Origin of the sequence: Methylomonas defluvii (assembly GCF_033949435.1) — a bacterium.
GTDB lineage: Bacteria > Pseudomonadota > Gammaproteobacteria > Methylococcales > Methylomonadaceae > Methylomonas > Methylomonas defluvii.
Map to the genome: position 1 here is coordinate 1 of NZ_JAXARY010000001.1, position 57172 is coordinate 57172.

Annotated in this window: 55 protein-coding genes (1 of these 55 cut by a window edge); 24 read left to right on the top strand and 31 right to left on the bottom strand. The window is 53.2% G+C overall.

Annotated features, from left to right (window positions below):
* On the top strand, window positions 1–187 hold a 187-nt coding region (locus tag QLH52_RS00005; protein WP_319960133.1), incomplete at its 5' end, for a transposase.
* Window positions 188–201: 14 nt separating this feature from the next.
* On the opposite strand, the gene QLH52_RS00010 is transcribed toward QLH52_RS00005, so the two are convergent.
* The 5 genes from QLH52_RS00010 to QLH52_RS00030 all read right to left on the bottom strand — a co-directional run bounded on the left by QLH52_RS00010 (window position 202) and on the right by QLH52_RS00030 (window position 7425).
* The gene (locus QLH52_RS00010) at window positions 202–1671 is read right to left on the bottom strand and encodes a methyl-accepting chemotaxis protein (RefSeq protein ID WP_033158510.1); all 1470 of its coding nucleotides are present in this window, start codon (window positions 1669–1671) and stop codon (window positions 202–204) included.
* 3 nt (window positions 1672–1674) lie between these two features.
* A complete protein-coding gene (locus tag QLH52_RS00015) occupies window positions 1675–2214 on the bottom strand; it encodes a PAS domain-containing protein (protein ID WP_033158511.1) in 540 nt (179 codons plus the stop codon).
* A 157-nt stretch (window positions 2215–2371) separates the two neighbouring features.
* Entirely contained in the window at window positions 2372–3166 is a 795-nt protein-coding gene (locus QLH52_RS00020) for a response regulator (RefSeq protein WP_033158512.1), read from the bottom strand.
* A gap of 3 nt (window positions 3167–3169) precedes the next feature.
* Window positions 3170–4609, bottom strand: a complete 1440-nt coding sequence (locus tag QLH52_RS00025; protein ID WP_319960134.1) for an HDOD domain-containing protein — start codon at window positions 4607–4609, stop codon at window positions 3170–3172.
* A gap of 8 nt (window positions 4610–4617) precedes the next feature.
* Window positions 4618–7425: a valine--tRNA ligase gene (locus QLH52_RS00030; RefSeq protein WP_319960135.1), complete on the bottom strand. Its 2808-nt coding sequence runs from the start codon at window positions 7423–7425 to the stop codon at window positions 4618–4620.
* 171 nt (window positions 7426–7596) lie between these two features.
* On the opposite strand from QLH52_RS00030, the gene QLH52_RS00035 reads away from it, so the two are divergent.
* Both QLH52_RS00035 and QLH52_RS00040 read left to right on the top strand, forming a co-directional pair.
* Complete coding sequence (locus QLH52_RS00035; protein WP_319960136.1) at window positions 7597–8487, top strand: homing endonuclease associated repeat-containing protein; 891 nt, start codon at window positions 7597–7599, stop codon at window positions 8485–8487.
* A 119-nt stretch (window positions 8488–8606) separates the two neighbouring features.
* The gene (locus QLH52_RS00040; RefSeq protein ID WP_319960137.1) at window positions 8607–9137 is read left to right on the top strand and encodes an MOSC domain-containing protein; all 531 of its coding nucleotides are present in this window, start codon (window positions 8607–8609) and stop codon (window positions 9135–9137) included.
* Between the two features lie 82 nt (window positions 9138–9219).
* Here the strand turns inward: QLH52_RS00040 and QLH52_RS00045 are convergent, their stop codons facing one another.
* From QLH52_RS00045 to QLH52_RS00060, 4 genes are all read right to left on the bottom strand, one after another.
* Complete coding sequence (locus QLH52_RS00045; RefSeq protein ID WP_319960138.1) at window positions 9220–9981, bottom strand: hypothetical protein; 762 nt, start codon at window positions 9979–9981, stop codon at window positions 9220–9222.
* A 3-nt stretch (window positions 9982–9984) separates the two neighbouring features.
* Window positions 9985–10407, bottom strand: a complete 423-nt coding sequence (locus QLH52_RS00050) for a YqaA family protein (protein ID WP_033158518.1) — start codon at window positions 10405–10407, stop codon at window positions 9985–9987.
* A 59-nt stretch (window positions 10408–10466) separates the two neighbouring features.
* A complete protein-coding gene (locus tag QLH52_RS00055; protein ID WP_319960139.1) occupies window positions 10467–11363 on the bottom strand; it encodes a copper oxidase in 897 nt (298 codons plus the stop codon).
* 133 nt (window positions 11364–11496) lie between these two features.
* Window positions 11497–12090 (bottom strand): hypothetical protein, encoded by a 594-nt coding sequence (locus QLH52_RS00060; RefSeq protein ID WP_171696784.1) that lies wholly within the window; start codon window positions 12088–12090, stop codon window positions 11497–11499.
* Window positions 12091–12402: 312 nt separating this feature from the next.
* Here QLH52_RS00060 and pgi point away from each other — a divergent pair, with 312 nt between their 5' ends.
* The gene (gene pgi / locus QLH52_RS00065; RefSeq protein ID WP_171696783.1) at window positions 12403–14040 is read left to right on the top strand and encodes a glucose-6-phosphate isomerase; all 1638 of its coding nucleotides are present in this window, start codon (window positions 12403–12405) and stop codon (window positions 14038–14040) included.
* A 221-nt stretch (window positions 14041–14261) separates the two neighbouring features.
* On the opposite strand, the gene QLH52_RS00070 is transcribed toward pgi, so the two are convergent.
* Complete coding sequence (locus tag QLH52_RS00070) at window positions 14262–15095, bottom strand: alpha/beta fold hydrolase (RefSeq protein ID WP_319960140.1); 834 nt, start codon at window positions 15093–15095, stop codon at window positions 14262–14264.
* Window positions 15096–15160: 65 nt separating this feature from the next.
* A complete protein-coding gene (locus QLH52_RS00075; protein WP_319960141.1) occupies window positions 15161–15886 on the bottom strand; it encodes an Lcl domain-containing protein in 726 nt (241 codons plus the stop codon).
* A gap of 198 nt (window positions 15887–16084) precedes the next feature.
* On the opposite strand from QLH52_RS00075, the gene QLH52_RS00080 reads away from it, so the two are divergent.
* The 4 genes from QLH52_RS00080 to QLH52_RS00095 all read left to right on the top strand — a co-directional run bounded on the left by QLH52_RS00080 (window position 16085) and on the right by QLH52_RS00095 (window position 20391).
* The gene (locus QLH52_RS00080; protein ID WP_319960142.1) at window positions 16085–17143 is read left to right on the top strand and encodes a hypothetical protein; all 1059 of its coding nucleotides are present in this window, start codon (window positions 16085–16087) and stop codon (window positions 17141–17143) included.
* 257 nt (window positions 17144–17400) lie between these two features.
* Window positions 17401–17793: a hypothetical protein gene (locus tag QLH52_RS00085; protein ID WP_319960143.1), complete on the top strand. Its 393-nt coding sequence runs from the start codon at window positions 17401–17403 to the stop codon at window positions 17791–17793.
* A 164-nt stretch (window positions 17794–17957) separates the two neighbouring features.
* Complete coding sequence (locus tag QLH52_RS00090) at window positions 17958–19775, top strand: ATP-binding response regulator (RefSeq protein ID WP_319960144.1); 1818 nt, start codon at window positions 17958–17960, stop codon at window positions 19773–19775.
* Complete coding sequence (locus tag QLH52_RS00095; protein WP_205452785.1) at window positions 19762–20391, top strand: DUF998 domain-containing protein; 630 nt, start codon at window positions 19762–19764, stop codon at window positions 20389–20391. Before QLH52_RS00090 ends, QLH52_RS00095 begins: the two co-directional genes overlap by 14 nt.
* A 204-nt stretch (window positions 20392–20595) precedes the next feature.
* Here QLH52_RS00095 and QLH52_RS00100 read toward each other — a convergent pair whose 3' ends face one another.
* Window positions 20596–21288 carry a hypothetical protein gene (locus QLH52_RS00100; protein ID WP_205452786.1) on the bottom strand — a complete coding sequence of 231 codons (693 nt, stop codon included), beginning with the start codon at window positions 21286–21288 and terminating at the stop codon, window positions 20596–20598.
* A gap of 124 nt (window positions 21289–21412) precedes the next feature.
* Entirely contained in the window at window positions 21413–21826 is a 414-nt protein-coding gene (locus QLH52_RS00105; RefSeq protein ID WP_205452787.1) for a hypothetical protein, read from the bottom strand.
* Window positions 21827–22262: 436 nt separating this feature from the next.
* Here QLH52_RS00105 and QLH52_RS00110 point away from each other — a divergent pair, with 436 nt between their 5' ends.
* The 6 genes from QLH52_RS00110 (at window position 22263) to QLH52_RS00135 (ending at window position 27484) form a co-directional block, all read left to right on the top strand.
* Window positions 22263–22916, top strand: a complete 654-nt coding sequence (locus tag QLH52_RS00110) for a response regulator transcription factor (protein ID WP_033158526.1) — start codon at window positions 22263–22265, stop codon at window positions 22914–22916.
* Window positions 22916–24733 (top strand): ATP-binding response regulator, encoded by a 1818-nt coding sequence (locus QLH52_RS00115; protein ID WP_319960145.1) that lies wholly within the window; start codon window positions 22916–22918, stop codon window positions 24731–24733. The genes QLH52_RS00110 and QLH52_RS00115 overlap by 1 nt, the downstream gene beginning before the upstream one ends.
* Window positions 24734–24823: 90 nt before the next feature.
* Window positions 24824–25228, top strand: coding sequence for a hypothetical protein (locus QLH52_RS00120; RefSeq protein ID WP_319960146.1), 405 nt, complete (start codon window positions 24824–24826; stop codon window positions 25226–25228).
* 126 nt (window positions 25229–25354) lie between these two features.
* Entirely contained in the window at window positions 25355–26407 is a 1053-nt protein-coding gene (locus QLH52_RS00125) for a MerR family transcriptional regulator (protein ID WP_319960147.1), read from the top strand.
* Window positions 26408–26962: 555 nt separating this feature from the next.
* Window positions 26963–27259, top strand: a complete 297-nt coding sequence (locus tag QLH52_RS00130; protein ID WP_319960148.1) for a hypothetical protein — start codon at window positions 26963–26965, stop codon at window positions 27257–27259.
* 21 nt (window positions 27260–27280) lie between these two features.
* Window positions 27281–27484, top strand: coding sequence for a hypothetical protein (locus QLH52_RS00135; protein WP_319960149.1), 204 nt, complete (start codon window positions 27281–27283; stop codon window positions 27482–27484).
* A 223-nt stretch (window positions 27485–27707) separates the two neighbouring features.
* On the opposite strand, the gene QLH52_RS00140 is transcribed toward QLH52_RS00135, so the two are convergent.
* The 6 genes from QLH52_RS00140 to QLH52_RS00160 form a co-directional block, all read right to left on the bottom strand.
* Window positions 27708–28283 carry a DUF2452 domain-containing protein gene (locus QLH52_RS00140; protein WP_319960150.1) on the bottom strand — a complete coding sequence of 192 codons (576 nt, stop codon included), beginning with the start codon at window positions 28281–28283 and terminating at the stop codon, window positions 27708–27710.
* Window positions 28284–28375: 92 nt separating this feature from the next.
* On the bottom strand, window positions 28376–29980 hold the full coding sequence (locus QLH52_RS00145; protein WP_319960151.1) for a cryptochrome/photolyase family protein: 1605 nt from the start codon (window positions 29978–29980) through the stop codon (window positions 28376–28378).
* Window positions 29902–30084, bottom strand: a complete 183-nt coding sequence (locus tag QLH52_RS24555; protein WP_425256933.1) for a DUF2256 domain-containing protein — start codon at window positions 30082–30084, stop codon at window positions 29902–29904. The genes QLH52_RS00145 and QLH52_RS24555 overlap by 79 nt, the downstream gene beginning before the upstream one ends.
* Window positions 30051–31574, bottom strand: coding sequence for an FAD-binding domain-containing protein (locus QLH52_RS00150; RefSeq protein WP_319960152.1), 1524 nt, complete (start codon window positions 31572–31574; stop codon window positions 30051–30053). The genes QLH52_RS24555 and QLH52_RS00150 overlap by 34 nt, the downstream gene beginning before the upstream one ends.
* Window positions 31575–31577: 3 nt before the next feature.
* Window positions 31578–31814, bottom strand: coding sequence for a TIGR02450 family Trp-rich protein (locus QLH52_RS00155; protein WP_319960153.1), 237 nt, complete (start codon window positions 31812–31814; stop codon window positions 31578–31580).
* Between the two features lie 80 nt (window positions 31815–31894).
* Window positions 31895–33028 carry a S1C family serine protease gene (locus QLH52_RS00160; protein WP_319960154.1) on the bottom strand — a complete coding sequence of 378 codons (1134 nt, stop codon included), beginning with the start codon at window positions 33026–33028 and terminating at the stop codon, window positions 31895–31897.
* 246 nt (window positions 33029–33274) lie between these two features.
* On the opposite strand from QLH52_RS00160, the gene QLH52_RS00165 reads away from it, so the two are divergent.
* Complete coding sequence (locus QLH52_RS00165) at window positions 33275–33541, top strand: hypothetical protein (RefSeq protein WP_319960155.1); 267 nt, start codon at window positions 33275–33277, stop codon at window positions 33539–33541.
* A gap of 206 nt (window positions 33542–33747) precedes the next feature.
* Here the strand turns inward: QLH52_RS00165 and tadA are convergent, their stop codons facing one another.
* From tadA to QLH52_RS00185, 4 genes are all read right to left on the bottom strand, one after another.
* The gene (tadA, locus tag QLH52_RS00170) at window positions 33748–34212 is read right to left on the bottom strand and encodes a tRNA adenosine(34) deaminase TadA (RefSeq protein ID WP_319960156.1); all 465 of its coding nucleotides are present in this window, start codon (window positions 34210–34212) and stop codon (window positions 33748–33750) included.
* A 1-nt stretch (window position 34213) separates the two neighbouring features.
* Window positions 34214–35182 carry an L-threonylcarbamoyladenylate synthase gene (locus QLH52_RS00175; protein WP_205452801.1) on the bottom strand — a complete coding sequence of 323 codons (969 nt, stop codon included), beginning with the start codon at window positions 35180–35182 and terminating at the stop codon, window positions 34214–34216.
* Window positions 35183–35333: 151 nt separating this feature from the next.
* On the bottom strand, window positions 35334–37157 hold the full coding sequence (gene oadA / locus QLH52_RS00180; RefSeq protein ID WP_319960157.1) for a sodium-extruding oxaloacetate decarboxylase subunit alpha: 1824 nt from the start codon (window positions 37155–37157) through the stop codon (window positions 35334–35336).
* A gap of 16 nt (window positions 37158–37173) precedes the next feature.
* Window positions 37174–38592, bottom strand: coding sequence for an acetyl-CoA carboxylase biotin carboxylase subunit (locus tag QLH52_RS00185; protein WP_319960158.1), 1419 nt, complete (start codon window positions 38590–38592; stop codon window positions 37174–37176).
* A gap of 437 nt (window positions 38593–39029) precedes the next feature.
* Between QLH52_RS00185 and QLH52_RS00190 the strand changes: the two genes are divergently transcribed.
* The 3 genes from QLH52_RS00190 (at window position 39030) to QLH52_RS00200 (ending at window position 41786) form a co-directional block, all read left to right on the top strand.
* A complete protein-coding gene (locus QLH52_RS00190; RefSeq protein ID WP_319960159.1) occupies window positions 39030–39509 on the top strand; it encodes a hypothetical protein in 480 nt (159 codons plus the stop codon).
* Between the two features lie 207 nt (window positions 39510–39716).
* Complete coding sequence (locus QLH52_RS00195) at window positions 39717–40796, top strand: GNAT family N-acetyltransferase (protein WP_319960160.1); 1080 nt, start codon at window positions 39717–39719, stop codon at window positions 40794–40796.
* A 39-nt stretch (window positions 40797–40835) separates the two neighbouring features.
* Entirely contained in the window at window positions 40836–41786 is a 951-nt protein-coding gene (locus QLH52_RS00200; RefSeq protein WP_319960161.1) for a glycosyltransferase family 2 protein, read from the top strand.
* Between the two features lie 8 nt (window positions 41787–41794).
* Here the strand turns inward: QLH52_RS00200 and QLH52_RS00205 are convergent, their stop codons facing one another.
* Window positions 41795–42394 (bottom strand): arylesterase, encoded by a 600-nt coding sequence (locus QLH52_RS00205; protein ID WP_084153408.1) that lies wholly within the window; start codon window positions 42392–42394, stop codon window positions 41795–41797.
* Here QLH52_RS00205 and QLH52_RS00210 point away from each other — a divergent pair.
* A complete protein-coding gene (locus tag QLH52_RS00210) occupies window positions 42393–43085 on the top strand; it encodes an ABC transporter ATP-binding protein (protein WP_319960162.1) in 693 nt (230 codons plus the stop codon). The genes QLH52_RS00205 and QLH52_RS00210 overlap by 2 nt on opposite strands.
* Window positions 43082–45562: an ABC transporter permease gene (locus QLH52_RS00215; RefSeq protein ID WP_319960163.1), complete on the top strand. Its 2481-nt coding sequence runs from the start codon at window positions 43082–43084 to the stop codon at window positions 45560–45562. Before QLH52_RS00210 ends, QLH52_RS00215 begins: the two co-directional genes overlap by 4 nt.
* Window positions 45563–45758: 196 nt before the next feature.
* Here the strand turns inward: QLH52_RS00215 and QLH52_RS00220 are convergent, their stop codons facing one another.
* Window positions 45759–46463, bottom strand: coding sequence for a hypothetical protein (locus QLH52_RS00220; protein WP_033158545.1), 705 nt, complete (start codon window positions 46461–46463; stop codon window positions 45759–45761).
* A 303-nt stretch (window positions 46464–46766) separates the two neighbouring features.
* On the opposite strand from QLH52_RS00220, the gene ubiD reads away from it, so the two are divergent.
* From ubiD to QLH52_RS00235, 3 genes are all read left to right on the top strand, one after another.
* Window positions 46767–48230 (top strand): 4-hydroxy-3-polyprenylbenzoate decarboxylase, encoded by a 1464-nt coding sequence (ubiD, locus tag QLH52_RS00225; RefSeq protein WP_319960164.1) that lies wholly within the window; start codon window positions 46767–46769, stop codon window positions 48228–48230.
* Between the two features lie 40 nt (window positions 48231–48270).
* Complete coding sequence (locus QLH52_RS00230; RefSeq protein WP_319960165.1) at window positions 48271–49407, top strand: PP2C family protein-serine/threonine phosphatase; 1137 nt, start codon at window positions 48271–48273, stop codon at window positions 49405–49407.
* 207 nt (window positions 49408–49614) lie between these two features.
* A complete protein-coding gene (locus QLH52_RS00235; protein ID WP_319960166.1) occupies window positions 49615–50697 on the top strand; it encodes an HD domain-containing phosphohydrolase in 1083 nt (360 codons plus the stop codon).
* Between the two features lie 20 nt (window positions 50698–50717).
* Here QLH52_RS00235 and QLH52_RS00240 read toward each other — a convergent pair whose 3' ends face one another.
* From QLH52_RS00240 to hemC, 4 genes are read right to left on the bottom strand one after another with little or no spacing between them, the layout of a single operon-like run.
* Complete coding sequence (locus QLH52_RS00240; protein WP_319960167.1) at window positions 50718–51953, bottom strand: heme biosynthesis HemY N-terminal domain-containing protein; 1236 nt, start codon at window positions 51951–51953, stop codon at window positions 50718–50720.
* 12 nt (window positions 51954–51965) lie between these two features.
* Window positions 51966–53132: a uroporphyrinogen-III C-methyltransferase gene (locus QLH52_RS00245; RefSeq protein ID WP_033158549.1), complete on the bottom strand. Its 1167-nt coding sequence runs from the start codon at window positions 53130–53132 to the stop codon at window positions 51966–51968.
* Window positions 53116–53898, bottom strand: a complete 783-nt coding sequence (locus QLH52_RS00250) for a uroporphyrinogen-III synthase (protein WP_051670342.1) — start codon at window positions 53896–53898, stop codon at window positions 53116–53118. Before QLH52_RS00250 ends, QLH52_RS00245 begins: the two co-directional genes overlap by 17 nt.
* On the bottom strand, window positions 53895–54821 hold the full coding sequence (gene hemC / locus QLH52_RS00255; protein WP_033158551.1) for a hydroxymethylbilane synthase: 927 nt from the start codon (window positions 54819–54821) through the stop codon (window positions 53895–53897). Before hemC ends, QLH52_RS00250 begins: the two co-directional genes overlap by 4 nt.
* Window positions 54822–55041: 220 nt before the next feature.
* On the opposite strand from hemC, the gene QLH52_RS00260 reads away from it, so the two are divergent.
* Window positions 55042–55287, top strand: a complete 246-nt coding sequence (locus QLH52_RS00260) for a hypothetical protein (protein ID WP_129871327.1) — start codon at window positions 55042–55044, stop codon at window positions 55285–55287.
* 29 nt (window positions 55288–55316) lie between these two features.
* Here the strand turns inward: QLH52_RS00260 and yccX are convergent, their stop codons facing one another.
* Window positions 55317–55589 (bottom strand): acylphosphatase, encoded by a 273-nt coding sequence (gene yccX, locus QLH52_RS00265; RefSeq protein ID WP_033158553.1) that lies wholly within the window; start codon window positions 55587–55589, stop codon window positions 55317–55319.
* Window positions 55586–57172, bottom strand: partial view of a bifunctional 23S rRNA (guanine(2069)-N(7))-methyltransferase RlmK/23S rRNA (guanine(2445)-N(2))-methyltransferase RlmL gene (rlmKL, locus tag QLH52_RS00270; RefSeq protein ID WP_033158554.1) — the 3' portion only. The gene runs 609 nt beyond the window's last position; only the last 1587 of its 2196 coding nucleotides appear in the window; its start codon lies off the right edge, out of view; it ends in the stop codon at window positions 55586–55588. The genes yccX and rlmKL overlap by 4 nt, the downstream gene beginning before the upstream one ends.

Below are 57172 nucleotides of genomic sequence, written 5' to 3' on the forward strand. Positions count from 1 at the left end.
AAAACAAAATTCAATCGTCGGGAATGACGGAATGGATTGGTGCCTCTACCAATATCGCCACCTCGTTGAAAATGTCTTTGCGCGATTGAAACATTTCAGAGCCATCGCGACGCGATATGACAAATTGAAACGCAATTTTGAAGGCGTTGTCGCTTTGGCCTGCGCTTTTATTTGGTTACCCATGTAAAACGGCAACAGCCCCTATATGTTTTTATGCCTTTCTTCCACCATCGCGTCGATATACTGCATCACCTCGGCGCTGGCGGCCTCGGCCAGTTGCATTTGCCGAATGATCTCATCAAGCATGCCTGGATCATCCACCCATTTGGATCGAGAGACTTCATAAGCCTTTTGCGTCGTCCTATGCACCTCGGCATGCGGCTGATTCAATTTGGCGTAAGCGCTGGTCGAGCGGAATTTTTCATAGCCCAGTCCTTCGTAATACCACTTTCCTAACCGGCAATTATGGTTGTCTACCATGATGGCTTGGTGATGCGGACACTCGCTGAAGGTTTCTATCGCCACATAGCCGTTTTGTTTGTAAACCACATGATCCAGTTTGGCCAGGACGCCGAAGGATTTGTCTTTTGCATAAGAAATGTAATCGACCGAAATTTTTGCCGACTGCGAGAGATTGGAAAACTGCTGGCGGAACGAGTTGACCTGAGCCAGTATCTCTTGCGACAGCGATGACGAACTTTCTGCCTCGATTTGCATTTGTTCGACCCGTTTATTAAACGATTTTAATGTTCTGGAGACTTCCAAAGCGGCGTTCTTGGTATGCTCGGAGAGATTTTTGACTTCGTCCGCGACTACCGCGAAGCCCCGTCCATGCTCGCCGGCGCGTGCCGCTTCTATGGAGGCGTTTAAGGCCAGCAGGTTGGTTTGATCGGCAATTCCGGTAATCATCGATAAGGATTCAGTAATTTTTTTGCTGTCGTTAATCAGCGCACCGATCACATCCGACACCGAATGTACATTGGCATTGATGTCGGACAGGGAGTTGCTGATGGTTTCCACTGCCGATAGGCTGGCGTTGGCGTTTTCACCCGTTTCCACAGCAATATTTTCTACTTTCTGCATTTGCTCGGTGATATTGAGCAAGTCGCTCTGATTACCTTTCAGATTGTTGAGCAGATTGTTGGTGTTGAGCGCATGCAGACCGGCCGATAAACGCCGCTTGATCGTCAATTTGTCGTTTTCATCCATTAATTTGATGGCGTCGTTCATATTCTTCGCCGACTTTTTCAGTATGCCCGGAAAGCCGTCAACCAAGGCATAACGGTCATAATTGCCTTCGGCTGCGTGCTGGAAACAGGAGTTCATTTCTTTGAAGTAAGACTCCATGATGTCCAAGGTCTCATTGAGCTCCCAGGCTATTTTGCCGACTTCGCCCATGCCTCGCGTTTTGGTGACGCGATGATAGAGTTGGCCTTGATTTGTGTGTCTCAGCACTTCTTCTATACGCTCTAATACCAGCAGGCATTGTTTGCCGGCGTGCCAGGCATCCAGAGCTATCACCGGCAACGGCAGCAGCAAGCCAAGCATGAGCCAGGAAAAGCCATGCGTTATAAGCGTGTAGACGAATGCCGCAACAGTAAAAAATATAACGGCTGCCACCGCATAATTCAGCTTGGTTCTTAAAAACGGAATATTGGCATTTGAATTCATGGCTTACACTCCGTTGGGCTTGTAAAGGCTTAGCACCAGGCTGTTGTAATTTTTAGCGCCGGATTGCTGAACCACGTCAAATAGGTATTCCAGCGATTTATCCGGGGCATCTTTGACTGAATGGCGTTTCTCGATGGCCAACATTTCCTGATAAATCGGTATGATGACCCCCAGTGCGTTACGGGGCGGATTACGGCGCACCGAATAGTAACCCTGCAATTTACCGTCCTTGTCATAATCCGGCGTAATGTTGGCAAATACCCAATAATATCCGCCATCCCGGCATAGATTTTTGGCAAACCCGAAAAACTCATCACCGGCTTTTAATGTATTCCACATAAATCTAAACACGCCGCGCGGCATATCCGGGTGTCTGATGATGTTGTGTTGTATGCCCAGCAATTGGTGTTCCGGATAGCCGGCGATTTCCATAAAAATGCGATTAGCGTAAGTGATCCGCCCAGAGGTGTCGGTCTTGGAAACGATAAAATCATCGTCCGCGAGTTTTTTTTCGTTATTGTTAGGCGTGATAGTCGGCTTCATATTCCGTACCTTAATTTGGGGCTATTGGTGGTCAGTCCTGGCATATTTTGCGCGAAAACCGGATGAGCTTGATCGTGGCCGCATCGGACATTGGTTCGATCCGGGATTCTCATAGCCGTGCATATTGTGGGGTATTCGCTCGCCACACAAGATTAGCTCAATTGAGCAAATTAATCAGAAGGCGCTTGATTGAAGTGGCTTCGAAGGGCTTGTCTAGTATGGCGGAGACTTCGGATTTTTCGATGGCCGCTAGGCGGCTTTCATTTTGCTCGCTGGTAACCATCAAAATAGGTACCGAGCCGCGCTCGGAATGGTTGCGAATGTGATCGACCAGTTGTAGGCCATCCATCTGCGGCATGTTGTAGTCGGTGACTACGAGATCGAAATACTGCTGATTGAACATTTGCAGCCCTTGTTTGCCGTCATGAGCGGTCACAATTTGCCCAACGCCAATATTTTCGAAAACCCGGGTCAAGTATTTCAACGAGAATTCGCTGTCGTCCACCAGCAGCACGCTTAGGTCCTCTATGTCCAGATGGGTGAGGTTAAGTTTTTCCGGGCGAACATACTCCAGCGTGGAATGCAGGGCGGTTTCCAGGGCCTGACGGGTAAACGGCTTGGGTAATATGGCGATGGCCCCGGCTTGGCGGATCGGTTCCAGATATTTGATATTGGTCTCGCTGGAAATCAGCAAAAAGGCCATTTCGTAGGACTCGTCGTGTTTACGAAGCGAGGTTACCAACTCCACGCCAGTCATGTCGGGCAAATACATCGAGCTGATAATCAGATCGGGCCGGGAGTGCTGTAAACGCTCGAACAACTCCGCGCCGGTATTTAGGCAGGTAATGTCGTTGATATCGCAAGCATGTAAAAAATGGGAGATGATTTGCTGCTGAGTATGTGACGGTTCGACGAGAAAAACCTGAAGATTGGCAAGCTGATAGTCTGTCATGGATTAGTGGTTTTTCATGCAGTATAGGGTTAAGCCGATATGCGCTTGTTTGGCAAAATGCTTGGCTGCGGTGAAGTCCTCGCGCGTTAAGGGTAGTCCATGAATAGAATGGTCGCAATAAATGAGCCCCACGGTCTTTTTCTCCGCATAAACCGGGAAAACAAAGCACTCGTATTCGCCGATATGCTGGCGGATTTGCGGCGTGTAAAGCTCGCGATGCTGCTGGGGAAACAGCCAGACGCCTTCTTGCTGTTGCAAGGCGTGAAACAGTAAGTTCGCGGAGGGTTCGGAATTGTAAATACGGATTTTTTGGTCAAGCCCGATTTTATGCCAGCCTAAGGAAAATTTTTCGTTTAGCGTCTGTTTATCCGGACTGAGCAGCATGAACAAAGTTCTGTCCATTTCCACGCCGCGATGTATGCCTTCCAGCACCATTTCAAACAGGCCGTTGAGATCGATTTGACCGCTGATATGGCTGCTGATGTCTTGCAAAATTTGAAATTGCAGCTGTTTCTTGTCGGCCTTTTCCTCTTCAGCGTCTTCGAATTTGGCGATGATGGCTTCGGTGCTGATGAATTTGGAGGCATCGTTGGCGCCAAATTGGCGGGCGATATGTACGGCTTCAGAGGTATTTTTGTCTATTTTTGTTTTCAGGGTTTCCGTTGGCAGGCCGGTGAATGCGGCGACTTTCTGCAGACAAACCCGCATGGCGTCTGAGTCGCGGCCGGCTTTTAGAGCCAAGCAAATCTGATGACCTAGTTGCACCATTTGCACCCGTTTTTCCGCGGAATCCGGTTTGGCGATGGCGTCTTCTATCAGGCCGCCCAGGCTCCAGGATTTGCTGAGTTTTTTGCCTAAGTCCTGCAAGGTAAAGCCCAGCACCTTTTTCTCGGCTTCGCGATTGTTCAGCCCGCTTTTTTCGATTTGCTCATGGACTTTTTTGGATTGCGGATTGCCGGAGCACCAGAAGGCAATGTGGCCGATATTGTGCAGTAGCGCCGCGACAAACACTTCCTCGGGCGAGGTATCTCCCATGCTGAGCGCCAAATCCTTGGCCTGCACGGCGGCATGCAAGGCTAACGCAATTTCTCGATTAGCCCTGTCCTTGTTGGTGGACGACAGCATCGCTTCGAAAAACGAGCAAGCCAGCGTCAGCTCTCTGATCACCTCCGCGCCCAATACCACGATGGCGCGCGATACGGTGCTCATCTTTTGTTTCGATGGATTGTAGTAAGGGCTGCTGCCCACCTTAAGCAGCTTGGCGGTGAGGTTGGGGTCTTGCAGAATTACCGTCGCCAGCTCGATGGCCCCCTTGTGCCTGTCGTCCAACGCCGCGTAGATATTATGCGCGGTGTTGGAGAAAATCGGCATTTCCTGCACGCGCAGCAGCTCTGTCCATTCGTCCAGAGTTTGCGGTGGCTTTTGTGGGGGAGCCGGATTCATGGCTTACACTACAGGGCTTTGATCTTGGCGTACTGTTCCTTCAGATTCGTCAATGATGATTGTAAACCGGCCAGTTTCTCGCGCTCTTTGTCGATGACTTCCGGCGGAGCTTTGTCGACGAAGGCGGCATTGCTCAATTTGCCTTCGATGCGCGGCAGTTCTTTTTCGATGCGCTGAATTTCCTTTTCCAGCCGGGCCAATTCGGCGTCTTTATCGATCAAGCCGGCCATCGGGATCAGGATTTTCATGTCGCCGACCAGCGCAATCGCCGATTCCGGCGCGTCGTCGTTCGCCGCCAGCCAAGTAATACTTTCCAGGCGGCCCAGTTTCAGCAGATAACTTTCGCTGTCTTTCAAATAAGCTTGATCGGTGTCGCTGCCGTTTTGCAGTAACACATTCAGCGGCTTACCGGGGGCGATATTCATCTCGCCACGAATGCGGCGGATGCCAAGGATGAAGTCCATCGTCCATTGGATTTTGGTTTCCGCGTCGGTGTTGATGGCGGCGCCATCACTTTCTGGGTAGGGCTGCAGCATGATGGTTGCGGCAGTCACCCCAGCTAGAGGCCCAACCTGCTGCCAGATTTCCTCGGTGATGAAGGGCATGATGGGATGCGCCAAACGCAACACGGTTTCCAGTACTTTTAATAAAGTTTGGCGCGTGCCGCGTTGCAAGGTTTCGTCGTCGCTTTGCAGCGAGATTTTTGCCAGTTCCAGATACCAATCGCAGTATTCGTTCCAGGTGAATTCGTAAATGGCTTGCGCGGCCAAGTCGAAGCGGTAGCTGTTGATGGCGTCTGTGGTCGTCCCGATAGTGCGATTCAAACGCGACAGAATCCACAAGTCGGCATGGCTATAGGTGCACTCGGCGCAATCGATGCCGTTATCTTGATCTTCGGTATTCATCAACACGTAACGGGCCGCGTTCCACAATTTATTGCAGAAGTTGCGGTAGCCTTCGGTGCGTTGCAAATCAAAACGGATGTCGCGCCCGGTGGATGCCAACGAAGCAAAGGTAAAGCGCAGCGCGTCTGTACCAAACGATTGAATGCCGTCCGGGAATTGCTTGCGGGTGGCTTGCTCGATTTTTTTGGCCAGATGCGGCTGCATCATGCCGGACACCCGTTTGGCTACCAAGGCTTCCAAATCAATGCCGTCGATGATGTCGATAGGGTCCAACACGTTGCCCTTGGATTTGGACATTTTCTGGCCTTCGGCGTCGCGCACCAGGCCGTGGATATACACTTCCTTGAACGGCACTTCACCCTGAAATTTCAGGCCCATCATGATCATTCGGGCGACCCAGAAGAAGATGATGTCGAAGCCAGTGACCAGTACGCTGGTGGGATAATGTTTCGCCAGTTCCGGGGTTTGTTCCGGCCAGCCGAGCGTAGAGAACGGCCACAGCGCCGACGAAAACCAGGTATCCAGCACGTCTTCGTCTTGCTTGAGCGGATAATCGGCGGCCAAGCCATGCGTGGCGCGGATTTCGGCTTCATTATGGCCGACGTAGGTGTTGCCCTGGTCGTCGTACCAGGCCGGGATACGGTGACCCCACCAGATTTGCCGGGAGATACACCAGTCCTGGATGTTGCGCATCCATTCAAAATAAGTGTTTTTCCAATTGTCCGGCACGAATTTAATCGCCCCGGTTTCGACGGCTTCGATGGCTGGCTTGGCCAGCGGGGCGATTTTTACGTACCACTGATTGGTCAATAACGGTTCGATCACCGCGCCGGTACGGTCGCCGCGCGGCACCATCAATTTATGGTCGGCGATTTTTTCCAGTAGGCCTTGTGCGTCCAAATCGGCAACGATTTTCTTGCGCGCTTCGAAGCGGTCCAGGCCAATATAGGCGTCAGGAATAATGGTAAAGCCATCATCGTTGCCGCGTATCGCCGCATCGACGGTAAAGATGTTGATCAAGCCGCCATGCGGTAGGTCGGCGATGGCGGATATTTGTTTGTGTCGCGACCAGACTTCGTAGTCGTTGAAATCGTGGGCCGGCGTGATTTTCACGCAGCCGGTACCGAATTCCGGATCGACATATTCATCGGCTATGATCGGTATGCGGCGACCAGTCAGCGGCAATTCGACGAATTCGCCGAGCAAATGTTTGTAACGCTCGTCATCGGGATGAATCGCCACTGCCGCGTCGCCGAGCAGGGTTTCCGGGCGAGTGGTCGCGACAAGCAAATGGCCGGTGCCGTTGGTCAACGGGTAACGCATATACCACATCGAGCCGTTTTCTTCTTCGGACAGCACTTCCAGGTCGGAAACGGCGGTGTGCAACACCGGGTCCCAGTTCACCAGACGCTTGCCACGATAGATCAAGCCTTCTTCGTACAATTTGATGAACACTTCCTGCACCGCGTCCGACATGCCGTCGTCCATGGTAAAGCGTTCTTTTTGCCAATCCAGCGACGAACCCATGCGCCGTAACTGGCGGGTGATGGTGCCGCCGGACTCTTCTTTCCATTCCCAGACTTTCTCGATAAACGCCTCGCGGCCCAAGTCGTGGCGGGTTTTACCGTCGGCGTTGATGATGCGTTCCACCACCATTTGCGTGGCGATGCCGGCATGATCGGTGCCCGGTTGCCACAGCGTGTTGTAACCTTTCATCCGGTGATAACGGGTAAGCGCATCCATGATGGTGTCTTGAAACGCATGCCCCATGTGCAAGCTGCCGGTAACGTTGGGCGGCGGAATCATAATGCAATACGACTCGCCCTCTTGTTTGGCGGCGAAGTAGCCGCTATCTTCCCAAAGTTGATACCAGCGTTGTTCGATTGCGTGCGGGGAATAGGTTTTTTCCATGTTCTCTGTTGAATGCGCTTGGGTTTAAACAAAAAAGTATTTTAACCGCAAAACGGCGTGGGGGTTGGGTTTAAGCGAAAGCCAGATAGCTGTTAGGATCTAACGAAACCGTATATGATCCTAAATTGAAGAAGATAAAATAAATCAAGTAGCCATTTTCGAATCTAAAAAATGAATAAGTTTTTAATCGACCGCCTACCTGACCATCAGGAGGAAACTTTACTTTCCGAAATTCGTCGCGTTGCGGATTTAATTGACTCAGAATTCATCACAATCTCTGAATTTGATCAACATGCTCGCATATCTGCCTCAGGCTTGGGGCAAAGATTTGGTTCGTGGAGCAAGGCTCTTCAGAAAGCAGGCCTTAGTCACCGCTTCTGTCGTCCCACAAAATACTTCTCAGATGAGGAATTGATCGAGAAGCTCCAACAAATTGCTACGCAGACTTGTAAGCCCTATGTAACCAAAACTGAGTTCAGTGAACATACGGGAATTGACACTACCAGCTTTCTGAGACGTTTCGGTTCTTGGCGGGCCGCCCTAGAAAAAGCAGGACTCCAGCAAACGCCAGGTGGTAAGAGGTATACATACGAAGAGTGTATGGAGAACCTGTTAAAGGTTTGGACTCACTTAGGAAGGCCTCCAGAATATTTGGAAATGAAGGCGCTTCCTTCCACCGTTGGGCCAAAAGCATATATTACCCGTTGGAAATCCTGGAACAAGGCGCTTCATGCGTTCGTAGACAAAGTGAACTCAGATGAGCCTGATGATCCATTGGTATCAGAGTCAGTCAAGCCGGATACAATTCAAGCCATTTCCCAAAAGACAAAATCTCGTAATAGTGACGTTGATAAGCGGGAAATCAAGCTCGGTCTTAGATATCGAGTATTGAAGCGAGACAATTTCAAATGTGTTCTTTGCGGCCGTAGCCCCGCAATGACACCGGGTTTAGAGCTTCATGTCGACCATATACGCCCGTTTTCCAAAGGTGGAAAGACCGTAGAGGAAAACCTTCGATCGACTTGTTTTGCTTGTAACATAGGAAAAGGGGCAAGCATTTAGAACTCGTAGCCCCGATTAGCGAAGCGTAATCGGGGGAATGAAATGTTTCAAATTCGTGAGATTATCATACGCTTCGATGCTCTTTAGGGTAAAGGCATCTACCGCATCGTCCCCCATTCATGACTCTCCGCGATCTCACTCAACAATTCGCTTCCGAAGGCCGGATCGAAGCTATCATCCTGCGTCCCGAGCGAGGTAAACCGGCTGTTTCGGTTGCCGAGGTGCGGGCTGAGCCGGGGCAGGGGTTATTGGGGGATCGTCGGGGCAATAGCGCTCGTTCCGGCAGGCAATCGTCAAAACGCGAACTGACTTTGTTTCAAGCCGAGCATTTACCCATTGTCGCCAACTGGTGTGGACTCGCGGAATTGGAACCGAGTCGGCTACGGCGCAATCTCGTGGTTTCGGGACTAAACCTTTTCGGTATGCGCTCGCCGTTCCCGGATATTGTGTTGGAATGGGCCGTGGGTGATCAGGTGATTATTCAAGTCACCGGGCCTTGTGATCCGTGCTCGAAAATGGCCGTCGAACTGGGGATGGGGAGTTATAACGCGCTACGCGGTCATGGTGGGATGATGGCGCGAATTTTGGCCGGGGGCTTGATTCGGGTGGGTCACCGGGTGCGCTTGAACGCGATCCGGCATGTGGAATAATGTAGGCTGGGTTGAGCAGCGCGAAACCCAGCATTGAAGGCGTTTTGCGGGGTATCGTTTCGCTCGACTCAGCCTGCAACGGTCACGCCCTTTGCCGCTGCAACACCAAAGCTGTTTTGGTGAAGGCCTGCAATACCGGCCCCGCCCCGGCAATAGCCACCGCATCGACTAAGCAATACCAAGCCGCTACACCGCTAGGCGGGTTGCCTTGCGGTAGGTGCGAGGCGGGGTCGATCTCGGCCCAGGCCCAGGTGCCGGCGCTGGTGCCGACGATTTCCAGCCAGGAGGTAATGAAGAACGCACCCAAATAAACCATGGGTGAGCGGCCCTTGAACAAGTAGCCCAAGAACACCACAAACAGCACCGCGCCGATGATGTCCAATCGTCCGAGGCCGCTCAGCCCCCACGCCACCCAGGTGCCGCAAGCCGCCACAACCAAAACCGCAATGCGGCGGGCATGTTGCTGAAATAGTCCGGAGCGGCCCAATGCGACGGCGGTGAGATACACTAGTCCGTGACCGGCGGGTACGTAAGCCGGAACATTGCCGAAGCGGTAGATATAGCCTTTCATGTACACGGATGCGAAGTATTCGCCGATCACCGCAAAGGTTACCGCTACGGCTACTTGGGTGCGCACATACTTACATTCGCCGCGCAGCCAGGCTATCAAAAACAGCCAGCCGAAAAACGCCAGAACGTATTGCATGAATTGCGGCGCGAAGCCGTCCATCGTCAAACAGATGGTGGTGGTGACAAAGGTAAACGCGGCAATCTGATAATCGCGTTTATTGTGCTCAGCGACTGTATTGACGGTGGGGAAGTGCGGTAAGGAAAAGAAACTCATGGCTTAGACAAAGGCGTAGGCAACGGCGATATAACGCAACACTTTACCTAAAAAAATCGCCAACAGCGAGGATAGGATGGAAAGGCGTAGCCAGCCGCCGGCAAAACACAGGCCGTCGCCGACTAGCGGCAGCCAGGAAAACAGCAAGGCCCAACTGCCCCAGCGGCGCACGGTATTTAGCGATTTTTGATGTTGCTTGGCTAACGCTTCGGCGGGATATTTTTTGGCAGCCCATAGGCCCAGCCACCAGGTGGTCATGGCGCCCAAGGTGTTGCCGATGCTGGCGATAGCCACCAACTGGCTGACGGAATGTTGTTGGCTGTTAACCAGGTAGGCCAGTACTGCTTCCGAACCGCCGGGGGCGACGGTGGACGAAATGAAAGCACTGATAAATAATCCCAGAGGGCCGAGCGATTCTAACTGCATTTGTTTAGCCCATAAAAAAGCCCCTGAAACGGCTGTTTCAGGGGCTTTTTGCTTAGTCTTTATTTGTCCGGTAAGGCGATGACGTTTTTGCCGGATACCATTTTGATCAGCTTGCCGATCAATTGCATGACATAGCCAACAGCGTGAGCGACTTGCTCCAGTACGGTAGCAACAATTTCGCCGGCGCTCATGCCTTTAAAGCGTTTTGCCAGCCAAGGTGCGGCAATAAAACCGATAGCCAAACCGACCACGGTGGTGCCGGAAACAATCGAATCATCGACTGCTGCAACAGGCACGGGTGCCGCTGTCACTACTGGCGCTGCGACGGGTGTGCTGGGGGCTGGCGCGTCGAGTTTAGGATCGTAGGGTCTGCCGCTGTAATCATCCGGGAAAATCGCCGCGGTTACCCCAGGAATGCTGGGCAAGTCCTCGCTGCCTTTGCCGACCTTTAATTGGGCTTTCATGCCTTTTTCCATGTGCTGCGCGATGTCGCAATGCACTAAGTAGGTTTTGTCGCCCGGCGGCAAGATTAGTGTGCCGGATACTTTGCCGGGACCGCTGACTTCCAAATGGAACATGCCTTTGGGGTACAAATATTTGGGTAAGCCGTGCATCATCCATTGATGACGGATTTCATCTTCATTGACGAAATGTACAGTCAGTTTGGTGCAAGGTTCGAATTGAAACTCCTGCTGATCGAACGCAAACATGGTGCCGGGGAATTTCTCGGAATATTTGTGCCCGGCATGCACGGTAATTTCCTTGGTCGCGGCAATTTTGTCGCAGCCGCCCGGCAAGGTGTCGGTGTTTTGGCCCATGACCATGCCGCCATCCATATCCATCAAATGACCGTCGCCGTGGTTCATCATCTGATTGTGATCCTGCATTTCTTTTGCGGACACCGCAGTAACAGATAAGGCACAGACCAGTGTGGCAAGTGATACGAATTTGAACATTATTGCATTACCTCAAAGGGGCTTCGTGTATAGCGTCGATTATGCCGCGATAGTTCCGATTGACAAGGCTGCCGGACATGACGTTATTCCGCCGCGCAGCATAGGCGGAATAACGGTTCTTGCGGCGTAATTCTTAGATTTCTTTCGCTTTGCCAATTATGCCGTCAACTTTGCGTTTGAAACCGGCGTTAGACAGATAAAGGACGTACAAGCCAGCGAACAACACCAATGCATACAAGGCATAACTACCTTTGCTGGTCGGTTGACCCGCACCGGCTTTAAAGCTCATGTGTGCATCCAATCTTTCGCCATTATCTTGCAGTAGCGTGATGTGAATCAAATGTTTGCCGGCTTCTGGCACGCCTTGTGGCAGGTTCAGAATGACGGTGCCTGATTTATGTTTTTCGGCTGCTTGGAAGAAAACCCGTTTGCCTTCAGGCTCTTTGGTCACTTCAAATTCTATAGCCATGCCGCGATAGCGTTGGTCTTGATAGTCGAATACCAATTGCGTCAACGAATTGATGTCGGGAATATTGCCGCAGAACTCTTCAGCCGGGTATGCGTTTGGCTGGTAGGCGGTGTAATGGATCCAGTGATCTTTTTCCAGTTCGAACTTACATTGGTCAGTATCAGTACCCGCGGCGCCACCGTGAGCCAATACTGTTGATGAAAAAATCAGGCCCAACAAGCCCAGTAAACCGTTTCTTAATATGCGAGAGCTTCTCATAAATACCCTTCCCGTGTTAATAAATGCTGTAGTTTTTATTATTTTTCATGTGGTTATACATGAACATGTTTAAATCATTGGCGAACGTAACTGCCTGATTTCGATCAAAACAGCGCTTAACTCTAGCACATCGCCCTAGCCAAAGAAAGGCTATCGTGCCGTAGTTGAGATGATCGATTCAAGCTGTAATTTTTTTTGTCAGCAATCAAAGACAATCCTTATAATGGGGTTATGAATCATCCCTTTAAATTGCCTCTGCCTGTTCAGGTCTACTGAAATATCCCCCTATCCGGTTAATTAAATAACAACAATATGTCCAAATTAATAAACTCTGCCGAATGGAATGCCGTTAAGCAACATCACCGCGAGATTGCCGGCAAATTTTGCATGAAGGATGCGTTCGATAAAGATCCGCAACGCTTCGACAAGTTTTCCGTGACATTTGGCGATTTGCTGTTCGATTTCTCTAAAAATCTAATTACCGAAGAAACTTTGCCTTTGTTGATTGAATTGGCAAGCCGCGCGGAGCTTTCCGCCAAGACCGAAGCCATGTTTTCCGGTTCCATTATTAATACCACGGAAAAACGCGCTGTCTTGCATACCGCTTTGCGCAATCGCAGCAACAAGCCGGTATTGTTTCGCGGTAAGGACGTGATGCCGGAAATTAATAAAGTGTTGGCGAAAATGCGGGTATTTACGGAACAAGTCCGTTCCGGTGCCTGGACCGGCTACACCGGCAAGACTATTACCGACATCGTCAACATCGGCATCGGCGGTTCCGATTTGGGGCCGAAAATGGTCGATACTGCATTGGCGCCTTACGGTAAAGACGGTTTGAAAGCCCACTTCGTTTCGAATGTTGATCAAACCGACATCGTGGAAACCCTGAAACCGCTCAACCCCGAGACTACCTTATTTTTGATCTCGTCAAAAACATTTACGACTCAGGAAACGATGACCAACGCCCGGTCGGCGCGTAACTGGTTTTTAAAAGCGGCGGTTGACCCGGCCAATATTTCCAAACATTTCGTGGCGATCTCGACCAATGTCGAAAAGGTCAAGGAATTCGGCATAGACCCGGAGAACATGTTCGAGTTTTGGGATTGGGTCGGTGGCCGTTATTCCCTGTGGTCCGTGATCGGCATGTCCATTGCCCTATACATAGGCATGGACAATTTCGAAGAATTGCTGATGGGCGCGCATATCGCCGACGAACATTTCCGCAGTGCGCCATTCGAAAAAAACATCCCGGTCATCATGGGCTTGCTGGGCATCTGGTACAACAACTTCTTCGAAGCGGAAACCTATGCGATTCTGCCGTACGCACAGTCCTTGAAATATTTTGCCGATTATTTCCAGCAGGGCGATATGGAAAGTAACGGCAAAAGCGCTACCATCAATGGTGAAAAAGTCGATTATAACACCGGTCCGATTATCTGGGGCCAACCCGGTACAAATGGTCAGCATGCCTTTTTCCAATTGATCCATCAGGGCACCAAGCTGATTCCCGGCGATTTCTTGGCGGCCGCGCAAAGCCAATACGACTTACCCGACCACCACGATATTCTGATTTCCAACTTTCTGGCCCAAGCCGAAGCGCTGATGCGCGGTAAAACCGAAGCGGAGGTTAGGGAGGATTTAAGCCATGAACCTAATCTGGATGACGCCCTGATTGCCTCCAAAATCTTCGAAGGCAACAAACCGTCCAACTCGTTTTTATTCAAAAAACTGACCCCCAGAACCTTGGGTACCTTGATTGCCTTTTACGAACACAAAATCTTCGTACAAGGCGTGATCTGGAATATCAATTCCTTTGATCAAATGGGTGTGGAATTGGGGAAAGTGTTAGCGAGGGCGATTCTGCCGCAGCTGAAAAACGACGAGATGGTCACAGACCATGACAGCTCCACCAACGGTTTGATCAACGCTTATAAGCGCCTGCGTAAATAAGCTTACACAATAGGCTGTTTTAGAAAACGAACATTCTGTCTTTGGTGGGCAAGCCGTTTTCTAAACCTGAAGGTTGCAGCATATTTTCGCAGCCTTCAGGTGTCTTAACCCATTAAAGCATGCTCTGTCTGGTTAACCTTCCGGTTCGCGCCGCTCACAGGCGCACAAATTGATTAAAAAAAACAAAAGCTAGGCTGAGTGACTACTGAGCATAATCCCGCTTAGGGTAACGCATTAGGCTTGGTGTCATTCGGCTGTTTGCTCAACAAGACTTCGTGGATTGCGGAAATGACGGACTCCGGCTTCTCCAGTGGAATGACGTGACCGCTATCTACCCAGCGTTGAATTGCCCCCGGATATAGCCGCGCAATATCCTTGCGTTTTTGATTGGCGTCGAGCGCCAGCGCAGAGGTATCCTCCAGAGGTTGCGCAGCGCTCAGCACTATGATCGGTCCGCCGCTATAGGGCGGGGCGGCTAATACTTCGTCACCGGTCAGGTCCAGAGCGGTCAGCTCTTGTTTGGCAGTTGCCGATGTCATCAAATCTAACAGCCAGCGCACCCAGAGCGGCCAGTTTTCGATTGCCCCGGCGCCTTTGAGTTGAGCAGGATGAGTGGAATCAACCAGAATCAAGGCCGCCACTTCATCTGGATGATGCCGGGCATACCATTGCATATACAACCCGCCCAGCGAATGCCCCACCAGCACATAAGGCGGCGTTAGGCCTTGGTTGACAAGCAATCCGCGCAACTCTTCGACGATATGCCGGCCGTCCCTCGCAGTGGCCGCCTCTTCGCTATTCCCGTAGCCGGCGCGGTTGTAAACCAAGGCTGTGTTATCGCGCGCTATCGTCGGATAAATTTCTGCCCACCCTTCTAAAGTCCCGCCCAGTCCGTTTTCGAAGATGACCGGTGCAGTCTGGTGTTTGCTAAGCGCAAATTCCACCTGCCGGCCGGCGACTTCTGCCGTTGTTATGGCGGGGATGGTGGCGGCGCAGCCGCCTAGCGCGATTAGCCATAGCAGAAAAATGACCGTTATTGATGGTCTAAATTTCATCGGCCGCTTCCTCTGTCAGTTGAATTAGCGCTGGGTGTGCTTCACGATGGTTATTCCTGGGGAAATTACAGGGGGCGATGATTTTGCCGACGCTTACCGCGAACCAGCAAACCGGCCAGACCCGCGCCGAACAGCCAAGCGGCGCCGGGCAACGGTACCGCGGCGACATCGCCGTCGCGCACCGCCCAGACGTAATAATTGGTGCCTTTGCTGATGTAGTTTTGCATGCCGGTGGCGGTGCTCAGGTACCAGGCTTTGCTGGCGTCGCCACCGTAACTGGTGCCTAACCAGTAACCAAAGGATTGAATATGACTAAACAGACTTTCGTCGTCGGCAGTCGCCGGATCGTCGACGATGCCGTAGCCGGACTGCGGCCCGCCACGTGAATCGAGGGAGCCTTTGTTACCGAAGTCGCCGTAATAGAGATGCGCGAGCTCCGAACTGGCCGTGGAGACGTTGAATCCGCAATCGCTACCGCTGTATCCATAGTCGCAACCGGGCACGCCCAGGTCGTTGAAGGTCGGCAAGCGCCAATCGTTGTAGGTGGTGCCGCGCACGCTGTCCGAGTAGCTGAGACCGTCCACCCAGGCCACGGCGTTTTGCCAGCTCATCTTGCCTTCGGCGTCGAAGCCGCTGGTTTTGGCGTAATTGGCGTCCGCCAGCCAGGTAACGTTTTGCGCACTATCGTAGATCAGGCCGCCGCCGCGGTCGAACAGCTGGGCTTCGGCGCTACCGGTCGCTAGCGTGCAGAGCGCGGATAACCCGGCGCATATAGCTTTATGTTTCATCATTTTTTTCCAAAAAGTTAGTTATCGAAGGCATGTAAATACTCGTAAACCTGCCTAGCGGCACCGAGCTTAAGGAGCATTATCGGAAGGTGCGTGTAGCCAGGGAACCCTACCGGAGTAGGGTGTTGGCGCGTTAGGAAGTTTTGTTAACATGTATTTTTAATTCAACTATTAGAGCGATAATTTCAAGAGGAATTTACAATGAAACGCAGTCTGAAATGCCTTGCCCTGGGCTTAATGCTGCCGGTATTACCGGCACACGCCAGTGTTTTGTATACGTTGGTGGATCTCATGCCGGAGAGCCCGTTGGTCAATTCGGGGGCGCGCGCTATCAGCGATGCCGGGCATGTTCTAGGTTTTACGGGGGATGGTGAAAGCTTTGTTTACAAAAATAATAGTGTGAGCTGGCTGTCCGTACCCAGATATGCAAACCCTACCGGGATCAATTCAAGCGGTGTGGTGGTGGGCAATTCTGCCGGGCGCGGGATTGTGTACAGTAATGGTGTCACCCAAATAATCGGTGGTTTCAGCGGCAGTCCTTATTCCAGTGTGGCCTACGGCATCAATGACGCCGGGCAAATAGTCGGCAGTGCATGGAATGCCGAGGGCAACCAACGAGCCACTATTGCCGGTAACGGCAGCTTGACTGATCTGGGAACTTTGAATGGTGGCCAATGGAGTGCGGGGAATGCGATCAACAATAGTGGTCAGGTCACTGGCGAGAGTCAAACGCCTAATGGAGGTCACGCTTTTATTACCCGTAATGGCCAAATGGTGGATCTGGGCGCTTTTGCCTGGGGTGTCAGCAGAGGTTATGCCATCAACGACCTCGGCCAGGTGGCCGGCACATCCTATGTCACCAACAATGAAAAGCACGCTTTCATTACAACGCTTGATGACCACATGGTTGATATAGGTTTGTCCGGCTATAGCAGCGAGGCATTCGGTATCAATAATGCCGGACAAGCCGTGGGATATTTCGGCGACAATTTTGGTGGATCCAAACGTGCGTTCGTTACACTCAATGGCGTCATGACAGACTTGAACACACTGATTGCAGCCAATATCGGTTGGACGCTGATGACGGCTTACGATGTCAACAATAGCGGACAAATCGTTGGGGTGGGGATTGCCGCGAATGGCGTGCAACGGGCCTTTCTGTTAAATCCGATTGCTGCTGTGCCCATACCCGGCGCCATCTGGTTGTTTGGTTCTGCTTTACTCGGTTTGGTTCCGCTGCGCCTGCGGGCTCGATTCTGAAAGCGCATGGCGGTTGTGGAGCTAACGCTTAGCTGCAACTTGGACAAGCAGCTCGTTACCCGGATTTAGCAAGGTTGCTGGGATTCTGAGGACGCGACAATCGGCTGCGCCTGCAAAAAAACAACCCATAACAACCGCGTTAATCTTGAGCGCTTTGGCCGCTGGAAGCCACCAAAGCGCCTTTGCTTACCTGCGTTAGGCATATTTTTCGCTCCTGTGCCCAGCGCTTCTATCAATCGGAGCGCTGGAGAATCAAAATGCTGCAAAAACTTGTAACGGTAACTTTCTTCTTGATCCTTTCCGGCTGTGCCACAACGGCAAGCAACCCTCCCGCCCAGGGAAGCAACAAAGCGGAAGGCAAAATATCAATGGCCATTGGCCGTGAAATGGGCAACTTCAAAATCACCCATTCACAGGCAACCGAAGCCCCCGCCGGTTATAACGGCATGCAGTACACCGTTAAAACTGACGATGGCGCGACCTTTAAATGTGAGATTTTAGAGCCGTCGGGGTTTGGTAAATTCGCGACCTGGGGCATGGCAAGCGGAGCGGACGCCATGTGCACCGATTTCACCAAAGGATCGAGCGACGTAGGCAAAACCAACAAGGCAAGTTGCAACGCTTTGCTGCAGGCGGCGGGCAAATGCTGAAGTAATACTCGACACGGAGCTCAAGGCGACGCTCCGTGCTCCTCTGCCGCAGCACCGATGGCTAGTGGAAGGTTATAAAACCGCATGTTAACGAAGGAGTATCCGGACACGAAAACCTGACTAACGGCGCCAAGGCTGGGCGGCAACAGAATCGGAATAGCAAAATGGAAAAGCTTTTTTCTAATCCTCGCCAAGACGGGGCGGTTTGCTTCTCGGACATCAGTCCAAACGGTCAACTACGCCTACTGGACTTGAGTTTCGGGCGTATCGCCTTTGGTTTTGGCTTGATCCCCGTGGTAGCGGCACCGTTTATTGTCTGGCTGCATCAAATCGACCGGGACGCTCGCGCCTTTTGGGCTTGGGCAGGTGTGTTTACATTCGTGGCGCTGGCCGTCCGTCTGTTGTTCCGCCGCTATCGGCGCGACTGCGCACAACTGGGCGCCGAACGGGCCATGCACGATTGGCTATCCAAGGTGCATGCGCTGGCGCTGCTTTACGGATTCAGCCTGTCGGTACCGGTATTGATCATGTGCAGCGGCGACTATCCTTTTGAGTTTGCGATGCTGTTTCTGGTCACCTGTGCGTCGATAGTGGCGGGCAATGCCACCCACCAGTCGCCTATCCTGAGCGCATTCCAACGTTTCTTCGCTGCCAGTTGGGGCGTCTCGACATTGCTTATACCGTGGGTATTTCCCGCTCATTGGCCCTACGTAATGCCGTTGTCCGCGCTCTACATTTTGTCGATTTACAAACACGCGGTGCTCGTGCACCGGTTTTTTTTACAACAGATATTCCTGGAAGAAGGCTACCGCGCCGCCAAGGATCTAGCCGAAGCCGCATTGCGCGCCAAGAACCAGTTCCTGACCACGGCCAGCCACGACTTGCGTCAGCCGGTGCATGCCATGGGCTTTTTGATCGAATCCATTTCTCGCCGCAACCGGGATTTACTGTTAGGCCCAGCCTTACAGGATTTGCGGCAAAGCGTGCAGTCGGTCACGCAGATGTTCAACTCGCTGTTGGATTTGTCCAGGATCGAGCTGGGCGCCCAGCCGGTCAATCTACAAACCGTGGCCTTGGACCCGTTGATGAACGACGTCGCGACGCTGTTCCGGGAAGAAGCGCGTGTCCGCCAAATCGAGCTGCGCGTGCGCACCAGCGCCGGTAAAGCCTTGGTGCGCGCCGACCCGCTATTGCTGCGCCAGTCGATGATCAACCTGATGCAGAATGCCTTGCGTTATACCCAAAGCGGCGGGGTACTGATGGCGGCTCGCCGACGCCGCGACGGCTGGCAGTTCGAGGTCTGGGATACCGGGGTCGGCATCGCCGAAGATGACCAACAGCGGATTTACTCGCCCTTCTTCCGCCCCGAACATGCCTGGCGCATCGACAACGCCGGACACGGCTTGGGTTTGGCGGTAGTGGCGCGCTGCGCGGATTTGATGGGCGCCAGCCAGGGCTTGAGTTCGCGGGAAGGCCAAGGTTCGCGGTTTTGGCTGCGGCTGCTGTCCGCGCCGCTTGAGGAGCGGCGCGCGGTGGTGCGCGACCGGGACTTTGCGCCGGCCGGCCGTGGCGAAATGCTGAGCGGCCGCTGTCTGGTGATCGACGACGAACCGCAAGTGCGCAACGCCTGGCAAGCCTTATTGAATTCATGGGGCGTGGAAACGGCGTGCGCCGCCTCCGCCAACGACGCATTGGCCTTGCTCGATGCCGGCTTCGAACCGCAGGCCATCTTTTGCGACCAGCGCCTGCGCGCCGGCGAAAGCGGCTTCGAGTTGTTGCAAGCCTTGCTGGAACGCTGCCCGGACGCCGCCGGGGCGATGATCAGCGGCGAGTTCAATTCCCCGGCCCTGGCGCAAGCCGAGCAGGAAGGTTACCTGGTACTGCATAAGCCCTTGGACCCGGAGGCCTTATACGCCTTGCTGAGCCGGCTATTGCCAGCCGATCCGCTAACAGGGATAGCCAAGAAAAATGCAATCGCCTAACAATAGTCTTGCCGGATGGCTGGGGCTGGCTTCCTCAGGTCTGTTGGCTTGGGGTAACTGGCACTACGCCCAAACGCTCCCCAACTACGACGCCATGCGCCAGACCATTAGCGAATTGGCTGCGTTCGGGACACCCTTGGCGGACCCAATCAATTACGGACTTTTCCTGCCGGTGGGCTTGATGCAATGGCTGGCGCTGGCCTGCCAGTACCGCACGCTCAAGCAGAACTCCACGCTACTCCGGGGCTTACTGGCGTTTTCCTGGGTGGGAACGGCTTATGTCTTTTGCGCGCTATTCCCGTGCGATCCCGGCTCTCCGCTGATGGGCTCCTGGCGCCAGCAAATTCATAACCTGTTCGGTGCGCTTGAATATCTGGGAGGCGGTTATGGCTTGCTGCTGTTTGGGCGTATTCCCGGCTCCCGCATCGCCATCCCTTTGAAAATTTCCGGCGTGCTGGTACTGACGGTTCTGGTGTTGCTGGCCATCCCTTTTCTGGCGGACTACAGGGGCCTGATTCAACGCATTGCCGAAAGCGTGTTGTTCGGCTGGTTGACGTTAGCGAGTGCTGTGCAATTGGCCCGCCTCTATATTGACCCCATTGCAATCGCAAGGTAACCGAATAAAAGGCGCAAGTGGTATTAAACGTTACACGACCTTGACTCTAACCAGGCTTTTTTCGTAAAGCTACCAAGCGGAAAAAAGTCCTTCATCGGGCGGTCGATAAAGCAAGCGATGCAACCGACATCTAGCTCGGGTGCGCTTAGTGGCCTAGCCATCAATGCCAAAAATCATGCAACTTCATCGAGCCGACCGATGGCGCTAATGTTTGCCGACAACCTGCTGTAGACGTCGAGCGAATTCGATGGATTTGCCGTCGGCTGGCAGCGAGTCCGGTAAATAAATCTTAGCGTTCCAAATACTGCCATCATCCGCCTCTTTACTCATACATTGCTTTTTGCCATCCGCGTTGACGACGCATCGGCGCTGGTAACCGTTGGGAAGCGTATAGGTTTCCGATTCTTGTACGGGCCTGCTATCCGGCGCCTTAAGATTTTCCGGGGCAACCGCCAATTTGCGGCGATCAAACTTATTTCCCCCTGCAAGTTCGGACGATTCTCGGGCGACTTGGCGCATATCGTCCAATACCTTGGATAGGTCGAGTTTGGCAGACTCGGGGTGTGCAGGATTCGCAGCCCCGTCGGTCCGCGGCGCGGCGTTGTTCGTTTGCCTCGGCGAAGAGCCGCCATGATCCGGCAAAATCGGCGCCGGCTTTGGTGGCGTCCTCGATCTGCCTCCAGCCAACCTGGGCGGCGGGCTTAGCGGCAACTGATTTTGCCTGCCTTGTTCCGCTAAGCGTAGGATCTTGAATTCCACCGATAGCGCTGTCAAACGGTCCGCCGATTTTCTCGGCCGGTCTATATCGGTCAACGTCAACACTATCCCAAGATGTATCGACAGAGAGACGATCAGGCATAAGACAAACTTGCGTGGCGCCGATTTGATCATTGGCATCAGCTATTGCCATTCTTGTAATGTATTACTAAACAGCGCGTTGGTCTCGGAAGATGGTTTTCGACTGGGCAAAAACAATAGATCGAGTTAACCATGGCGGGTAAAACCCAATCGACCTAACTGGCTAGTTGGCTCGCGAGCTCACCCCGATAAACGCCTGATCGCTTCGGACATCGCATTTGAGCAAATAGGTTTGGCCTGCTTGTAAAACCAGGGTTTTCTTGGGTCTATGACTCGAAAATCCTTTAAAGCAATAGACTTGAATGTCGTACTCTCCAGGCAAGACATGAATCTCGCTGGGGTAGTCCGTAAAACCCGGCCAGCCAAATGCCTTTTGTTCGCCCGCGCCGTTGGCTTCAATCTTCGTATAGCCGATGATGGTCGCGTGATAGGCATCGGCAAAAGGGGTGCCCACAACACTTTGGATTACCGCAATCTCGTCAGCGCTAAGCGTGTCGCCCGCATATTGTTTGGCTGGCGTCATAAAACCGCATGAACAGAGCATGGACGTGGCAATCATGGTCATAACATTTTTCATGGATTCTCCTTGTCATTGCCGCGCAAACGTAAAGCATGCCCACCAAGGGTTAAAACAACCATAACCGGTAACAATGGAAAGTACGTTTTCATAGCGTCGCCTCTTTTTAATTGATAAACCTAAGGTTGATGTAACGGCATCGAATGTCTTATAAAACTCGTCATGGGCTGCTTTTATTGATTAATAAATCAGTGAGATCAAAAAGCGTTCTCCAAACAGCCGTTTTGCAGGGATGAAAATGCCCGGAACCCCGATGGACGGCGACGAGCCTGGGCAGCATTATCGGAAGCGCGGTGCGGCGGCGTAACCCTACCGTAGTAGGGTATTGGGGCGCATCGGCTGTTTGTTAAGATGTAATTATTTTGCATGTTTTAGCGATAGCCTGGTTCGACGCAAAATGCCGAACCAGGCTATCGACCATTAGGGAGAGTTGAGCGTGACAAATTCGGCTAGTGCGTTGGTTATCGACGACCATCCGCTGTCGGCGAGCGGTATCGCCGATTTTTTGCTATCGCATTGCGGCTTCGGTCAGGCTCGGCCGGTATCCAGCATCGCCGAGTTTTGGGCGATTCTCGATGCCGCCCAGCCGCCGTCGTTGGCCGTGGTGGATTTTTGGCTGCCGGAAGGTGCGTCGCTGCCGTTGCTAGTGCAAATGAAACGCCAGTACCCGGCGACACGTTTGCTGGCAATCAGCGCGGACGACAATTCGGCCGTGTCGGACAAGGCACGCGAGGCCGGCGCCGACGGCTTTCTGCACAAGCAGGAAGCGCCGGAGATTTTCGGCCGTGCCGTGGCCGCGTTGTTACGGGGCGACACTTGGTTTCACAGCGGTCCATTTGCCGTGACAGGCAGCAATCAGCCGCTCAAGGAACTGCCGGTCACCGCTGCCGAGCTGGGTTTGACCGCCCGCCAAGGCCAGGTGCTGGCGATGATGTTGAAAGGCTTGCCCAACAAACGCATCGCCTTGAACCTGTCGCTGTCCGAACAAACCGTCAAAGAACACGTCACCGGTATTCTGGAGCGGCTGGGGGCCCGCAACCGGATCGAGGTGATTACCATGCTACGCGGCAAAAAGCTGGAAGGCTCCTGATGCAAACCACACTGGCCGATTCAACGGACAGCAAGCCGCTGCGCTTTGCCGACATCAGCCCGGCCGGCCAAGCTCGATTGCTGGACATGACGCATAACCGGCTGGTGTACGGGATCACCATTATCCCGTTTGTAGGCTTGCCCTTCGTGTATTGGAAGCATCAACTCGATCAAGACGTCTTGGGATTGCTGGCGTGGACGGTGTCGTATTTTTTGGTCGTGCTTGCCGTGCGCCTGCAACAGCGGCAATACTTGCGTGACAGGGCCAGCCTTGATCCGCATGCGGCGGTCGCCCATTGGCTACCCATCATTCTGCGCATGGCCTTGGCGCATGGGCTCGGCTTGGCGGCGCTGGTGCTTATCATCGCCGGTCGGGTCCCGTTCGAATATACCTTACTGCTTTACATGAGTTTGGCGGCAATCATGGCGGCTAACGCCACCCACCAATCACCAGTATTCAGTGCGTTTCAGCGGTTTTTCGGTGCCGCTTGGGGCGGTTGCACACTGTTGACCCCATGGACGTTTCCCGAGCACTGGCATTTAATCATGCCTCTGTGCGTCAGTTACGTCTTATCGATACACCGGCACTCCTCGATTGCCCATGGCTTTTTCCTGCAGCAAATAAAACTGGAAGAAGATAGCGCCAAGTTGGCTGAGAATTATCGGCGCGCCAAGGAGGAAGCCGAAGCCGCCTTACGCGCCAAAAACCAGTTCCTGACCACGGCCAGCCACGACTTGCGCCAGCCGGTGCATGCCATGGGCTTTTTAATAGAATCGATTTCCCGCCGCAATCAGGAACCGAGTTTGCAACCTGCATTGCAAGATCTGCAACAAAGCGTGCAATCGATTACACAGATGTTCAATTCGTTGCTGGACTTGTCCAGGATCGAGCTGGGCGCCCAGCCGGTCAATCTGCAAACCGTGGCGCTGGACCCGCTGATGAACGATGTCGCCACGTTGTTTCGTGAAGAGGCCCGCTCACGGCAAATCGATCTCAGAGTGCGGTTGAGCGGCGGCCGGGCCTTAGTCACCGCCGATGCCATGTTGTTGCGCCAGTCCATGATCAACCTGATGCAAAATGCCTTGCGCTATACCCAAAGCGGCGGGGTATTGATGGCGGTGCGGCGGCGCAGTGCTTGCTGGCAGTTCGAGGTCTGGGATACCGGGGTCGGCATCGCCGAAGATGACCAACAGCGGATTTACTCGCCATTCTTCCGCCCCGAACATGCCTGGCGCATCGACAACGCCGGTCACGGCTTGGGTTTGGCGGTAGTGGCGCGCTGCGCGGATTTGATGGGCGCGAGCCAGGGCTTGAGTTCGCGGGAAGGCCGCGGTTCACGCTTCTGGTTGCGATTGCCGGCCGCCGCTCTCAGCCACGAGCGGTGGACTATGGCGGCTGACCAGCCGGTCGCACCGGTCGAGCAAGCCGCAGCGCTGAGCGGCCGCTGCCTGGTGATCGACGACGAACCGCAAGTGCGCAACGCCTGGCAAGCCTTATTGAATTCGTGGGGCGTGGAAACGGCTTGCGCCGCCTCCGCCAACGATGCATTGGCCTTGCTCGATGCCGGCTTCGAACCGCAGGCCATCTTTTGCGACCAGCGCCTGCGCTCCGGCGAAAGCGGCTTCGAGTTGCTGCAAGCCTTGCTGGAACGCTGCCCGGATGCCGCCGGGGCGATGGTCAGCGGCGAATTCAATTCCCCGGCTTTGGCGCAAGCCGAGCAGGAAGGTTACTTGGTGCTGCACAAGCCTTTGGACCCTGTGGCGTTACATGCCCTGCTGAGCCGGCTATTGCCGGCGGCCGACAATAACTACTCGTAAAAGACGCCAATTCGACAATCCCAAGCCTCAACAAATGGCGTCTATTTTGCTGGGTGGAATGGACACTCACCTTATAACCAGGAGTTTGCAATGAATATTTCGAACATAGGACCCAGCCTTGCCGCTAGCCGAGCTGTCAGCGGAAAAACTTTGCCGTCGCCGGCAATCGCTAAAATCGCCGAGGCAGCCGATCAAAGCCAAGCGCCGCGGACCGTCGATATGCGCCGGGTCTCGCTCAATGAAATCAACGCCTTGATCAAATCCGGCGTGGACGGTTTGCTGGACGTCGTGCCTTATATTCCAACCGCCACCATCAACTCCTCCGGCGCAGGGGATGCCGGCGACGTGAAGGTGGATTATTTGGGCCAGATCGAAGCGCAGATCGAATTTCAGAAAAGCCGTCACGAAGACACCGCTTTTCTGGAAAAAGTGTTGAGCAACGTTAAACGTCTCGACGGCATGGCCTTGCCGCCGAAACTGGATGTGATGGCTTGAGGCCCAGGACGCGGCCATCAACATTTTAATAACCCAGTTCCAATCTATTTATCTTAACCATGGCGCTTGACCCTGACGCAACGTCACGCTCTATGCTGGCGGCACGCATAACGAAGGAGCCAAACCATGTTGCTTAAAGTGGGCGATCTTGCCAAACGCTGCGGACTGACGGTCCGTACTTTGCACCACTACGACAGCATCGGTTTGCTAAAGCCTTCCGCGCGTTCCGATAGCGGCTACCGGCTGTATAACCGGGCGGACATTTCCAGATTGCATCAAATTCAAGCCTTACGGCGGTTTGGTCTGTCGCTGGCCGACATCGGAGACATTTTGGCAAACTCCGGACTGAATCTCGCGACTATCGTCGAACGGCAGATTGAAGCCTTGGACCAGCAGATCGCGCAAAGCCAAGCCTTGCGCGACCGCTTGTCCGGCCTGCAACTGCAATTGATGCGCGGAGAAGAACCGGAGCTTGCCGATTGGCTAACCACACTGGAGATGATGACCATGTACGATAAATATTTTTCCGCCAACGACCTTAAGCGCTTGCCGCTGCTGGATATAGACGAGACCTCCACCGCCGGCGAATGGGCGGCACTGGTTCAAGCGGTGCACGAAGCGATGCAGGCCGGGGTCGCGCCCGAGAGTGCCGAGGCCCAGGAATTGGCAAGGCAATGGATCAGCATGCTGGAACGCGACACCCAAGGCGATCCTCGGCTACTCGTTAAACTCAACGCCATGATGGTCGGCGAACCGACGGTACAAGCTAAAACAGGTGTGACGCCGGAAGTCGTTGCTTACATCCAAAGCGCATTCATCGAGACCAAATTGACGATCTACGAGAAATACCTCGCCGCCGACGAATTCAGCTTTATGCGCGAAAACTACGGCAAGCGCGCCGACGAGTGGCCGCCGCTGATCGCCGCGATACGTCAACACAGGGAAGACGGCACGCCGCCGAACGATCCGCGCATGCAGCAACTGGCCCGAACCTGGCTGGAATTGTTCCGCGCCTACGCCGGCGATAATCCCGAAACTCATGCCAAGATTCGCGCCGCCAATCAGGCCGAACCTTATCTGTTCTTCGGCACGTTTATCGACCAGCCGCTATTGGCTTATGTGTTTCAGGCGGTGGGCGAACTGCGTCAAGCCCGATTGTCGGAGAGCTGTGTAGCCTAAGGTGAATGAGCAGGTTGGCCTTCTTTTACCGAACCCGGTGGCTCAGTCTAAGAATAAGTTGCTAACCAAAATGTGAGGCTGACAGAAGTGCGAAATCAACAACGCTCTTTGTTGTTTAGGAACAGTCCGAGGGGAGAACTTTTCCGAGAGTTTGGGCGGAATCGCCCATTAGCTCAACATCGCACTTCGGCTTCAGTGACCGCAGTGGAATGGATAGTCACCTAATAGCGTTTATGTCTGTACGACCTGAGCTGGTCTTGCGTAGCCTCGATGCAGCGTTAGCGGAATCGAGGGGCTCTTCTGACCATCCGTTATCAGACGAACATCGACAATTGAAAGGCGTTGGTCTTCGAATCCTCGATTTCATCGAGGCTACTTGCTAGTGTTCTACTAACAATAAGCTACTAATAAGACTAGCTTCACACCTTGTTATTAATAACTCGCTGCAACATTAACTAGTAGGGATACCGAAATATGTATCCTAAATAACAACCACTAGTTCATATATGTTTATTTAGCACTCCGCTATCTACTGTTAACAGAAAAATCACCTTATTGACCAATAACGAATTCCGCAACACACTATATGTGTTTGTTTTTATTGTATTATTTAATTTTAAAAAGGTAATTGCTATGGCTTTCTTAACCAAGGTTCTGAATAAAAATGTTAAACATCCATTTTGTTCTTGGAAAACCGCCTGTCTGAATTCTGAAGCATTTTCGCATATCAATGAAGCAGGCCCATTCGAAGAATATACTTGGAATGGAGATTATCTGGATGCAGAGCCAAGCGCTGGTTACGCAGAAAATATACATGAACGACATAAAGGGCTACAAGTTGAGCTGTATTAAGATAAAATTGCAATAACCTTAGTGAAATCTGGCTATGGTTTTGTTAAAGGTTACATGTATCCTAAAGAATACTTTTCGTTAGTTGAAGATCAAGTATTCAAAGTAAAGCTTGAAAAATATGAGAATGGGGAGCGTATTAGAGAGCATCTATCAAAATTACAACAGCTTAAAAGTGAATATCCAAAAGAGATTTTTAATTTAATTAAAAAAATCTCAAATAATTAACCCTTCAGGGCCGTTGGCTGGGTGGAGAGCCAGCGATACTCAGCTTTAATGGCTTCTAGCTGGGTTTCATTATCATTCAACTCAGCCTACTTCCACAAACCAGATTCAGATTAGTATCCATTAGCGGTCATTGGGAAGCTCAACTGACTGTCGCTTTAGGCTCGACTACCGATTTTAACGCCTCAAAATCAACGACTTTGGATCGAATCGTCTGCAAGATTATTTAATCGATACGGTTTATCAGTAACTTTTCCGCTTGCCGAAAATTCAAACCCCAAATACCCGATTTTTGCATGGATTGCTTCAGCGAATAGGCCAGCGCCGCTGCAAGTACTCGTGAGTAATATGGCAGGGTTTCCAGATATACCGGCAATAGGTCGTCGATTTTTTCTGCCTGTTGCAGTTTCTGTTCCAGTTGCTGGCGGCGATTTGCTATCTCTTGGATAAAAGCGCCATCGTTGGCGCAAGCGTCTGATAACTCCAAAGTCCAGGTTAAATCCGACTGCAATTCGCAAGCGCCTATGAATCGCCCGGACTGGGCCGGGTACCATTGCTGCGGCGCTATCAATGACAAACGGTACTGGCCATCCTTGAAATACAGCCAATACACTTGTTCCGTGGTCGGTTTAAACCGAATTTGGCTATTGAGAACAAACAGAGAGGTAAATAAATCGCTGCTGATTTGCTGAATGTTTTTGGCGGGGGCAATCAGCTGCTTTTTGGCCTGCTGTAAACTGTCCAGTACAGCGATGCTTCCCTTGCCCTGAGGATTGGCTGGTTTACTGATTACACTCATCATTCAAAGTATCCGCTATGGTTGCAAAAAACGGCTGGTCCGATTTATCCCAGATCGAAACGCCAGTGACAATAAGAGCCGGCTTAATAGTCGTTTCAAAGCCCCGGCAAATCCTCTAAAACCGTTTCCGCACGCTGAGTGATCGCCTTAAGCTCCGCAGCCGCAAACCGATCCAGATTGCGATAGACCATACTCAGGCGCGGATTGTGATTTAGCTTGTCGCGATGGCGGATAAAAAAATCCCAGTACAACGCATTGAACGGACAAGCCCGCTCGCCGCTGCGGGCTTTTTTGTCGTAGTGGCAACCCTTGCAATAGTCGCTCATCCGGTCGATGTACGCGGCGCTGGATACATAAGGTTTGGTCGCCAGCAGGCCGCCGTCGGCGAATTGGCTCATGCCCAGCGTATTGGGCAATTCCACCCATTCAAAGGCGTCGATATACACACCCAGATACCAACGATGCACGGCTTCCGGTGCCAGGCCCGCCAGCAGGGTGAAATTGCCGATCACCATTAGCCGCTGGATGTGGTGGGCGTAAGCATATTGCAGCGATTGGCCGATGGCAGCCGCCAGGCAATTCATCCGGGTTTCGCCGGTCCAGAACCAGGCCGGTAAAGGTCGGGCATGGCCGAAATAATTGTGCGTGGCATAGTCCGGCATCCTTGCCCAATACACGCCGCGCACGTACTCGCGCCAACCGAGAATTTGCCGGATGAAGCCTTCCGCTGCCGCCAGCGGCGCATGGCCTTGGCGATAAGCCTGTTCGGCGCGTTCGACCACTTCACGCGGATTAAGCATTTTGGTGTTCAGCGCAAACGACAGCAGCGAATGAAACAGTCGCCAACTGCGCCTACTCATCGCGTCCTGAAAATCGCCGAACTGCGGCAGGCCATCGGCGATAAACGCTTCGAGTTGCTGTAAGGCTTTTGCCCGATTCAGCGGCCAGCGGAAATCGTCGGCGTCGGCGGTGCCGAAACTGTTCACGCCCGCCGCGACGATGCTTTGCCAAATCGCGCTATGGTCGTGGCGGGGCCGAGTGTCAGCGGCCACCGCCGGCGTGCCGGGCCACGCTTTGCGGTTGTCGTGGTCGAAATTCCATTGCCCGCCTATTGGGCGTTGGTTGTCTTCCAGCAACACGCCATGTCTAACCCGCATGCGCCGATAGAACATTTCCATCAGCCAATGCGGCCGAGAGCCAAACAACTCTGCCGCTTCCTCCCGCTGGCTATAGAAATGCTCGCTGTCGCAGGCTCGGCTGCTGATGGGCAACTGTTGGCAATAGGTGCACAATTGCCGATCCAAACGCCATTCGTCGGGGAGCTGGTATTCAAAATGCTGGACCCGATACTGCGTAATCAACACATCCAAATTGGCGGTCAGCGACTGGCGGTTGCCGCTATCGTCAATTGGCAGGTAATGCACGCGATGGCCTTGGGCCGACAAATGCTGAGCGAAATCGCGCATTGCCGCGAAAATGCCGATGATTTTTTGTGCGTGGTGCAGCACGTAATCGGTTTCCTGGCGGATTTCCATCAGCGTATAAATCACTTCATCATCGGTTTGCGCAAACCAGCTGTGCAGCGGATTTAACTGGTCGCCCAGAATGAGCCGCAAGGTCGTCATGCGGTTTTGGCCGTGCCGCGTTGCCGGCGGCAACGCTCTGAACAATATTTCACCGTATCCCAGTCTCGGGCCCATTTTTTACGCCACACGAAGGGTCGACCGCAGACGGCACAGAGCTTGGCAGGCAGCAAGGCTTTTTGGTGCATTAAAAATCCAGCTGGGTTTGTACCCAGTCGCAGGCTGCGGCTTGGGTTGGTCGGCGGCGGGTGGGCTGCTTTCGCGAGCCGTGTTTCTCGACGATAGCCGCCTTGGCGGCTTTCACGTCGGCGCGGCCACGCACTTGGTAAACACGGGTTTTGGCCTGCCGGGTAGCTGATTCCAGATCGACCAGCGGTTCGGCAATATCCACACCGATCCTCAGGCCGCATTGTTGTTGCAGTTTTACCGACATGCGCCACGGTTCGAACAGCCATTCATTGGGTACGCGGCGTAAGGCCGGCAGCCAATGTCTGACAAAATGACCGTGCGGATCGTGGTCGCGGGCCTGTTTGATCGGGTTATACACCCGCGTGGTATTAATGCCGGTAGTGCCGGCTTGCATTTGCATCTGGCTCCAGTGGATGCCGGGTTCGTAATCCAGAAACTGCCGGGCCAGCCAAGTGCCGACCGGTTGCCAATGCAGCCACAAAGGATAACTGGCTACCGATACCAGCATCGCCCGCATGCGGAAATTCAGCCAGCCCGTTTGCTGCAACATCGCCACACAGGCATCGACCAGCGGCCAACCCGTTTGCCCTGCGCTTAAGGCCTGAAAATGCACCGGATTCCAGTCCGCTTCGCGCAGGCCGTCATAGCCGCGATGCAGATTGGTAAACTCCAGTTCCGGTTCGCTTTCCAGCTTTTGCATGAAATGGCAATGCCAGTACAAGCGGCTGACGAAGGCCGTCAAACCGGCTCGACGGGCATCGCCGCGCGGTAAAGCAGCCAACTGGCGGCGGGTGGCTTGCACGACCTCCCGCAAACTCAAACAGCCGAAGGCCAGATAAGCAGAAAGTCGCGAACAGGCCGTTGGTGCGGACAAGGGCGAGGAGATGCCGCCTCGGTAAGCACCGCAACGCTCGAACAGAAAGTCGCGCAAGGTTTCGATGCCTTGGCGGCGGCCACCCAGTTGTCGCAGCGGCAGGTCGGGCTGAAGTAAGCCCAGGGAATTGGGCTCGGGCCAGGTGAAAGGTTCAGGTAGCGCTATCCAATCGCAAACGGGAGGTTCCAGGCAGGGTTCCGCCATCAGCGCTTCCCAATGCGCTTTCCACAAGTCTCGATTTTGCAAGCGCCGCACCACACCGAACTGAGCAAATTCGTGCCAAAGCAAGCCGTGTTCCCGGCACCAGCCTTGCACCGCCAAGTCGCGCTGAAAGCTCAGCCAGTTGCCGGTTTCCTGGTGCGAATACAACGCCAGGAAGGGCGCTTCCTGCCAAAGCCGCTGCAAAACCGCCACTGCTTCGCCCACTTCGATACGCAAGCCGCCGCCGCGTTTGCGCAAGGCAAGTTCCAAATCAAGCAGGCTATCGCGTAAAAATTGGTAGTGGTGCGTGGCAACGTCGTCGGCCGCCCACAAGCTGGGTTCGATGATGAACAAACACAGCACCGGCGCGTTGCGGCTGGCGTAAAGCAGCGGTGCATGGTCGTGTACCCGCAGATCGCGCTTGAACCAGACCAAGTTATAGCTCATCGCTTAATGCCAGCCCTGGCGCCAGTTGTCGGTATTAAGCAAATCCCGCCACGGCATTACTTGCGCTCGTTTGCTATACACCGCCTCCAACTCGATCATTTCCAGCGGTACGTCCGGGTCGTTCGGCCACAACAACTTGCTGACAATGAAGTGTTTTTCCTTGTTTTGCGGGGTAACGGCGGTCCATTTGCTGAGCAGTAATTTGTTCGGGTTCAGCCTGGGTGATTTGGCGGTCGGCATGGCTTGGTCTGCTTAAGGAATATAGCTTCCGAGCATACCAGCCGATCCCGAAATGGCGAGATCGGCACCATGCCGAAGAATCAATTTCCTGGCTGTAAGGTTACTTCGACTTCCCGCTTATTGCCGTTATTGACGACCTGGATTTTCACGACATCGCCAACCTTCTGGTCGTCCAGTCGAGCGAACAGTTTGGATAGCGAATCGACTTCCTTGCCGTTAATGGCAACGATGATGTCGCCCGGCACCATGCCGTTGGCCGTTATCGATACGCCTTGTAAACCGGCTTTATCCGCCGCCGAACCGGGTTGCACTCGCAATACCGCGACGCCGGCCGTGCCGGTCAAAGCCGCCAATTGCTCGTTCATCTGCTGGTCTATTTCGATACCCAGGGCCGGGCGGATATATTTGCCTTGTTTAATCAGTTCCGGCACCACCCGCATCACCGTATCCACCGGCACCGCAAAACCGATGCCGGCGGAGGCGCCGCTCGGGCTGTAAATTGCGGTATTGATGCCGATCAACCGACCGGCGGAATCGAGGAGCGGGCCGCCGGAGTTGCCGGGATTAATGGCCGCGTCGGTTTGAATTAAATGTTCGACGGCCGGACCTTCCTGACCGCCCAGGGAGCGGTCCAGCGCGGAGACGATACCGCCGGTCAAAGTCCAGTCCAAACCAAACGGGTTGCCGATAGCGAACACTTTCTGCCCGACTTTCAGATCGCGGCTGGTGCCGACCGGTACCGGCGGCGGCCGTTTGAAGCCGACGCCGATCTTCAACACCGCAATATCATGCACTTGGCTGGCGCCAACCAGAGTGGCCTTGTAATCGCGGCCGTCGGCCAGTTTTACCGTGGCTTCATTGGCGCCGGCGATGACGTGGAAATTGGTCACCACGTGGCCGGCTTCGTCCCAGATAAATCCGGAACCCGTGCCCTTCGGCACTGAAAATACGTCGCGAGTCCAGACATTGCGCACTAGCGCGGCAGTGCTGATGTAAACCACCGAATCTCGCGATTTTTCGAACAATTCGATGGTGCTTTTTTCGTCCGCTGCCAAATCGCCGCGCGCGGTGACGGTTCTGACTGGGGCGGATTCGGTCGCAGGTGCTCCCGGCTGCCAATGCCAAAGCACTATCAGCGCTGCGGCGACTGCACCGGCGGCGAATACACGTTTAATGAATACATCGGGCGAATCGGGATGATTGGGATGTTGCATGTCGGCCTCCGGTTTGTTGGTTCCTACCCAGAATCGTGCGAACAGATCAATACTGTTTTAAACGGCGGCAGCGCGGGATATTCAATTCCACTGAGCCGCTACGTCGGCAAAATGGGAGCGCGTTTAGCAAATTTCAAGCGAGTCAGATACGTGTGTTTTTAATCAACAGTGGATTTAGGAACTATCGTCAAATCGCAAAGTCTCGAAAACGCCTGGATCGTTTGCTACTGGATAGGAGTGATCATCATGAAACGAGTTAAAAACACGATAAAACTCGCCATATTTGCTGTTTTGGGTATGGGATTAACAGGTGCCGCTATTGCAGAACATCATGAAAATGCCACGCTCAAAGCGCCATTGCAAACCGAGGAAGAATCTGAAGTGGAGCTTTACGATTACCACTCGGGTGTGACGTATACCGGTACGCTACAACGTTTTATGTTTCATCGGCATTTGGAAAATGTAGCCGAAGAGCCTGAGAATAGACATTCAGAATCGACGCAAATGAAGTAAACAGGCTGTGTAATTGAGAGTTGAAGACAGTTTAGGCAGGCATAATCAATAAAAAATCCTGCTCGCCAAAGCATAAAAGAGTTAAGAGGGTTGTTATCAAGGTACTTTACGCATCAATAACTGCAAGCGGATCCAGGCAATCGGCAGGCAGCTATTCAACACGCTGGCAGACAGGCCAATTGAATAATTTGTTTGGGTAGGATGTATTATCGGCCTCTCGACTGCTGGCGTCTGGCTTTGAAAAAATCGCTGAGCAGTTCCGCGCAATCCGCCTCCAGAATCCCCCCCGTCCATTCTACGCGATGATTTAAGAACGCCGCATCGCTGAGTTGCAGCGCATGGCAGACCGCGCCGCGTTTGGGATCATAAGCGCCGAATACCAGACGTTTTACGCGGGCGTGGGCAATGGCGCCCATGCACATCACGCAGGGTTCCAAGGTGACGTAGAGAGTGGTGTCAATCAGTCGGTAGTTGTTTAAGACTTGGCCGGCCTTGCGTAGCGCGATGATTTCGGCGTGAGCGGTGGGGTCGTTACTCTGGATGGGTTGATTCCAGCCTTCGGCGATGCAGCGGCCTTCATAAACCAGCACCGCGCCGACCGGCACTTCGTCTTGGGTTTCGGCGCGCTGTGCCAGGCGGATGGCATGGCGCAGCCATTCCTCGTCGGTCATGTTAAACCGTGGCTTTATTCAGGCGGTCGTTGACCGCTGCCCAGGCTTCGTTGTCGGGCGGCTGTTCGATCAGAATGGTGTCGAGTTGCAGGTTATCCAGGGCACGTAGCGAGCTGTACAACGCCGGTTCGTAAAGCTCGGCATCGGCCGGTAATCTGAGTAAATGCAGGCAGGGAATCTCGGCGATTTCCGTGCTGAAGGCCAGGATGCCGATGTGTTTGCCTTGTGCGCACAGATCGTCGGTCATTGCGATCAGGGTGTCGGCCGGGCACAGCAAGGCCATGGTATTGGGCGCGTAATGTACCGCCATCATGCCCGGCGCCCGAATTTTGGTTTGCGACGACAGACGAATGTCGGTATGCAGCACGGCTTTCAGTTGGCTGCGGGTAATCCGGCCGGGCCTGAGAATGGCAGGGATGCCGTCGCTGAGGTCGATAATAGTCGATTCCACGCCCACCGAACAAGCTCCGCCGTCCAGAATGCAGCCCACGCTGTCGCCTAGTTCTTCCGCGACATGCTCGGCTTGCGTCGGGCTGATATGGCCGAAGCGATTGGCCGATGGTGCGGCAATGCCGCCGCCGAAGGCTTGCAATAGTTGCAGCGCGACCGGATTGGCCGGCACCCGCAAACCCACCGTATCCTGACCGCCGGTAACGGCGGCCGGTACGGTCGATTTTTTATTCAATATCATGGTCAGCGGGCCTGGCCAGAAGTGTTCAGCCAACCTTAATGCCGCCTCCGGCACGGCTTCCGCCCAATCATGCATTTGCGCGGCGCTGGCGATATGCACGATCAGGGGATGATCGGCCGGCCGGCCTTTTGCGGCAAATATTTTGGCAACCGCATCGGGATTGGCGGCATCCGCGCCCAGTCCGTAAACAGTCTCGGTCGGAAAGGCGACTAATTGGCCTTGCCGTAATAGCTCGACGGCGTGGCGGATGGATTCTTCGGTGACGGGTTTAGGATTCAAAGTAATCAGGCGAAAGATAAAAATCTAAAAAGACGAGCAGCCGACATAATTGTAGTGGCGAATTCATTTGCCAAAGTAAGCAGCTATAAATATATGGAAGCCATCCTCACGGCAAACACGCCATTTTACCTTTCGCCTTTAGTCTTTTCTCCTAATTAATTTCGACCAGCACCTCATTAGGGTTAACTGCGTCACCTTTTGCCACATAAATGGCTTTGACGATGCCGGCTATCGGCGCCGTGATCTCAGTTTCCATTTTCATGGCTTCAGTCACCAGCAAAGATTGACCGGCATTGACTTTTTGACCTTCCTTGACCAATACGTCGATGATATTGCAGGGCATGCTGGTCACCACATCGCCCGGCTCGCTGGGGCGGCGACGTTTGCTGGCGATAGCGCTCTGTACTGCGCCTTGCGCGCCGCCGTCCAGGACGATTTCGTCCAGGGTCTCGATGACGATCTCTTCCGGCATGCCGTCCACGGTGAAGTAAAAATGCCGCAAACTCTGGTTTTTCGGACCAGCACCGGTGACTTTGACGTGATAGGACTCGCCGTGCAGCGCAACGTTGAACTCGGTGGGCGCTTTTTTCACTTCCGCGGATGCCGGGGCTTCGTCCAATTCCAAGGGTTCGGCGACCAGACTGTCGGTGGAGCGTAATTCCAGAAATTGTTTGCCGATTTCTGGGAACATCGCGAAGCTCAACACGTCTTCGTCATTCATCGCTAGGTGGGCGATTTCGTTACGTAAGTGTTCGAACTCGGGTTTTAGCAAATCCGCAGGACGGCACTCGATCACTTCTTCTTTGCCGACGGCCTTGGCTTGCAGTTGGGCGTTAACCGGTGCCGGGGCTTTGCCGTAGCCGCCGTGCAAATAGCGTTTTACCTCGTTGCTGATGGTGTCGTAACGCTTGCCGGTCAGCACATTCAACACGGCTTGTGTGCCGACGATTTGTGAAGTGGGGGTGACTAGCGGCGGGTAGCCCAGGTCTTTGCGGACTTCGGGAATTTCTTTGTATACCTCGGCCATGCGATCCAAAGCATTGCGCTCTTTTAACTGGTTGGCCAGGTTGGAGATCATGCCGCCCGGCACTTGAAAGATATGCACGCGGGTGTCGATGCCGGTAAATTCGCTTTCGAAGCGGTGGTATTTTTTTCGAACGTCCAGGAAATATTGATTCACGGCTTGCAGTTTATCCAAATCCAGGCCTGTGTCGAAATCAGTGCCGCGGAGGGCGGTGACCAATGATTCGGTAGGCGGATGGCTGGTGCCGCCGGCCCAGGAGGACAGCGCGGTATCGACATGTTCGCAGCCCGCCTCAATGGCCTTGAGTTGACACATTTCCGCCAAGCCGGCGGTGGCGTGGCAATGCAGGTGCAGCGGCAAATCGACGGCATCTTTCAGCGCTTTGACCAATTCGCCGGCGACGTAAGGGGTCAACAGACCGGCCATATCCTTGATGGCAATCGAATCGCAGCCCAAGTCGGCCAGGCCTTTACCCAATTTGATGAAACTGGCGATGTCATGCACCGGACTGGTGGTATAGCAGATGGTACCTTGGGCGTGTTTGCCGGCGGCTTTGGTGGCTTCAATCGCCGTTTCCAGGTTGCGGATGTCGTTTAGTGCATCAAAAATACGGAACACGTCCATGCCGTTGCGCGCGGCCGTTTCGACAAACTTGCGCACCACGTCGTCGGAATAGTGCCGGTAGCCGAGCAGGTTTTGGCCGCGCAACAACATTTGCAGGCGGGTATTGGGTAGGGCGGCTTTCAGCTTGCTCAGCCGTTCCCAGGGGTCTTCCTTTAAAAAGCGTAGACAGGCGTCGAAGGTCGCGCCGCCCCAGCATTCCAGCGACCAATAGCCGATGTCGTCCAGCATGGCGCAGGCCGGCAGCATGTCTTCGGTGCGCATGCGGGTGGCGATGAGTGATTGGTGGGCGTCGCGGAGGATAACGTCGGTTACGTAAACTTTGCTCATTGGGGTTTCCTTAGGTTTACAGGCCAGTATGGGAGGCGACAACCGCCGCCAGCACGCTAGCCAGAATTTCCGGTCGCGGCTTGTTGGAATAGTTGATCAGGTCGGGATTCGCTTCGACGAAGCCGGTATTAAAGCGACCGCGGCGAAAATCCGGATGACCGAGGATTTTTAAGTAATAGGGGATCGTGGTTTTGATGCCGAATAAGCCCATGTCTTTCAGAGCGCGCTCGCCGCGATTGATCGCGTCTTCCCAGGTCATCGCGCTGACGATGACTTTGGCCAGCATCGAGTCGTAAAAGGGCGGGACTTCGTATCCTGTATAAATCGCCGTGTCAGTACGCACGCCTGGGCCGCCGGGGGCGTAGTAACGGGAAATGTGGCCAAAGCTGGGGAGAAAATTGTTTTTCGGGTCCTCGGCGTTGACGCGAAATTGAATGGCATAGCCGCGTCTGACGATTTCTTCCTGCTTGAAACGCAGCGGCAAACCCGCGGCGACGCGGATTTGTTCTTCGACAATATCTACGCCGGTAATGGTCTCGGTGATGGTGTGCTCGACTTGTACCCGAGTGTTCATTTCCATGAAATAAAAACGACCGTTGGCGTCCAGCAGAAATTCAACGGTGCCGGCATTGGTGTAACCGACCGCTTTGGCCGCCATCACCGCCAAACCGCCCAGGTACTGGCGTTGTGCTTCATCCAGTTGCGGTGAAGGAGCGATTTCGATCAGCTTTTGGTTCCGCCGCTGCACCGAGCAATCGCGCTCATAAAGATGGATGGTGTTGCCGAAGTGATCGGCTAACACCTGCACCTCAATGTGGATAGGGTTAACGACGCATTTTTCCAAAAACACGTCGGCGCTACCGAAGGCCTTGGTGGCCTCGGAAATCACCCGCTGATAGTTCTGTCGTAATTCGGTGGGATTGTCGCAACGCCGGATGCCGCGCCCGCCGCCACCTGAAGTGGCTTTCAGCATGATCGGATAACCGATCTGTTCGGCTACCTGCAAGGCGTGTTCGACGCTGTCCAGATTGCCGTCCGAGCCGGGCGTCACCGGCAGACCGGCGGCTATCATCGCGCTGCGGGCTTCGGTTTTGTCGCCCATGCGTTGGATCACTTCGGCGGAGGGGCCGATGAAGACTAAGCCGCGTTCCTGGCAGGCTTTGGCGAACTGGGCGTTTTCTGACAGGAAACCGTAGCCGGGATGAATGGCATCGCAGCCGGTGCGCAAGGCTAAATCTACCAAGCCGTAGATGTTTAAATAGCCGGCCAGCGGCTCGCTGCCGATGTAATGCGATTCGTCAGCTTTTTTGACGTGCAAAGCAAAGCGGTCGGCTTCCGAATAAATAGCCGCTGAACGAATGCCCATTTCCGCGCAGGCCCGAATGATCCGGACAGCAATTTCGCCGCGATTGGCGATCAGTATTTTGCGTAACATGATGCTCCCGAGTCTTAGTGTTCAGTCACTTGCCTACTACTCTAACAATTTATGGCTATCTTTCAACAGGAAAACCGCCGCTTGCCGATGGAAGCTTAGCCTTTAGCTTGGGTGGTGGCGGTGTTGCCGGCCACTGGATTCGAACAGAATAAGCCGGCAAATTTCGCGATATTGGCTACGACGACTTTGATGAAGTCGCTAGCCGCTAAGTTGTTGTGTTAGCAGCATTTAATTGGCTTTTTGTGGCTTCTATACCAACAAGTTTAATGGGTGGATGGGAAATGTTGATATAAAACAGCCTCTTGCAATTGGCACGCATAGTGCTATCCTCCTGTGTATGGATGCCTATACCATAAGCCGTTGCCAGCCGTAATCGGTCCGGTTTGTGCGAATAGGGTTTCACCTCTTAACTAATTGATTAATTCTGGGGTTTTAATATGGACACAAACAAGCCGTTACTTTCCGCGTTATTTTTTATTGGTCTATCGTTTTGGGGGATACAGCTTGCGCAAGCAGCTACGACCGAAAATACGTTAAACCCGCTCGAATCCTTCCAAACGATTTTGCCGGATTTGCCAAGCGCTTATCAGGAGCAGCCATTGAATCCAGTAGCGGATAAGCCCTTGCAGGACTATGCGCTCACACTGTTTACACGGGTCAAGACCCGTGCGGTCGTAACATTTCAGCAGGCATTGTCGGACATAGCAGGGCTTGGCGACATGGTTTCGCAAATGGGTTTACTTGGCCTGCTTGGCACGGTTTTCCAGCCAGTGATAGACGAAAGCAAAACAGCTGAATTGAAAGCCGCCTTACCCACGGCGGCCTGGTTTTTTCTCAGCGGCATGCTGGGTGTTCTGGGCTTGAAAAAACGCAGCAGATTGCTGGAAGCCAAAGCGGTTTTGAATTTAGTCCGGTAAGCGCCGTTATAGATGTACTGAGGGCTTGGGCAGTGCGCATGTTGCCCAAGCCTCAACTTTTCCTGCTCCTTCAATCCTGTTAAAACGACGCTGTCGTTTGGTATTGCAGCAAGTTTGCACCGATAATAGTTTTCGATTGTCGCTGATGCCCTTGCTAACGATAGTTAGGCCTCGCTAATCATTTCCCGCACTTTTTCGAGAAAGCCTATGTCCGCTGTTGCAGACCATTTTGTCTATGGACCTATCCAATTGGCGGATATTCCGGATTGTATTCGGATTGCCGTTGCCAATTTCGAGGAGTTTCAGCAACACCCCGAATACATCCAGCAGTGGTTCGAGCGCCGTATCGCGCATAACCCTTGGCAGAACGCCTTGCCGTGCGCCGGCGTCGGGGTTTGGCACAATGGACGCTTAGCCGGTTTTCGGGCCATGTTCGCGCAACCCTGGTGGCTGAACGGCGAATCCGTAACGCTCGCCTTCGGTTCCAATACCTGCGTCGATGAACAGTTTCGCGGGCAGGGCTTAGCCACCAAGCTGATCGAACACAGCCTCGAATTTGCCCGTTTCAACGGCACGGTGACTGCCGGCGTGATTACCCAGAAAGCCTTCAAAAAATGCGGCTTCGTACCGATCGGCAGCGATAACGATTTTTATCGTTTGCGCGTCGGTTATCGTGGCTCTTGGGAGAAACGCGCCGGCAAACCGTTGGGCTATTGGTTGGGCAGCCTATTTGACATCAACTTGCGTTTACGCAATGTCAAATTGCGTAGCGGCGGTTTTACCTTAGCGGAGGTTTGGCATTGCGACACCGAGTTTGATGATTTGTGGGAGCGAGCCAAAGCGGGCTACACCTCTTGCCTGGAGCGTAGTAGCCGCTATTTGAATTGGCGTTTATTCGATTTCCCTACCTGTCCGTTAAGGCTTTTCGCGCTGCGCGACGCTGCCGGCAAATTGCGCGCTTATGCCATCTGGCATCAGCAAAGCTTTGGAGAGGCTATCAGCATGGCCGTATTGCGTGACGTGTTTTATCCCTTGGACGATGAGCCCGCCTTAACGCCCCTGTTGTATTACCTATTTGCTTATTGGCGGGAGAACGGGATTAGCTGGGGCAGCCTGGAAGTCGCCTCGCCGTCATTGAGTAGTCTGTTCCGCAGTCTTGGCTATGAAAAGGTGCCGTCGCGCGGTAACCGCTATCTGATCTATCGCGAGCCGCCGTTGGCCGAAAACATTTTGCAAAATTGGTACCGCAGCGGGATCGATGGCGATTATTTTGATCATCCACTGTAATATTGCTTAGTCCAACATTCTAAACTCGGTCTGCCGCCTATGTTAAACGCCTCCGTGATTATCAGCACCCGCAACAGAGCGTCGATATTGCCGCGCTTGTTCGACGCATTGGCCGCCATGCGCCTGAATAACGAGACCCGCTGGGAATTGCTGATGGTTGATAACGGCAGCAGCGACGACACCGTTGCGGTGATCGCCGCCGAAGCTGAGCGTGGTCGGTTGCCGGTGCATTGCGTCTCCGAGCCGATTCCCGGTAAGTCCCGCGCTTTGAATCGCGCCATCAAGCAAGCGCAAGCTGAGTTATTGGTGTTCACCGACGACGATGTCGAACCGCAGGCAACTTGGTTGCAGGCTTACATTGATGCCGCCGCGCTGCATCCGGAAATCGACGGTTTTGCCGGCAAAGTATTACCCAAATGGCTGGGCGACATCCCCGCCTGGCTGCATACCGAAGGTGAGTTTGCCTTGCCGCGCGGCATTACCAATACCCGCGATTTTGGTATGTCTCAGCAAATTTTGGATGAACAGGTGATTCCGGGTGGCGTCAACACCGCGTTAAGAGCCGAGGCCGTAGCCAAAAACGGCTGGTTTCGCGAAGAACTGGGGCCGGGTACCTCGGTACCGTTTACGGAAGACACCGAATACATGGGCCGTTTTCGGCGTGGTGGCGGCGAGTTTTGGTATGTGCCGGAAGCATTGCTGTATCACTGCAACATCCCGGAGCGGATGACTAAAGCCTATGTCTGCCGCTGGATGTTCGACGTGGCCCGCTGTCAGGTGCTGGCTTATGCCGATGTACCTGCCGGGAAGAACATAGCCGGTATCCCGCTATATTTGCTGCGGCATTACCTGAGCAGGATCGTGAGTTTTTGGTTGGAACCGCGCGAGCAGCAACGCCTGCAAAAAAAAATGAAATGGATGTTTACGGCCGGCGAAATCGCCGGTTATCGGCAACTGCCGGCGTTTAAGCAAACGTTGGCGGCAGATTAGCGACTTGCCTACAGCAAGGCTTGTAAATATCCCCAAATCTTTTCGGCAATCACCGGTTGTGCCAGCTCATTCGGGTGCAGGCTGTCGGCCTGCATCATCTCCGGGTTTAATGCTACCTCTTCGAGGATAAACGGCACGTAAGGGATCTTCAATTCCGCGGATAGCTGCGGAAAAACCTCGTAAAACATCTCGACATAACGCTTGCCGTAATTGGGCGGAATCTTCATCCCCAGCAGCATCACTTTGGCGCCGACGTTTTGCGAACGCCGGGTGATTTCGGTCAGATTATTTTTCATTTCCGCCGGCGATAAACCGCGTAAGCCGTCGTTGGCGCCCAGTTCCACCAACACAATATCCGGTTTATGCCGCGATAAAATTTGCTCCAGTCGCGCCAGGCCGCCAGCGGAAGTATCGCCGCTGATGCTTTCGTTACTGATAACATAGCCGCTATGCAGGTCGGTTAGCTTGTTTTGCAACAAAGCCACCCAGCCAAGCTGAACTTCGATGCCGTAACCGGCACTAATACTGTCACCCAATACTACTATCGATTTCGCCATGGCGCTGATTGGTAGTAAACCCAGAATTACGGCAAGGACCACGCTATACATGTTGAATACTCATATTGATAAGACCAGTTCCCCGATTATCGTTACCGAACAACTCGGTAAATCGGTGCCAACTTCCGAAGGCATTTTACACATCTTGTCCTCGGTGAATTTAATCATCAATCCGGGCGAGAGTTTGGCCATTGTCGGCGAGTCCGGTTCCGGTAAATCCACCCTGCTCAGTTTGCTGGCTGGATTGGATACGCCCAGCACCGGTCGAGTGGTGGTCAACGGCCGCGATCTGACCAAGCTGGACGAAGACGGCCGCGCCTTGTTGCGCAACGAATTGGTCGGTTTCGTGTTTCAATCCTTTCAACTGCTGCCGGGGTTGACGGCTCTGGAAAACGTCATGCTGCCGCTGGAACTCAGCGGACATGCTCAAGCGGCGAGCGCTGCCCGGGCCTTGCTGGATAGAGTGGGCTTGTCGCAGCGCTTGACGCATACCCCCAAACAATTGTCGGGCGGCGAACAGCAACGGGTGGCTTTAGCGCGGGCTTTTGTCACCCAGCCTACCATCCTATTTGCCGACGAACCGACCGGTAATCTGGACTGCAAAACCGGTGCGCACATCATCGATCTGCTGTTCGAGCTCAATCAAGAACAACATACCACTTTGATTTTGGTGACTCACGACATGACTTTGGCCGGACGTTGTCAACGCACCATTCGCCTGGACGCCGGGAGCGTGGTATGAAGCGCGTCAATCTAGCCATGAAACTGTTGTGGCGCGATAGTCGTTCCGGAGAGCTGACCTTATTGCTGCTGGCTTTGCTGATTGCGGTCAGCAGTTCCACCGCTATATCGCTATTCGCTGATCGCTTGCATCGGACCATGACGGTGCAAGCCGCCGAGTTTTTAGCCGGTGATCTGGTGGTGGCTGCGCCGGCGCTCATAGTCGATACCTGGTTGGCCAAGGCCGGCGAATTGGGCTTATCCCATTCGCAAACCAGCGAGTTTGCCAGCGTTTTGCTGGAAAACCAGGAAATGCTGTTGGCTTCGGTAAAATCCGTCAGCAGCGGCTACCCGCTGCGCGGGAAATTGAAAACCAGCGATGCCGAGTCGCAGGATGAAATCGTCGCCAGCCAGGGTCCGGAACCCGGCTCGGCTTGGGTAGACAAGCGCATACTACCGGCTCTACATCTAAAAATCGGCGATACGCTAACCGTAGGCGAAAAACCTCTGACCATCGGCCGGGTGTTGAGCTACGAGCCGGACAAGCGCGGTGACTTTTACAGCTTTTCGCCGCGGGTGATGATTAATCAAATCGATTTGGCTGCCACCGGCGTCATTCAACCCGGCAGTCATGTGCGTTACGCTTTCCAGTTCAGCGGCGACGAACAGGCTTTACTTGCCTTTAAAACCTGGTTGAAACCGCAACTGAACAGTTCGCAAAAAATCCTGGATATACATGAGGATCGCCCGGAACTGGGATCGGCATTGCAGCGCGCCGAGCGTTACCTGGGCTTGTCCAGTATCGTGGTGATCTTGATTGCCGGCGTGGCGATTGCGATGGCGACCCGCCGTTATACCGAACGGCATTTTAACGCCACGGCCTTGTTGCGTTGCCTGGGATGTAAACAAGCGGAAATTGTCTGGCTGTACGGTTTGCAGTTCTTGGTGCTGGGCCTATTAGCCAGCAGCGTCGGCTGCGGCCTGGGCTGGTTGGCGCAGTTTGGTTTATTCGAGCTGTTAAAATCCTTATTACCGGAAGAATTGGCCAGTCCCAGCTGGTTGGCGGTATTTTTTGGCTTGACTTCGGGCTTGGCAATCTTACTGGGTTTTGCTTTACCGCCGTTGCTGCGCTTGCAAAAAGTCTCACCGTTGCGGGTATTGCGCCGTGAGTTGGAACCCTTACCCACCAGTGGTTGGTTGATTTACGGTTTGGCGCTGGCGATTATCGGCGGCTTGATTTGGCGCTACACCCAAGACCCGAAAATGACATCTACCATATTGGGGTTGGGTGCGCTAACACTATTGGGTGTAGGTGGCGCGGTATATGGTTTGTTATTGCTGGCGCGCAAGCTGTTGCCGAAGCTGGGCTTGAATTGGCGTTTTGGCTTGCAGGGATTGCTGCGGAACAGCCAGGCCAGCGTCAGCCAGATATTGGCTTTCAGCATCACGCTCACCGCCATGGCCCTGAGTTTTACGGTGCGCAGCGATTTGATCGACAACTGGCAACAGCAATTGCCGGAACAGGCGCCGAATCATTTTGCCTTGAATATTCTGCCGGAACGGCAGCAGGCATTTCAAAGCGAATTGCAGCAGGCGCAAATCCCCAGCAGCCGGTTTTATCCGGTGGTACGCGGACGCCTGGTGACGATTAATAACGAAGCAGTGCAAGGCCGGGTCAGCAAAGACACCCAGGGCGAAGGCGCCACTCAACGCGAATTGAGCCTGACCTGGGCGGTGCAATTGCCCGACGATAACAAAGCGACCGATGGCGGTGCTTGGCAAGCCGATCAGCCGGGGCTGGTATCGGTGGAGCAAAAACTGGCGGAAAGCCTAAAGATCAAAGTGGGCGATGCATTAACCTTTACGGTGGGGAGCGCGCAATTCAGCGCCAAGGTAGCTCAACTCCGCAGCGTGCAGTGGGATACGATGCGGCCCAATTTTTACATGATCTTCTCGCCCGGCACGTTGGATAACTTTCCGACCATGTACATGACCAGCTTTTATCTGGCCGATACCCAAAAAATTCTGTTGAATACGTTGCTGAAAAAATATCCGGCGATCACGATATTGGAAGTTGATCAGATCTTGAAACAATTCAAGATGATCCTGACGCAGTTGACCAAGGCCATCAATCTACTACTGTATTTTGCCTTGGCGGCTGGTTTTACCGTGTTGTTTGCCGCCGTCTACGCCACGTTGGATCAACGGATCTACGAAGGTGGGCTGATGCGGACTTTGGGTGCTCGGCGCGGCTTTTTACGTACCACGCACGTGATTGAGTTTGGCTTGCTCGGCACCTTGGCTGGCGTCATGGCGGCTCTGGCTAGCGAAGCGATTCTATATGCGTTGTATACCCGTGTGATGCAGATCGATTATCGTCCCGGCTACTATTTGTGGGGTGCATTGCCGGCGATAGGCGCGATAACGGTGGGGCTGGCAGGGTACTGGGGGGTTAGGCAGGTGGTTAATCAACCACCGCTACAAGTGTTGAGGCGTTGATGGTTGATCAGTAAATTTTTCGCGATGGTTGCGATATGTCAAACGGCTTTGAAAAGTTTCCAGTAAAGAGCGTCTAATAGTTTCCAGTTAGCTTGTATGGTTATGGATTTTTCACATTCGGAGTACATCGCGCCGAGGGTGCTACTTATTGCCATCGGCACAAAAGTGCCTTCACTACGCTGGACGTTAGTGCTTTTTACCAGGGTCTATCGACGATAACCGCTTTGTAAATTCCAGACGAAGTTTTAGAAAAGCCATTATAAAAAATCGCAGACTTACCCAATCTAATCCAATTACGGTAGACATAGCGTAACTCTCGGGTCGTGACGTTGTAATTAAAATCGCCTAACTTATTCAAAAGGTCGCTAATATCTCCCATCCCATCTAAATGAAAGTGAATACGCCCTCCATTTTTAACGGTATGTTCTAAAGCCACTTTAGACCAGCGAGTACCCAACTGAAACATGGCGCCTTCACTATTCTCGTCGGAAATACTAGAAGTTTTTTTGTTGGTCGCGCCGAACTTATATTTTTCATCTCCTCCTACATCGACGCCGCTAATCTTCGCTCCTACCGGATATTGCGTGTTCTTTGGGGCCTTTCTGCCACCTACTTCTTCAAAAAAAGTCAAAAAACCTGATACGTCACTATCAGATGGATTGTCTTGCCACTTATTCCAAAGCGTTTCGGCAACAATACCCCCGCGTTGATTCAAATCGATTGCGCGAGGGCCGTATGTATTAATATCGCCATCATTGACAATCGCCGATACGTCCCCATTGATGCCGAAGTGGGTGTCGAATTTTCCTAGCCCTCCGCTCGCCAAGTCTTTTTCTGGAATTGGACGTCCCGCATAAGTTGCAGGACGAAAGCCACATACATCAGTTAATGCAAATCCCATAACAAATCTCCACGAATAAAATTAAACCTTTCTTTCGGGACTAGCTCTCAAATGCTGCTCCGACATCTACGACTGTTAACGCGGCAAGCTGACCCCTCGTCAAAAGTATGGCACGGGTTTGATTTCTGGCAATGGAATAATCAAATGTAAACGGTTCGGATTAAAAAAATTAGCTCATAAGAGATCATAGTCTGATTACTTGTCTCTTTGGTTTTCTCGTCTAGCTTAACTCAGCGTATGATTGCCGCTTTAATTTTGCACTCCATGGCACGAAGTTCGGCCTTTCCCCTTTAAGGACCATGCATGAAATATAGAGATTTACGAGACTTTATCGCCCAACTGGAAAAGCAGGGCGAACTGAAGCGCATCAAACAGGATGTCGATCCGGTGTTGGAAATGACAGTGATATGCGACCGGGTGTTGAAGCAGGGCGGGCCGGCTTTGCTGTTCGAAAATCCGAAAGGTTCCAACATTGCCGTGCTGGGCAACCTGTTCGGCACGCCGAAGCGGGTAGCGATGGGCATGGGAGCCAAAGATGTGTCCGAATTGCGCGGTATCGGCGAGTTACTGGCCTATCTGAAAGAGCCGGAGCCGCCGAAGGGCATGAAAGACGCGCTGGAAAAATTCCCGGTATTCAAGCAGGTGTTGAATATGGCGCCGAAAATAGTCAGCTCCGCACCCTGTCAGGAAGTGATTCGGGTCGGTGACGAAGTCGATTTAAGCGTCTATCCGATTCAAACCTGTTGGCCGGAAGACGCCGCGCCTTTGATCACCTGGCCGCTGGTGATTACCAAAGGGCCGAACAAAGACCGGCAAAACCTGGGGATTTACCGCCAGCAAGTCATCGGCAAAAACAAAGTCATCATGCGCTGGCTGGCGCATCGCGGCGGCGCATTGGATTTCAAGGAATGGCAGCAAGCGCATCCTGGCAAGCCGTTTCCGGTTGCAGTGGCTCTAGGAGCGGACCCGGCGACGATATTGGCATCGGTTACACCGGTGCCGGATTCTTTGTCCGAGTATGCCTTCGCGGGTTTGCTGCGTGGCAGCAAGACCGAAGTGGTCAAATGTTTGTCCAACGACTTGCAAGTGCCGGCCAGCGCCGAAATTGTCTTGGAGGGCTTTATCTATCCGGGAGAAACCGCGCCGGAAGGGCCGTACGGCGATCACACCGGTTATTACAACGAAGTCGATGAATTTCCGGTGTTTACGATTGAACGCATCACTCAGCGGCAGGTGCCGATTTATCACAGCACCTACACCGGCCGTCCGCCCGATGAACCGGCTATTTTGGGTGTGGCCTTAAATGAAGTCTTCGTGCCCATCCTGCAAAAGCAGTTTCCGGAAATCGTTGATTTCTATCTGCCGCCGGAGGGCTGTTCGTATCGGATGGCGGTGATCAGCATGAAGAAGCAATACGCCGGCCACGCCAAGCGGGTGATGCTGGGCACCTGGTCGTATTTGCGCCAATTTATGTACACCAAATTTGTGATCGTGGTGGATGACGATGTCGATGTACGCAATTGGCAAGACGTGATTTGGGCGATTACTACCCGGATGGACCCGGCTCGGGATTTGACGATTTTGGAAAACACGCCTATAGATTATCTGGACTTTGCTTCGCCGGTGTCGGGCTTGGGGTCCAAGGTCGGTTTCGATGCGACCAACAAATGGCCGGGCGAAACCAGCCGGGAGTGGGGACGTCCGATTGTAATGAGTGAGGATGTCATCAAAAAAGTCGATTCTATGTGGGATACCCTATTTAACTAGGGTAGACTGCCGGTTCGATTGAATAACGGTACAGTTCCTAATGAAAATATTGGTTGTCGACGATATCTACGAAAACAGGCTATTGCTCGACAAATTACTGAGCAGGATGCAGCATGAAGTCATTTTGGTCGAAAATGGGGAGCAGGCGGTTCACGCTCTGGCCAGCGTAAATCCCGATCTGATTCTGATGGATATTATGATGCCGGTCATGGATGGCCTTGAGGCTATCAAAGCGATTAGAGAGCGAACCCTGGAAAAGTGGGTGCCCATTTTTGTGCTCAGCGCGCTAGCCGATGACCAAAATGTCCTGGATGGGCTGCAAGCCGGTGCTGACGACTATCTGCAAAAACCGTTCAGTCGCGCCGTTCTTGCCGCTAAATTGGGTTCGGTGCAGCGTGTGATCGATATGCAAAATCTGATTATTGCCGATACTCAGCTACTTAAAGCCTATCGCGACGAAAACGAAGCGGAGCAGCAGTTTTTACAGAGTATTTTTGAAAGGTTAATTAAACAGAGCGATCTGAAAGACGATCATTTGCAGTTTTGGTTATTGCCGGCCAAACGCTTTAGCGGCGATTTGATTTGCGCCAGGCGCGTCAGCAAGCAACAAATTTACTTTATGCTCGCCGATTCGACTGGCCACGGCTTGGCGGCAGCGTTACCGACGGTGATTGTCAATCAGGCATTCCAGGCGATGACGAAAAAGGGCTTGGCCGTACCCATCATCGTCCGCGAGATCAATCGCCTGGTGCACAGCCAGATGCCGACGGGCCGTTTCGTGGCTTTGGTATTGGGCATGATAGATGCTGAAAAAAAGTCGGTTGAGTTGTGGAATGGCGGCTTACCCGATGTTTATGCGCTGGATGGCGATGGCAAGCCGGCTCACACCTTTCGTTCCTCACACCCCTCTGCCGGCATTCTCGATAACCGGCAATTCGACGATACTTGCGAAATCTGGCATTGGCGCGAGGCTTGCGAGTTATTTATGTACTCTGATGGTTTGACCGACACCCTGGGTCCTGACGGTGGTTTATTCGGCCAAGAGCGCGTCCTGCAGATTCTCAGAACGGCACCGCCTGGCGCTGAAGTGGCGGCGATACAACAGGCCCTGGAAGCGCATATGCTGAACCGGGAAGCGCAAGACGATATTTCCTGTATGGCCATTCGCTGCCGCTGAAGTTTTCGACGTTGGGCCGGCTGGTTTTTATTTCTGGAATCTTTTGGGCTGTTAGATTGAATGCTGGCGTCAGGCTGTAAAAAGCAGACTCAACTAATTTGTCTATACTCAGAATCTCGCGGATAACCCATTCAGCAGGCACGGCTCGGTACGAGTCGGACTGCTAGGTTTTCGCTCCCAACTTCATGATTCTTTGAAAACAGCAACGTGGACTTAAAACAGCATATTCTGCAAGCCGCCATTCTCATCGTCGACGACGAACCCGCTAACGTCAAATTGTTGGAAAAAATTTTGCAGCGCCAGGGTTATCGGAATATTCAATCGACCTGCGATTCTCGCGAAGTGACTTCTCTGTGTGATACCACGCGATTCGATGCCTTTTTGTTAGACATCCGCATGCCGCATTTAAGCGGCTTCGATGTCATGGAACAATTGCAACAGCGTTTCAGAGACGACTATTTACCCGTGTTGGTGCTCAGTGCGCAACCGGATATGGAGACCCGCTTGAAAGCTTTGAGTTTGGGGGCTAAGGACTTTTTGACCAAGCCCTTCGATCAACTGGAAGCCGTTACCCGCATCCACAATCTGCTGGAAGTGCGCTTGATGCATAATCAGATACGCGATCAAAACCGCCTTCTTGAACAACAGGTAAAAACCAGAACCGACGAATTGTATCGTACTCGTCAGGAAGTCATACGCAGACTGGGGCTGGCCGCCGAGTATCGGGATAACGAAACCGGCAACCATATCATTCGCATGAGTAAATATGCGCAGCTGTTGGCTTTGGCGTATGGCTTAACTGAGCAGGAGGCGGAAATTATTCTAAATGCGGCGCCGATGCACGATATTGGTAAGATAGGTATTCCGGACCGGATTCTGTTAAAAACCGGCAAGCTCGACCCCGAAGAATGGCGGATCATGCAGACCCATGTGCAAATAGGCGCCAATATTTTATCCGGCTCGCCGACAGACTTGATGCGGGCCGCGCGCACCATTGCCCAACATCACCATGAAAAGTGGGATGGCACCGGCTATCCGAATGGCTTGCGGGAAGAAGATATATCTATTGCCGGCAGAATTTGCGCACTAGCCGACGTATTTGACGCGCTGACGTCGCAACGGCCGTATAAGCCGGCCTGGGCGGTAGAAGAAACGTTGGCTTATATCGCCTCGGAATCCGGCAAACACTTCGACCCTAAATTAGCGCCGCTGTTAAAAAAGAATTTGCCGGAAATTTTGATTATCAAAAGCGAATATGCAGACGCCGAGGTTATTCGGGATTTGAACTGATCGCGGGTTGTTTTAAGTATTTAAGCTGTGCGAATCGATTCCACACCGCTGATCAGCTCGGATGATGCCAACTCCATGCCGCGTTTGAAATAATCGCAGGCTTGATCCTTGTCGCCTTTGCTAAACAATAATTCGCCCAATAATTGATAGGTCGCCACCGACGCTTCGGTATTCAGGCTTTTCAACAAATACTGTTCGGCTTTCTCCATTTGCTCGGCTTTCAAAGCCAACTTGCCCAGCACTCTTAACAACACTGCGTTGCTGGGGTAAACCGCCAGCCATTGTTCGATTGATTGCAATTGCTTGGCCTTATCGTCGGCTTCAATATTGGAAACCAACACCAGCAAGGTGTCGTCCCAATGCCGGCCCAATTGCTTGAGCATCGCCGATTCCACGCTACTGCCGGCGCCGGCGGCAATCATTGCCGCAAAATAGATGTTGGCGATACCCGGCAGAGTCTTAATGTGATCGGGGATGCCTTCCCAGCACGTTTGGATCGCTTGGCGGTCACCCTGGGCGATGGTTTGTTTCAGCAGTCGGCTAAAGGTTTCCGTTTCCAGCAACTTAACTTCGGTTTCCATCAACACTTTATGCTGTTGCAGCGAAGGCAGTATCTTGCTCAAGCCTTCCCAGTCGCCAAGATGTTGATACGCCTGATGCATCATTTTCAAAACCCGTGCATGGCCCGGATTGATGGAGTGCAACTTGCCCAGCGTTTCCAAGGCTTGTTCGAATTGCTTCTCGGACAGGTGCAATTCGGCTTGGGTCAAGCCGACGGTCATATTGGTGTCCGGGGATTGTTCGCTGGCTTTTTGCAGATATTCATCGCGCTTGTCCAGCGCACCGCGCGATTGTGCGGCTCTGGCGGCCGTCAAGTAATGTAGTAATGGTGCACCGCTATGCGCGGCATGCTTGATCAGCACTTTCTCCGCACGCTCCCAATTACCGTCTGCTGCATCGAATAAGCCGGCAACCAGGGCTTCCTGCGAGCGATTAAAACGGATATTGCGGCGGCGCTTGGCAAATTGGTTGGGCATGCGAATCAACACACCCATCAAGCGGAAAAAATTGTAGAGAACGAAAAAACCGATTACTTGCGCGACGGCGAATACGGTCAAAGAGGTTTCCAGCGACCAGTGGCCGAAACCGATTAACACATAACCGGGATCGTTTTGTTTGACCAGCCAGCTGTGTAGCAAAAACGCCACCAGAACGGCGCAAAGCAAGGAGCCTAGAAAATACATGAGATTTTTCATAATGCCACTCGCTTATTGCTGGTCGGCAGAGGGTATTGCCGGCGAGGCCGTTTCCGCTGGCGGATTATTCAGCACGGCTTTATCGGATTCGATACGCAATTTACTGATGTCTTTCAGCAGCTTTAACGAACCGCTAACATCCGGATATTGGCTGCGGATTTGCACACTCGCCAGTTTGTCCAGTTCAGCCACGAAGTTATCGGTTTGCTGATTTTCCGCGAAATTTTTCTTCAGCCATTGTTTGGCGTCGGCGATGCTGCTGGCAAACAAGGTATCGTTTTGTTGTACCAAGGCAATTTCGATCATTTCCAGCCTGACTTTCAACTGCTGCTTGATAAAGTGCGCTTCTTCAGGGGTCAGGATGGCGTTGACAGGTTGTTCGGTGTGGCGCAACACGACATAGCCTTCCAGCTGTTTGGCGACCGTATTCAAGATTTCATGGCCGTGTTCTGATAAGTCGCTATTGGGTTCGGGCTTTTCCGGCTGCTTGCCTGCGTGCGGCAGAAACACCGATAAACCTTCCACTGCGTCTTGTAAGTGCTGGATGCCGCTGTAGATGCCGACGATGTCCGGTACGGTCGCACCGTTTAACAAGGCGATTTCCTTGGCAATTTGCTCACGGACCTTAAATACCGCTGCGTCGCCGCTTTCTCTTAGCCGTTGATCGGCCGCTTCCAGCGCTTCGCGGGTGGTGGTGACGTCACCGACCAAATGCAAACGCTGATTGGCAACGGTCAACAGATATTCGGCATCGGCCAGTAGCCAGTCGCCGCGGGTTTTACCCAGCTGCCGTTGCAAAGCCACAATGGAGGCTTCCAGCTCTTTGCGCGCCGTGCTCAGGCGCTCATCGTGCAACTTGGAAAAATCAGCCAATGTTTCATTAAAGTGGTTATCTTTGCCGGTCATTTCGGCATTGACGTTGGCGATTTGCGTTTGCACGCCATTTAGCTGTTCGCGCAGGCCGTTAAGTTCTTTGTCCAGTTCCAGTATCTTCAGGTTATCCTGATTGTTTTCGGTATCTTGACTGAAGCGCAATTGCTGGAAAAAGAAAAAGCCTGCACCCGCCAAAGCAATCACCAATACGATAGAGGTGATGCCTATCCACAATCCGGCGTGAGACTTTTTAACCACCACTACCGGAGCTGGATTTTCTTGTTGTTCTTCAATTACTTCGGCCACTGTTTTCCCCGTTAAATAACGTCGTCAAGGTCTCTAAAATCGCTGCATCCGTGGGCTGTGCGCTCACTGCAATCTGTTTAAATCCGAAATCTTCGGCCGCTTGGCCGATCCGCTCGCTCACGACGACTAAAAGTATCGATTTCAACGATACTATCGACTCGTCATCCAGCATCGCCAACAAATTTTGTAACGCTTCGACGCTGGTGATCGTCACGGCGTCCAGCTTCCCTTGGGCTATGCTTGTCCGCAATTCCGTGCTGTCCGCCATCGGCTGTTGGCGACTATACACTTCCAGATAACTCGCTTCCGCGCCGCGGCTGCGCAAGCTCTCCGCCAGTTTCTCCCTGCCACCGACTCCGCGCACAATGACGCAGCGCATGCCGGCGACAGCGTGCAATTCAGGTTCAGCCAACAAGCCTTCGCTGTTGAATGCGCTGGCCGGCACGCAATCAACCGGCCATTCCGCTTGCTGCAATGCGTTGGCGGTTGCGGCGCCGACAGCCGCGACTTTGAATTTACGCAAGGCCGGCATTTTGCCACCGAACGCCTTGATAGCAAAATCCACCGCGTTGCTGCTGGTAAAAATCAGCCAGTCGCCGGCGGCGGCTTGGCCCAGCAAATTCGGATCGGGCTTTACCCCGACGATTTCCAGTGTCGGAAAACGTACCGCTATACCGCCGCATTGTTCAATTAAAGTACACAAATTCTCAGCTTGTAAGGCCGGGCGCGTCACCAAAATGCGGGCTCCGTTTAAAGCGGAATTCACTGATACAGCTCGCTCAATATCCTGTCAGCGCCTTGCGCCAATAAATCCTCGGCTACGGCCTTGCCCAACGCTTCGAAGTCCGTCAGACTGCTTTCCGCCTGGGCTCGGTACAATAAAGAACCGTCGGGGCTGCCGACCAGGCCGCGTAGCAATAATCGCTCGCCTTTGATTTCAGCAAAACCGGCAATCGGTACTTGGCAGCCGCCGTTCAGTCGGGCATTCATCGCTCGCTCGGCGCCGACCCGGATGCTGGTGTCCTCGTCGTGCAATACCTTTAAATACTTATGAATCTCGGCGTCGTCGATCCGGCACTCGATGCCGATAGCGCCTTGGCCCATGGCGGGGAGGCTTTCCGTCGGTTGCAATTGAGCGGTGATTCGTTCGCCCATTCCCAGACGTTTCAAGCCGGCCGACGCCAGGATGATTGCATCGTATTCGCCGGCATCCAGTTTCGCCAGACGGGTGTTGACGTTGCCGCGCAAACTCAGGATTTCCGCATTCGGGAATTTTTCCTTGATTTGGCATTGGCGGCGCAAGCTGGAGGTGCCAATGCGCGCGTTAGCGGGCAATTCGGCCAGGCTGCGATAGTGATTGGAAACAAAGGCGTCGGTCGGATCTTCTCTGTCCAGAATTACCGCCAGATGCAAGCCTTCCGGAAACTCCACAGGTACGTCTTTCATGGAATGCACTGCGATGTCGGCTGTGCCTTCCAGCATGCCTTGTTCCAGTTCCTTGACAAACAAACCCTTGCCGCCGACTTTGGCTAGCGGTGCGTCGAGAATTTTATCGCCGCGGGTGACCATTTTGACCAATTCGGTTTGTAAGCCGGGAAATGCTTGTTGCAGCCGTGCCGCGACATGCTCGGCCTGCCACAAGGCCAGCGGGCTTTGCCGGGTAGCGATGCGAATAATTCTGTCTGCCAAAACTGCTCCTGCCGATTGCTGGCGGGCGTCTAAGCTGCGCCCTTTGTTGAGAATAAATGTTGTCTATTGTAATCCGATTTAGGGGGGAAGGTGGGTAGAAGTTATAAGCGTTGCAGAGACGGCGGGAATGGGGCGAGAGAATTGGCTTCAAACGTTGTTCTTGGTTAAAGTTCTCTAATTTCAACAATCAGACGAATTTTAAATTCGCGTCCATTGGAATATGTACGAACTTTTACTACTCCTAGCGGGAGCAGCTATTGCGATTTATATCGCTGCTCGGTGGTTGATATATTTTGTGCAGATCAATTCTTGGCTAGCCTTATCTCTGGCCTTGTTGGTGCTGGTTTTGTTTTCAGTCGGATTATGGCTAAAAGTCCGCGTCTGCGGTTACATATTGGCCGCCATTGCCAGCGCCGTCTGTGTGTTTGCGCTTTCAGGGAATATTAGTGTTCTGTTTCCCTATTAACGAACGAATGCGTATTAATCAGGCAGTGCCTACCTAATCTCAAACAACTCAAAATGCTCGCTTGCGGCATGTGAACTGACGATTACCTCGGAAACTTTCGCCAACATCGGCCCTTTGTGACACCACGCCAACAGTTTTTGCAAGTCTTCAGGATGGCCGGTGGCGACGATTTCCACCGAGCCGTTGGCCAGATTTCTGACAAAACCTTTCAAATTCAATTTCACCGCCTGCTTTTGGGTATAGGCGCGAAAATACACGCCTTGGACCCGGCCCTTGACGATGATGTGTAGACACTCGCTCATCGCGTAATCCTCCAGCAATAATGAATTTTTTGGTCGCGGGCGAAATCCTCCGGAATGGTTTTCGCGCTGATGTCTTCTATCTGCAAGTCCGCCAAGGCTTGTCTATCGAGTTTGAAGCGGCGGAAGTTGGTGGAAAAATACAGCACGCCGTCCGGAGACAGTAAGGCCGTAGCATTGCGCACTAAGTGCAGATGATCGTTCTGAATATCAAAGGCTTCGTCCATTTTCTTGGAATTGGAAAAGGTCGGCGGATCGAGAAAAATCAGGTCGAATTGCGGCTTGTCCTTGGCGCCGGCTTGTTCCGCCAGCCATTCCACACAATTGGCGCGCAGCAGTTTGTGATCACCTTGGATGCCGTTTAAATCAAAATTGCGCTTGGCCCAGTCCAGATAGGTGTTGGACATATCGACCGTGACGCTGGACGCCGCGCCGCCGACTGCCGCATGCACGCTGGCGCTTCCGGTGTACGCAAACAGGTTCAGGAAACGCTTGCCCTTGGCCTGTTTTTGTATCATCAATCGAATCGGCCGGTGATCCAGAAACAGGCCGGTGTCCAAGTAGTCCTCAAAATTCACCCAAAACTTGCAGCCGCCTTCCTCGACCACATGAAAGCGGCCGGATTCGCCTTGTTTTTCGTATTGATCGGTACTTTTCTGCTTGCGGCGAATTTTCAGAAATACCTGTTCCTTGGGTATCTCCAATACTTTGGGGATTTCCATCATCGCCCCGGCTAAACGCTGATTAGCCTTGGCCGGATCGATGGTTTTCGGCGATTCGTATTCCTGGACGTTGACCCAAGTCTTGTCCCCCTGATAAACGTCAACCGCCACCGCGTATTCCGGCAAATCGGCATCGTACAGCCGGTAACAATTAACGTGGTTTTGCTTGGCCCACTTGCCGATTTTTTTCAGATTCTTGCGCAGGCGATTGGCGAACATCTCCGCCTGATTGTCGGGCTGCTCGGTTTCGGTGCGCCGGCTGATTTGCTCGATGCGTTCTTGCTGGGATTTGGCTTTGGGTTCGAAGAAGGTCTGTTCTTCGATATTAAAACGCAGCAATTTGCACTCCAGCGCGCCGTTGAACAAGGTAATCGGCTTTTGCGAACGTACGCCCAATCTAAAACCCAGTTCCGGATTGCTGATGATCATCGCCACCTGCCAGCCGACGAAGCGCTGTTTTAGTACCTCTCCAAAGCGGCGATACAATTCGGAAGTTTCCGTCTCGTCGCCCAATCGTTCTCCGTAGGGTGGGTTGCAGGCGATCAGGCCTTTGGGCCAACTTTCCGCCGCTGTCGCATCGGCGATGTCGCGCCGTTCGATATGAATCTTGCCCGCCAAGCCGGCGTTTTCAACATGCTGCAAGGCGGCTACCACGGTGCGCCGATCCTGATCGAAACCGACGATGACCGGCATTTTGCTCAAGCCAATATCGCGGCGTTGCTTGGCTTCGTCGAGCAGGCTTTGCCACAACTGCGCATCGTGTTTTTTCCAACCCAGGAAGCCGAAGTAATCACGCTGCAAGCCCGGCGCATAGTCTGCAGCGATCATCGCGCCTTCTAGCAGCATCGTTCCTGAGCCGCACAT

What these genes read in the sequence shown, in the direction of transcription:
- QLH52_RS00155 (WP_319960153.1), bottom strand. Translation starts at nt 31,814, where the DNA reads ATGCCGACCGCCAAATCACCCAGGCTGAACCCGAACAAATTACTGCTC.
- tadA (WP_319960156.1), bottom strand. Translation starts at nt 34,212, where the DNA reads ATGACCGACGAGGAATGGCTGCGCCATGCCATCCGCCTGGCACAGCGC.
- QLH52_RS00215 (WP_319960163.1), top strand. Translation starts at nt 43,082, where the DNA reads ATGAAGCGCGTCAATCTAGCCATGAAACTGTTGTGGCGCGATAGTCGT.
- QLH52_RS00160 (WP_319960154.1), bottom strand. Translation starts at nt 33,028, where the DNA reads ATGCAACATCCCAATCATCCCGATTCGCCCGATGTATTCATTAAACGT.
- QLH52_RS00015 (WP_033158511.1), bottom strand. Translation starts at nt 2,214, where the DNA reads ATGAAGCCGACTATCACGCCTAACAATAACGAAAAAAAACTCGCGGAC.
- QLH52_RS00230 (WP_319960165.1), top strand. Translation starts at nt 48,271, where the DNA reads ATGAAAATATTGGTTGTCGACGATATCTACGAAAACAGGCTATTGCTC.
- QLH52_RS00085 (WP_319960143.1), top strand. Translation starts at nt 17,401, where the DNA reads ATGCTGCAAAAACTTGTAACGGTAACTTTCTTCTTGATCCTTTCCGGC.
- QLH52_RS00240 (WP_319960167.1), bottom strand. Translation starts at nt 51,953, where the DNA reads ATGAAAAATCTCATGTATTTTCTAGGCTCCTTGCTTTGCGCCGTTCTG.
- QLH52_RS00115 (WP_319960145.1), top strand. Translation starts at nt 22,916, where the DNA reads ATGCAAACCACACTGGCCGATTCAACGGACAGCAAGCCGCTGCGCTTT.
- QLH52_RS00100 (WP_205452786.1), bottom strand. Translation starts at nt 21,288, where the DNA reads ATGCCAATGATCAAATCGGCGCCACGCAAGTTTGTCTTATGCCTGATC.
- QLH52_RS00210 (WP_319960162.1), top strand. Translation starts at nt 42,393, where the DNA reads ATGTTGAATACTCATATTGATAAGACCAGTTCCCCGATTATCGTTACC.
- QLH52_RS00040 (WP_319960137.1), top strand. Translation starts at nt 8,607, where the DNA reads ATGACTCTCCGCGATCTCACTCAACAATTCGCTTCCGAAGGCCGGATC.
- QLH52_RS00050 (WP_033158518.1), bottom strand. Translation starts at nt 10,407, where the DNA reads ATGCAGTTAGAATCGCTCGGCCCTCTGGGATTATTTATCAGTGCTTTC.
- QLH52_RS00145 (WP_319960151.1), bottom strand. Translation starts at nt 29,980, where the DNA reads ATGGGCCCGAGACTGGGATACGGTGAAATATTGTTCAGAGCGTTGCCG.
- ubiD (WP_319960164.1), top strand. Translation starts at nt 46,767, where the DNA reads ATGAAATATAGAGATTTACGAGACTTTATCGCCCAACTGGAAAAGCAG.
- QLH52_RS00075 (WP_319960141.1), bottom strand. Translation starts at nt 15,886, where the DNA reads ATGATGAAACATAAAGCTATATGCGCCGGGTTATCCGCGCTCTGCACG.
- QLH52_RS00120 (WP_319960146.1), top strand. Translation starts at nt 24,824, where the DNA reads ATGAATATTTCGAACATAGGACCCAGCCTTGCCGCTAGCCGAGCTGTC.
- QLH52_RS00060 (WP_171696784.1), bottom strand. Translation starts at nt 12,090, where the DNA reads ATGAGAAGCTCTCGCATATTAAGAAACGGTTTACTGGGCTTGTTGGGC.
- QLH52_RS00055 (WP_319960139.1), bottom strand. Translation starts at nt 11,363, where the DNA reads ATGTTCAAATTCGTATCACTTGCCACACTGGTCTGTGCCTTATCTGTT.
- QLH52_RS00070 (WP_319960140.1), bottom strand. Translation starts at nt 15,095, where the DNA reads ATGAAATTTAGACCATCAATAACGGTCATTTTTCTGCTATGGCTAATC.
- QLH52_RS00185 (WP_319960158.1), bottom strand. Translation starts at nt 38,592, where the DNA reads ATGTTACGCAAAATACTGATCGCCAATCGCGGCGAAATTGCTGTCCGG.
- QLH52_RS00035 (WP_319960136.1), top strand. Translation starts at nt 7,597, where the DNA reads ATGAATAAGTTTTTAATCGACCGCCTACCTGACCATCAGGAGGAAACT.
- QLH52_RS00165 (WP_319960155.1), top strand. Translation starts at nt 33,275, where the DNA reads ATGAAACGAGTTAAAAACACGATAAAACTCGCCATATTTGCTGTTTTG.
- QLH52_RS00025 (WP_319960134.1), bottom strand. Translation starts at nt 4,609, where the DNA reads ATGAATCCGGCTCCCCCACAAAAGCCACCGCAAACTCTGGACGAATGG.
- QLH52_RS00200 (WP_319960161.1), top strand. Translation starts at nt 40,836, where the DNA reads ATGTTAAACGCCTCCGTGATTATCAGCACCCGCAACAGAGCGTCGATA.
- QLH52_RS00125 (WP_319960147.1), top strand. Translation starts at nt 25,355, where the DNA reads ATGTTGCTTAAAGTGGGCGATCTTGCCAAACGCTGCGGACTGACGGTC.
- QLH52_RS00030 (WP_319960135.1), bottom strand. Translation starts at nt 7,425, where the DNA reads ATGGAAAAAACCTATTCCCCGCACGCAATCGAACAACGCTGGTATCAA.
- QLH52_RS00205 (WP_084153408.1), bottom strand. Translation starts at nt 42,394, where the DNA reads ATGTATAGCGTGGTCCTTGCCGTAATTCTGGGTTTACTACCAATCAGC.
- QLH52_RS00150 (WP_319960152.1), bottom strand. Translation starts at nt 31,574, where the DNA reads ATGAGCTATAACTTGGTCTGGTTCAAGCGCGATCTGCGGGTACACGAC.
- QLH52_RS00260 (WP_129871327.1), top strand. Translation starts at nt 55,042, where the DNA reads ATGTACGAACTTTTACTACTCCTAGCGGGAGCAGCTATTGCGATTTAT.
- QLH52_RS00080 (WP_319960142.1), top strand. Translation starts at nt 16,085, where the DNA reads ATGAAACGCAGTCTGAAATGCCTTGCCCTGGGCTTAATGCTGCCGGTA.
- QLH52_RS00140 (WP_319960150.1), bottom strand. Translation starts at nt 28,283, where the DNA reads ATGATGAGTGTAATCAGTAAACCAGCCAATCCTCAGGGCAAGGGAAGC.
- QLH52_RS00190 (WP_319960159.1), top strand. Translation starts at nt 39,030, where the DNA reads ATGGACACAAACAAGCCGTTACTTTCCGCGTTATTTTTTATTGGTCTA.
- QLH52_RS00020 (WP_033158512.1), bottom strand. Translation starts at nt 3,166, where the DNA reads ATGACAGACTATCAGCTTGCCAATCTTCAGGTTTTTCTCGTCGAACCG.
- oadA (WP_319960157.1), bottom strand. Translation starts at nt 37,157, where the DNA reads ATGAGCAAAGTTTACGTAACCGACGTTATCCTCCGCGACGCCCACCAA.
- QLH52_RS00105 (WP_205452787.1), bottom strand. Translation starts at nt 21,826, where the DNA reads ATGAAAAATGTTATGACCATGATTGCCACGTCCATGCTCTGTTCATGC.
- QLH52_RS00090 (WP_319960144.1), top strand. Translation starts at nt 17,958, where the DNA reads ATGGAAAAGCTTTTTTCTAATCCTCGCCAAGACGGGGCGGTTTGCTTC.
- QLH52_RS00010 (WP_033158510.1), bottom strand. Translation starts at nt 1,671, where the DNA reads ATGAATTCAAATGCCAATATTCCGTTTTTAAGAACCAAGCTGAATTAT.
- QLH52_RS00045 (WP_319960138.1), bottom strand. Translation starts at nt 9,981, where the DNA reads ATGAGTTTCTTTTCCTTACCGCACTTCCCCACCGTCAATACAGTCGCT.
- yccX (WP_033158553.1), bottom strand. Translation starts at nt 55,589, where the DNA reads ATGAGCGAGTGTCTACACATCATCGTCAAGGGCCGGGTCCAAGGCGTG.
- QLH52_RS00195 (WP_319960160.1), top strand. Translation starts at nt 39,717, where the DNA reads ATGTCCGCTGTTGCAGACCATTTTGTCTATGGACCTATCCAATTGGCG.
- QLH52_RS00220 (WP_033158545.1), bottom strand. Translation starts at nt 46,463, where the DNA reads ATGGGATTTGCATTAACTGATGTATGTGGCTTTCGTCCTGCAACTTAT.
- pgi (WP_171696783.1), top strand. Translation starts at nt 12,403, where the DNA reads ATGTCCAAATTAATAAACTCTGCCGAATGGAATGCCGTTAAGCAACAT.
- QLH52_RS00095 (WP_205452785.1), top strand. Translation starts at nt 19,762, where the DNA reads ATGCAATCGCCTAACAATAGTCTTGCCGGATGGCTGGGGCTGGCTTCC.